The organism is Synechococcus sp. A15-127, from assembly GCF_014280215.1.
Lineage (GTDB): Bacteria > Cyanobacteriota > Cyanobacteriia > PCC-6307 > Cyanobiaceae > Parasynechococcus.
In genome coordinates, this window is record NZ_CP047948.1 from 275,522 (window position 1) to 329,353 (window position 53,832).

Genomic DNA, 53,832 nt, shown 5'->3' on the forward strand with positions numbered 1-53,832 from the left:
GGCGGTGCAGCAACTGAGTGTGATCCGGGTGCTCGATGGTCTCCGGCGGAGGCTGCTCTCTCGGGGATAGTCCGGGGGTAGTGTTTTCTGCTGCTGCGGCTGAGCTGTTGAGTTCCGGCACCCTCTACGACAAGGTGTGGGATCTGCACCGGGTGGCGGAGCTTCCCGGAGGATCCACCCAGCTGTTCGTGGGTCTGCATCTGATCCATGAGGTCACCAGCCCCCAGGCTTTTGCTGCTTTGCGGGACAAGGGCCTGTCCGTGCGCTGCCCTGATCGCACGGTCGCCACCGTCGATCACATCGTTCCCACCACCGATCAGGCCCGTCCGTTCGCCGATCCCCTGGCGGAGGAGATGCTCACCACCCTGGAGCGGAACTGCGCCGAGTACGGCATCGAACTGAACGGGATCGGCAGTGGCCGGCAGGGGATCGTCCATGTGATCGCGCCTGAGCTCGGCCTCACCCAGCCCGGCATGACCGTGGCCTGCGGGGATTCACACACCTCCACGCATGGAGCATTCGGTGCGATCGCCTTCGGGATCGGAACCAGTCAGGTGCGCGATGTGCTGGCCAGTCAGAGCCTGGCCATGAACAAGCTGAAGGTGCGCCGGATTCAGGTGGAGGGCCGACTCACGGAAGGGTTGTCCGCCAAGGATCTGATCCTGCATGTGATCCGGCATCTCGGCGTCAAGGGTGGGGTGGGTTTTGCCTATGAATTCGCCGGGCCTGCGGTGGCAGCTCTTTCAATGGAGGAGCGCATGACCCTGTGCAACATGGCGATCGAGGGTGGTGCCCGCTGTGGGTACGTCAATCCTGATGACGTCACGTTCGACTATCTGCGCGGTCGGCCCCATGCTCCGACCGGAGAGGCCTGGGATCGGGCGGTGACCTGGTGGCGTTCGTTGGCCAGTGGGCCTGATGCCGTGGTGGATGACGAGGTGGTTTTCGATGCCTCCTCCATCACGCCCACCGTCACCTGGGGGATCACGCCAGGACAGGGACTCGGCATCCAGGAGCTCATTCCCGCCCCCGAGCAGCTGCCGGCGGGGGATCGCCCCATTGCGGAAGAGGCTTACCGCTACATGGATCTGAAGCCGGGCACGGCCATTGCCGGACTGCCGGTGGACGTCTGCTTCATCGGCAGCTGCACGAACGGGCGTCTCAGTGATCTCCGGGCCGCGGCGGCGGTTGCCCGTGGTCGGATGGTTGCGGACGGGATCCGCGCCTTTGTGGTGCCGGGTTCCGAGCAGGTGGCCCGGGCGGCGGAGGCGGAAGGCCTCGATGCCGTCTTCATCGACGCCGGATTCGAATGGCGGCAGCCGGGCTGCTCGATGTGCCTGGCGATGAATCCCGATCGGCTGCAGGGTCGCCAGATCAGTGCCAGCTCCAGCAACCGCAACTTCAAAGGTCGGCAGGGATCGGCAAGCGGACGGACCCTGCTGATGAGTCCTGCCATGGTCGCCGCTGCCGCCATCCACGGTCGGGTGACCGATGTCCGCACTCTCCTCAAGCCACACGCCAGCTGATGCGCCCTTTTCCTTCGGGTCAGATCCAGATGATTGAAGGCACCGCCATGGTGCTTGCCGGTGAAGACATCGATACGGATCGGATCATTCCCGCCCGTTTTCTCAAATGTGTGAGCTTCGATGCCCTGGCAGATCAGGTGTTTGCTGATGACCGCAGCGAACTGAACGGCCAGCATCCCTTCGATCAGCCGCAGTTCCAGGGCGCCTCGATTCTGGTGGTCAACGGCAACTTCGGATGTGGGTCCAGCCGCGAGCATGCGCCCCAGGCTCTGATGCGCTGGGGCATCAGAGCCGTTGTCGGCGTCAGTTTCGCTGAGATCTTCTACGGCAACTGTCTGGCTCTTGGAATCCCCTGTGCGACGGCATCGGCGGCTGAGATCGCTTCCCTCCAACAGGCGGTGCTCAACGAACCCGGCGGTGTCTGGTCACTGAATCTGACAACGATGCGCATGGTGAGCGGTAGCGCTGACTGTGCCGTGAGCATCGATCCCGGTCCGCGCGACATGCTGTGCAGCGGCCGCTGGGACGCCACCTCGCAGTTGCTGGACCACGGCGAACAACTGCAGGCCTTGATGGGACGGCTGCCTTATCTGAATCGTTTCGCCACCTGATCGGAGCAACCGCCGGCGGCGCAATCAGACTCTTTGGTCTATGAAGAAGACAGAGGTCGTCATTCCATGCATTCCTCCGCCCTGCAGCGGACTCTGACCGCCGCGGTTCTGCTGCTTCCGCTGTCGCCGTTCGCGCAGGCTGCACCAGTGGTGCCGTTGAACGTCATGCCGTACGGGGCTCCTGAGCAGCGACTGCGCCAAACAGGTGCCTGCCGGGGGTGTGATCTGCGGGGCCGTGATCTTTCCGGTGCCCATCTGATCGGTGTTGATCTGCGGGATGCCGATCTGCGCGGTGCTGTTCTGGTGGGCGCCAATCTGGAGGGGGCTGATCTCAGCGGTGCCAGGTTGAACAGGGCTGACCTGCGCAGGGCCAACCTCACCAATGCCGAACTCAGTGGTGTGGATCTGCGCCTGGCCGATCTGAGCGACGCCGTCGTGATCAATGCCTATGCCCCTGGAGTGCGTTCCGAAGGCATCCGTTATGCCGGTGCCGATCTCACCGGCAGTCATCTGATCTACGGCGGCGGAGACTGATCAGAGCGGCAGTTCGTCGCGCTTGTCTTCCGGGTTGATCGGGTTGTAGGGAACGAACGGGACTCCCGTTCCGTTGAAATCGAAGTCATTCAGGCGAATGCGCACACCGCCGATGCCTTCGTAGGGGTTGAAGTACACCCCAACGTCGTAACTGCGGCGCTGCCAGCGGAGCTCGATATTGGAATTGATCACATCGCCGTAGTAAGGCGAGCCGGGATCGACGTTCATGTTGATTCCAGTGCTGAGCAGCAGAGGCCCCACGATCTGCTGCGTGAGGCCGAAGCCGAGGGTGCCGAAATCAACGACACGGTCGAAGTCGAAGGGGCTGGCGCCGTAGCGCAGGGTGCCGCCTCCGATCACAGTCAGTTGCGTGAAATCAAGGAACGGTCGGCTGAACGTTCCAAGCGTGAGTGTGGGTCCACCGCTGAAGCTCAGGGTCTTCTGATGGCGACCATCGCCATAGAGAGCAACAGAGCTGTTCAGGTTCGTGTTGAGCGTGAGGCCCGGAACGATCGGCACCGGCGAGTAGCGGTAAGCCGCCGCAGGGGTCAGAGCCGCGGTCTCACCTTTCAGAAGCGGGAACACACTGGTCAGAGAACCGAACACGCTGCCCCGGCCGGTTCTCAGCATCCTGCCGCTGCCGTATCGCTCGGCGTAGTAGTCGCCAAGTGCCGCCCGCAGCAGATACCGGTGGCGGTTCTCACCCTGCTCCCATGCCCCCCGTTGCTCTCCGTAGAGCCCGTACGCGGCATCGATGTCGGTTTCGCCGAGCGATCCGTTCCAGGTCCTGTATCTGTAGGCGCCGAACAGATTGGCTTTGACGGTTCCGAGCCGTCCAAGGTCAAGACGGCGTCCGAAGGTCCCCCAGAAACGGCTCCCATCGAGGAACTGATCGGGCTGAAAGCTGCTGATATCAGCCTCAGCATCCAGTTCGTCCTGACCGTATCGACCTCTCACTCTGGCTCTGAGGCCGAACAGATCTCCGGCATTGATCGACTCTCCGTTGCTGCTGCCATCGATGGCCCGCTGCACCATGAACTGAGGCTGCAGAGCGACCTCGGTGTCCGACCCCAGTTCGATCGGTTTCAGATTGCGACCGACGAACAGGCCATCCCTGTCCTTGTTGTCGACTTCGATCACCCAGCGGTTTTCCACCTCCTCCTCCTTGGCGATCACCTGCCGCCGACTCACAGGCACCGGCAACCTGTCTTCGACGATGAGTCGGTTGCGACGGGCGGAGATCAGAAGGTCACCGTTGGGTTGTTCTCTTGCGATGACCCCTTCAGCATCGATTCTGGTCTGCGAGGGGGTGTAGGGGTCATTGCTGAATCCCATCCGACTCGCCTGCCAGCCTTCAGCGGTGATCAGCACCCGAGAGGCCTGGATCCGCCAGCGGCTGATGGTGCCGTTGATCAGCTGGGTGCTTCCGAGTCGTTGCAGCTGCGGAACCTTGACCACGCCGAAGCGGTTTTCGTCCTTGACGCTGGAATTGAGTCGTTTCACCGGAACACCACTGCGGCGTTCGATGGCGAGATTCCCCCGGAAGCTCACCTTCTCCACCCTTTGGTCGATGGAGGCGATCGCTTCGGTGCGTAACGCCTGCTGTTCCGCCGGGGAAAGCGTGCTGATCGGTCGGGGCTGTGCCGGCGGCACATGCTCCAGGGTGCTGCCACCATCGCCGAGGGCCACCGATTCGAGACGTTCAGACAGGGTTGTCGGGCTGACCCGGTCTTCGCGATCGGGATCCTCACACCCCAGTGGGGGGGGCATTTCACCGGGCTGCAGCTCAGGTTGCTCTTCTCCCCAGCGGTATCGCAGTCCAAGAAGATAGGCATTGCTTCCCTCCTCCACGCCGCTGTAGGTCCCGAAGGCTCCGGATCGGTGGTGGATGCGTCCGACCAGGGAGAGCTCGGATGAGACAGCCGCCTCCACTTCGAAGCCGAGGTAGTTGAGCAGCTGGGTGTAGTTCTCCCGGTAGGTCTTCTCGTAAAGGCTGTAGTCGGTGTTGTAGCTGAGGCCTTCAATGAAGCCGAAGCTCAACCAGGGCTGAACCCAGAGTCGGGCACCGATGCCGACGATCCCTTCCCCGAAGCTCTGCGCCGGCAGATCCGCGAATGGGGTGGATTGATTGAACTCGCCTCCAGGCTGCTGCCCGGCCATGTGTTTGAACAGGTCCGCCTCCAGTTCCAGGGACAGAGGTCCGGCTCTGAGAATGCGTTTCTGCAGACCGACACCCAGCAGGTACTCCGGTCGCATCCGACCGTTGAACAGGAACGTGTCCCCGAAATTGGAATCGATCATCTGCCCCCCCCATGCGGTCACTGCCCAGGGTTGGGGATGCCAGTCCGGTACCGCAGGCAGCAGGGGAGGACAGGCCATGGCCGGGGATTCCGGCACCACCGACCCGTTTGGCTGACTCTCCCTGGATTCAGTTTTCTGTTCAGAGGACAACGCCGGGAAGAACCCGCCGTCGGATTCGCTCAGGTCGATGACGCCATACACGTCATCGAGCTGGCCTTCGTTCTGGATCAGGCTGTAGCGGAACGCTGAGGCCTGAAAAAACTGCCCTTGGCGTCTCAGGCGAACGGAGCCCCGCGCGAAAAGAGTCCGATACCCGGCGTCGAATTCGATCCGGTCAGCCAGCAACTCATCTTTTCCCAGAACGACTCTGACGTTTCCCTCGGCGATGCTGACGTTGCGGCGACTGTCATGAAACTGACGGTCTGCAGTCAGTCGCAGCGTTTTCGGCGGTTCAAGGATCTCCTCAGCAGCTCTGATCTCAGAGCGCACAGGGAGCGATCCCACGGATCCGCCGAGCAGCAGTCCAGTGAGGCAGAAAGACAGGCGCTTTGACGCCAAGACGAACCAGCTGCGGTTCGCGATCCTGACAGTGAGCCGATCAAAGAACCTGATCCAGCGGACCAGTGTTTTGCGCGGTCCTGATTGGTTCCCGGATTCAGTCTTCCAAGTCCTTGCGGCTTGGCGTGCGGCTCGGGTCGCTCGCCAGGAAGCCGAACACGAAGATGCCGATGAAGAAGAAGACGACCGAGTAAACGGAGATCTTGAGGGCGAGCATGGAGACCGACCGGCGTCTGTTTAAGCGACATCATCTTATGGGGCAAGACAGGGTCACTTCAGGGTCGGACTCGCTGCGGGCCGGGCGATCGGAGTGGATTGAAACGTTTCGACGTCGCTCACGCCTCGATCTGCAGGCTCGCTGGCGGCGCAGCGGCCCCGGTGATCGCCCTCCCCATCTCGGTGATGCCTGGGGCCAGGAGCACCGTCCTGACTGGGCTGCGCGCGGACTTTTGATCTGGCCGCGCGGACGTGGCTGGATCCGTCTTGAGCAGAATCTGTCCTGGCCGCAGAGCTGGAGTCGATCTCGTGAAAGTCGCGGACGTCTCGCCCTGAGCTGGTGGGCTGAGCGGATGCGGCTCTGGGTGGATGGGGAGCTCGTGCATGAGGGAGACCTCTTCGACACCGTCTGTCGTTGGATCGTTCCCGATCGCTGTCGCGAGGGGAAACCGCTGCGGCTGCTTCTGGAGCTCAGCAGTCCTCTGCACGATGACGGCGCTCTGATCAGCAGCTGTCTGAATCTCGAGCCGTGTTGCGAGGCGTCGGACCCAGATCGGGTCTTGCTCCCTGAGGCATTGCAGCTGCACCTCGCTGCCGGTGGAGACCTGCCGGCGCAGTGGCAACAGCTGGATCCCCTTTCCCTGCAGGCCCTGGATGCAGTGGAGAATCATCTGGCCCGTGCTGAGCCGGCACCGGGATCTCTGCACTGGCTGGGTCACGCCCACCTCGATCTGGCCTGGCTATGGCCGGTCGCCGACACCTGGCAGGCTGCGGAGCGCACATTCCGGTCCGCACTGCACCTTCTGCAGCGCTGGCCTGAGCTCCATTTCGCCCATTCGACCCCGGCCCTCTACGAATGGCTGGAGCGGCATCGGCCGGCACTGTTCGCCGGCGTGCGTGCCGCCAGCCGAGCCGGGCGCTGGGAACCGATCAATGGTCCCTGGGTTGAAACGGACTGCGTGCTGGTGAGCAGTGCGTCGCTCTGGCAGCAGTTCCACCTGGGGCAGACCTACAGCCGGCGCGTCTTCCCGGAGTGGACCCATGAGTTGGCCTGGTTGCCGGACAGCTTCGGGTTCACCGCCGGTCTGCCGGCCGTGGCGGAGCGCACAGGTGTGCGTTGGTTCTGCACCCACAAGCTGGCGTGGAATGCTGACCAGCCCTTCCCCCATCGTCTGTTCCGCTGGCGCAGCCGTGGCGGTGCTGAGCTGTTCGCTCTGATGCTGCCGCCGATCGGCCGGCGGGGTGAACCGCTGGACATGCTGAATGAACAGCGGGATTGGCAGCTGGCGACAGGGTTGGACCGGGCGCTTTGGATCCCGGGAGTGGGAGATCACGGCGGCGGACCGACCGACGAGATGCTCGATCAGATGCGCCTCTGGGACGCCATGCCCCAGGCGCCCAAACGGAGTGCTGGAACGGTGAGGGATCATCTGGCTTCCCTTGAGCCGCACGCCGGTCGTCTTCCTGTCTGGCGGGATGAGCTGTATCTGGAGCTGCACCGCGGCTGTGCCACGAGCCGTCCGGACCAGAAGCGACATAACCGCACGCTGGAGCGGTTGCTGCGTGAGGTGGATGCCGTCGCTGCCCTGAGGGGATGTGAAGGGACGGCAGGCGAGATGGGGGACTGGAAACCGCTGTTGTTTCAGCAGTTTCACGACATCCTTCCAGGAACCTCCATCCCGGAGGTGTTCGACCAGGCCGAAGCGGTCTGGCGTTCAGCCCGGAGGAAGGCGGTGTCTCAGCGTGACCATCAGCTGCGGCAGTTATGCGAGGGCTCGGCTTGCCCTCCCCGCTGTTGGGAGACCTGGCTCTGGTTCGGTCTGCAGCCGTTGGCGCGCTGGTCGCCCCTGCTGCGTCTGCCTGCCGGGGCGTGGTCGGCGGCTGACATGGTTCTGCCGCGACAGGCGTGTCCCACCGGGGGAGTGTGGGTGCAGCTACCCCTTCAGAGGGGGATCAGTTCAGTCGTTCTCAACCGATGCGATGCATCAGCGGTTGAGGTCGTTCCAATCCGGGCTCCGGTGAAGCTGCAGCGACTGGATGGCGATCGCTGGAGGTTCAGCAATGGATTGCTGGAGGTGGACTGCGGGCCGGGAGGGCTGCTCCAGTTGCGTGACAGTCAGGGGGTGGCTCAGCTGGCAGGTCCGCTGCAGCTGGCCCGCTTCCAGGACCGCGGGGAGTTCTGGGACGCCTGGGATCTTGCAGCGGAGTACCGCCGCCATCCCCTGGCGGTTGAGCTGCTGGGGCCATGCCAGCTGCTGGAGCGCGGCCCCCTGGTGGTCCATGTCGTGCAGCGTTACCGGCTGGGATCGAGTGTCATGCGTCTGGACATGCGTCTGCAGGCCGACTGCCCCTGGATCGAGCTGATCTGCAGCATCGACTGGAGCCAGAGCCATGAACTGCTTCGTCTGGAGCTGTCTCTTGGCTCCGCAGCGGTCCGTTATGCGGCGGACTCCGCCGGCACTGTCCTGGAGCGTCCGGCGATGGCATGCACGTCGCGGGAGCAGTCGCGATGGGAAGTGCCTCTGATCTCCTGGCTTGCCACCCAGGCGAACGCCCCTGGGGGTGGACTTGCCGTCCTGCTGGATGGACCCCAGGGGGTGGATGTGGTGCCCGAACGGATCGGTGTCTCCCTGCTGCGCGGTCCGACCTGGCCTGACCCTGGGGCGGATCGTGGTTGGCACCGTCAGCGACTGGCTCTGATGCCGGTCACCGGCTCATGGAGCAGCGCTTGCGTGCCACAGGCGGCGATCGCCTTCCGGGAGCCGGGCTGGAGTGGTCCTCTCGCCGGACACCCGACGTCGCGGCGATGGTTGCCAGCTCTCGCCGGGGAGCTTGTTCCTGTGGCGCTGCGGCCGGAGGATGACGGCCTGGGCCTCCGCTGTCTCAATCCAGGGCCATCGCGCTGCCGTTGGGAACCCAGGGAAGGCTGGCTCGTGTCCCGCCAGGGGGGTGAACCCAGTCAGGCCATCGAGCTACTGCCGGGGGAGCTTGCCGATCTGCGGTTGGTTCAATCCTCGTGATCGTCGAACGGGTCATCCAGCGCCTTGGATGGGGGACCGAATGCCTGATAGACACCAAAGCCGGTGAGGCTCAGCAACACAGCCAGCACACCGATCGCCACCGACATGGCCGGGGAAGACGTTTCCATCACATCTCTCGACAGGATCGACTCCAAGCCGGAGCCGGCCCCTACAGTATCGGCACTTTTCACCACCCGAGACCAAGCGTCGCCATGGCTCAACGCACCCGTCTGGGAGACCTCCTCCGCCCTCTGAACTCCGAGTACGGCAAGGTCGTGCCTGGCTGGGGAACCACCCCAGTCATGGGGATCTTCATGGTGCTCTTCCTCGTCTTTCTGCTGGTGATCCTTCAGCTGTACAACAAGTCCCTGATCCTGGAAGGCATCAACGTCAACTGGAACGGCCTCGGCTGATCGGTTGTCATGAATGTCTTCGGCGTCGGCCTCCCTGAGATGGCGGTGATCGGCGCCGTTGCCTTGCTTGTCTTCGGTCCCAAGCGTCTTCCGGAACTCGGCAAGACGCTGGGAAAAACGCTGAAAGGATTTCAGTCCGCCTCCAAGGAGTTCGAGCGGGAGATCAACAAGGCCATGGCCGATCCCGAGCTCGAGGATGGCTCCGGAGACTCCCCCCAGGACAACGATTCACCCCAGGTCTGATCCGGCCAATGTCCGCAGATCTGAGGCTGGTGGTCGGTCTGGGTAATCCAGGGCCGAAATATGCGGGGACCCGCCACAACATCGGGTTCATGGTTCTGGAGCGGTTGGCCTCTCGGGAGGGTGTTCAGTTCCATCAGCAGAGCAAGTTGCACGGCCTGGCCAGCGAGGTCGGTCATGGCGAGGCTCGCTTGCGCCTGTTGATGCCCCAGACCTACATGAACGACAGCGGTCGATCGATCAGAGCTGCGCTCGATTGGTTCGGACTGACAGCTGATCAGCTGCTGGTTCTGGTGGATGATATGGACCTCCCTCTGGGCCGCCTGCGACTGCGTGCTCAGGGCAGTGCAGGCGGTCACAACGGACTGCGCAGCACGATTCAGCATCTCGGCGGGCAGGAGTTCCCTCGGCTGAGGATCGGAATCGGTGCCCCTGCGGACACTCCCGATGAGCGACGGGCCAGAACCGTGTCGCATGTGCTCGGTGCTTTCAGCAAGGTCGAGGAACCTTGTGTGGATGCTGTGCTGGATGCCGTTCTTGATGGTCTGGGACGCATTCAGCGCCAGGGCATGGAACGGGCCGGCAACTGGATCAATGCCTACCGGCCGCAGAGCGTTGCCAGCGGCGGATGACAGCGCTCCCCGCCACCACTGCCCACCTCCGGGTGCTGCGCCAGTGCTTCAGCGAGCAGTGCGTTGAGGGGGAGGTGGCGGCCGGAGGCTTTCAGTGGCAGTTCCGCTGGGCGTTTGATTGCGGTGACCTGACCGTGGAGCCCTCCCTGGGGCGGGCTCTGATCCAGGACGCTCTGCGTCGATTCCTCGTGCGCTCGGATTATCGACTTGAACCCGGCGGTGATTACACCTTCACCGTTCGGGCCCGCTTCTGAGGCGCTGTTTCGCACCCGACCAACGGCACGGTGTTCCCAGGCTGTCCTCCACCATCACAAGGGCGGCGATCGCATCGAGCTCCTCGGGTGGGATCAGCAGGCCGCGGGGTATCAGCCGCTGCCACCCCCTGGGAGGCCACAGCTCCCAGTAGCGACGGCGGGCTCGCAGGGTGGTGCCGTATTCATTCACCTGCTGAACAGGAGCGAGGGACTGCAGCTTCGGCAGCCATGCCGCACTGCCGGTGCCGTCACCCAGCACGATCCCGTCCAGTCCTCCGGCGACCTGCCAGTCGCTCAGCCGGTCCAGAACCTGCTCACAGATCACGACAGCTCCGCCGAGCACCTGGAGGGATTCGGTGTCCACGAGCACGAGGCCGCATTTGCTTCTCCCGGGATCAACACCGGCCAGTCGGGTCATGGGCTGACCCGAAACGCCACCAGCACCGGATCGCCACTGTCACTGTCGCTCTCGGCGATCACCTCAAGGGTCAGATCCCCCTCTTCTGCGGGGCGGTCCACCAGAGCCATGCCGAGCTGAGCGAAGACCGTCCCGTCGAACTGGAGTCCTTCCACGAGGGAGCCACGACGCTGCACCTCGGCGAACGCAGAGGCGAGCAGAAGGTTCAGGCGTCGGCGGACCATCTCCGGTGATCGATCCTGGTCCGGGAGGGTTGCCGACGCCAGTACTTCGCCGCTGCGACTGATGCGCCGGTTCGGTCGGACGTCAGGAAAGGCATAGACGATGGTCTCCCCGAGCAGCACGTTGGTGGCAGAGCGGATCGAAACCACCCATGTGCCTGGCTTGCTGATGATCGTCCGCAGACGCTGCACATCGTTCCGGGGAACCAGGAGGATCTGTCTGTCGGGGGTCTCACCGGGTCGGACCTGCTGGTAGGCCGTGAGATTCGCGTCCTGCAGCAAACGGTCGATCACCGTCTTCGCCTGTCCTGCACTCTCCAGTCGGATGGTGGCTGTGGCCAGAGCCTCTCCGCTGCTGAGAACCACGGAACCGCGGCGCAGGGCGATCAGGTTGCGCTCCAGCTCCTTGAGTTCCGCCTCACCGGCTTGGATGCTGGCGCGAACCCGCTTGAGTTCCTCCTCGGTGCGGCGGATGTCTGCATCCCGGACCTTGATGTCCCTGTCCCGCTGCTGAATGTCGCGACTGAGGCGCTGCTGCTCGGCCTCCAGCCGGACGCGCTGCTGCTGCAGAGGCTCCAGCTCCTCACGAAGTGTCGCTGCCCGCTGCTTGGCCGTCGACAGCTCGGCATCGATGCGTTGCGTCTGGGCAATGGCCTGACGACGTTCTTCCTCGGCTGACTCCAGGGCACCTCTGTTCTGCCGCAGCTGTCGGCGGCTGTCCTGAAGTTTCTGTTGCAGTCCGTCGAGCTCAAACAGCCCAACCCGTAACTGACGGCTGACCAGCAGCATCAGACCGAGGGACAGCGCACTGATCAGGCTGCCGGTGAGCACCGTGATCAGCACCGCCGTCCGTCGCGGTCGCATGTTGAACAGGCTGAGGCGTGCCTTGCCGACACGGCTGCCCAACCTGTCGCCCAGAGCTGAAAGCACGCCGCCGAGCACCAGCAGCGCGATGATCAGCAGCCATCCGCTCACGGCGTCACCTCCCAGTGGGGCCGACTCTCAGCTGAACCGCTTGGCCAGAGCAATCGGATCCAGAACCGTGATCTTCTTGCGGTCAATCTGAACGAGACCGGATTGACGCAAGTCTCCCAGGAGTCGGGTGATGGTGACCCGCGTTGAGCCGATCGCCTCGGCGATGGCCTGATGGGAGAGACGGAGGTCGATGGTGATGCCGAGTTGGTCCGGCACGCCGAAGTCCCGGCAGAGCACCAGCAGAAAACTCACCAGGCGGGAGGACATGTCCCGGTGCGTGAGGGTCTCGATCATTGTTTCGGTCTGCAGAATCCTGCTGGAGAGACCCTGAAGCAGCCTGAGCCCGACTGCGGTGTCGGCCTCGATCGCGGCACGGACTGAGCCGGCCGGTGCCGTCACCATCTCCACCCGTGTGAAGGCGACAGCGTGATAGAAGCGATCGGAACGGTGGCCGGTGAGCAGCGACAGCACTCCGAAGAGGCTGTTCTCACGAAGCAGAGCGACGGTGATCTCTTCGCCAGACTCATAAACCCTGGAAAGCCGCACGGCACCGCGACGGATCAGGTAGACCCGCTCGGCGGGATCACCTGGAAAGAAGATGGTCTTGTTTCGTTCGACAAGTTCCGTGCTGGCGCCGTCCAGATCTCTGATGACATCAAGCAGCGAGCGGGATGAGCTGACCGGCTGGTCCTGGGCCGAATGAGCCGGAACGGCGACGTAACGGCTGAACCCACTGCTGGTTCCCAACAATCCGTTTCGACTGGTTAAAAGTTAAGGATCGACCCTGTTCAGCTGTGTAGCCGTTATTACGCAATCAGCTGCGGCTGCTCAGGGCATTGCTCTGGGCGGCCAGAAGGGCGTCTAGCCCGGGCTGCGCCAGATCCAGCAGGACGTTCAGCTGCCCGCGGCTGAACGGAGCTCCTTCGGCCGTGCCCTGGATCTCCAGAAGACTCCCGTCGCCTGAGGCCACCACATTCAGATCAACGTCAGCTTGGCTGTCTTCGCTGTAATCCAGATCCAGCAGCGGCCTGCCCTCCAGGAGCCCGACGGACACCGCTGCCACCTGACTCCGGATCGGCTGGCGCTCCAGGACCCCCTGGGCGATCAGACGGTCACATGCCAGCTGAAGAGCCATCCAGGCCCCGGTGACCGACGCGGTTCGGGTGCCGGCATCCGCCTGGACCACATCACAATCGATCAGCAGGCTGCGTTCTCCAAGAGCTTCCAGGTCCACCGCGGCGCGCAGGCTGCGGCCGATCAATCGCTGAATCTCCTGGGTGCGGCCGGAGAGTTTGAGCAATTCGCGCGACTGGCGCTGAGGTGTGGAGCCGGGCAGGAGCCGGTATTCAGCGCTGATCCAGCCCAGTCCGTTCCCCTTCCGCCAGCGCGGCACCGACTCTTCAAGGCAGACGCTGCATAGAACTGCGGTGCGTCCGGTGCGCACGATCAATGAACTGAGAGCGAACCCCATCGGATCCCAGCTCACTTCAAACGGCCGAAGGGCATCAGGACGACGCCCATCGGCTCGGGTCTCGGAGGGATCCACCATGAACCTGATTTCACAGCACACCATCGGTAGTGTCAATGCCCTTGTGGAGTCGCATCGCGCCGCTACATTCGAGGTCTGCAGGGTGTATCCCTGGTGACACCCGACGCGATGACCGCAAGCCTGACCACCAGCCATCGATCCTCTGGAGCCCTGACCGGGGATCGCCACGCGCTGGAGAGGGCCGGTCTGCGTCCGCTTCCGCCGCTTCCCGCACCCGCGCCGCTGCATCTGGTGGCTCCAGAGGGCCAGCTGCAGGTGCATACGGCCTCCTATCGGGGCAGTTTTTCCAGTGTTCTCAGCCAGGCGATGCGGGCGGCAGGGCTCGGCAGCCGCGTTCTGATCGCCCAGTTCCTCAAGGGGGGGGTGAAGCAGGGGCCGCAGGGCTGTGTGTTGCTCTGTGGCGGCCTCACCTGGCTGCGTCCGGATATTCCGGCGTGTCTTGCAGAACCCGATCAGCCTGGTGGTTCCGAGGCCGTCGATGCGGTCTGGCAGGCCTGCCGGCGCCATCTCGCTGAAGGCGACCTTGATCAATTGGTGCTGGATGAGGTCGGTCTCGCGGCAGCGCTCGGCTACCTGAAGGAAGATGAGCTTCTGTCGAGCCTGCAACAGCGTCCAGGCTCCATGGATGTGATCATCACTGGGCCGGCGATTCCTTCCAGCGTCATGGCCATGGCGGATCAGGTCACCGAACTGCGCAGGGGTTTCTGATGCTCAAGAACGATCGCTGGATCACCGAGCAGGCTCAGAAGGGCATGCTCGAGCCCTTTCAGGCAGGTCTGGTGCGCCATCTTGATCCTGAGCAACGTCTGCGACCGGTTCTGAGCTTCGGATGTTCCTCCTACGGCTACGACCTTCGCCTATCCCCGCAGGAGTTCATGATCTTCCGGCATGTGCCCGGAACGGTGATGAACCCCAAGCGGTTCAATCCCGCCAATCTGGAGCCCACGCCTCTGCATGAGGACGAGGACGGTGGCTACTTCATCCTTCCAGCGCATTCCTACGGCCTCGGTGTCGCCCTGGAGAAGCTTCGGGTGCCCGCCAACATCACGGTGATCTGTCTCGGCAAGAGCACCTATGCGCGGCTGGGCATCATCGTCAACACAACGCCCGCTGAAGCGAGCTGGGAAGGGCATCTGACGCTTGAGTTCAGCAACAGCTCCGGTGCTGACTGCCGTATCTATGCCAATGAAGGCATCTGTCAGCTGCTGTTCTTTGAGGGGGACCCCTGCGACACGACCTACAGCGATCGGCAGGGTAAGTATCAGCATCAGCCGGAGCGTGTCACCCTGGCGCGCATCTAGGGAGCCAGACGCGCTCTGTGCAGCCGGCTCTTCTCATACCACTCGGCGAACTGCGGAGCCCAGTCCACCAGATGCGGCCACATCAGGTCGCAGAGTCTGCGGATTTCCAGCTGAGCATCGAGCTTCGCCCGCAGATCCATGAAGTGAAGGAAAGCCCTCAGGCTGAAGCTCACGATGAAATGCTGGCGGTAGTCGAAGGGAAGGATGCCGCGGGCATGTTCCTCCGCAAATCCGGCACGGAGCAGATCCCTGTAACGCTCCGCTGATTGCTGGCAGTGATTGAGATCAAGTTCACGCTCCGCCTGGCTGTAGAGGTATTTCTTCCCCTGTCGGTCGCTGTAGTCCCCGACAGGTCGTAGGTAGAAGACCTCCTCCAGGGGCAGTTCGCCGTCCGCAGCCCGGCAGATGCGCTCGCCGGTGTATCGCATCGACTGCACATCGAAACTGACGCCCACCCGATGCGTCCGGGCCTGTTGCATCACCGAATGCGGAAACCATCCGACGTTCAGAACGATCTGAGCATGTTCGAGCGGACCGAAATGGCCCCGTTCCCCGGCAAGCAGCCGTTTGATGCAGATCTCGCCAGCCCGTTGTTCGTCAGGCCAGCTGTCCCGATCAGCGGCCACAAAACCCTCGCTGTAGTCCTGATGCATCGCGGCATAGATGCATTGCTGCGGATTCGGCGTGGCGGCGATCAGATCGACTCGGAAACGCTCCATGGCGTGCTGTTCAGCAGCTCGGTCCTGTGATCATGACGGTGATGGCCCAGTCATGCTCGTCAACCGTGGCTGCGGGGTCCGGTTCTGTTGGTACTGGCCAGATCCTCAAGGGTGCTCGTGCTTCCGATTCCCTGAAGTGCTGGGACGGGGGTGCCGTTGATCAGGGCGTCACCAAGCGCCAGGAGTTCCTGCGGAGACCGCACGCCAATGGAACGACCACGAGGCTGACCGTCCGCTGCGAAGAGGTTCAGCTGGGGGATGCCGTTGACCTCGTACCGGTCCACCAGATCGAGCCAACGGGGATTGTCGACATTCACCAGCACCACGTCGAGGCGATCCCGCGTGGATTTCTCCAGGCTCAGCATCCCTGGAGCCATCTCCCGGCAGGCCTGGCACCAGTCGGCATAGAACTCGATCAGCGTCGGCTGGCCATTGCTGAGCGCGACATCAGGATCCAGAGAACGCCGTGCCAACTGCTCCATCGGGGATTCGCTCTGCAGGCCACCGCGCAGAACAAGGAGGGCCAACGCGAGCGCGAAGGCCACCGCCAGCAGAAGGCCTTTCTGGAATGCTCCCAGGCTGGCTGGTGGTGGGCTGGCAGACATGACGGACTCCGTTCGGGTGCACTCTGACAGGGCTCTCCGAAGGCTGTGGCTAGCGTTTGGCCATGCCGATCCTGAGCCTGTTCACGCTGCCCTTCCGGGCTCCTCTGCTGGGGGGGCTCTTCCTTGTAGCGCTGGTGATGGGCAACCACTGGACCGTCAATCAGAGCATCTACGCCCAGAACCAGTCGATCAGCGTGAGTGTGTTCTGGCTGATCCAGCTGGTTCAGGTCATCGCCGTGGTGGTCGTCTTCACGATCCCTGATCTGCTGATGCGTCAGGTGTCGATGCTGATGGCGTCCAGCCGCGTGATCAGCCTCGTGGTCACCCTGCTGATGGTGATCGTGCTGGGGCTGTACGTGATGCGGCTGCACCGTTTGACCGACGTGATGATCCTGGCTTCAGCCGTTCTGCTCGCGCGGCTGGATCTGATCAGGATCGGCATCGTTCCGCCGCCCCTGCTCACCATCATCGGCTTCACGGCTGTTCTGCTCTCGGGGATCGGGCTCGGTTGTGCCCTGCCCAATCCGGCCGGCACGCTCCTCACAGAAGCGGCGGTTCCGCTCTAGGTACCCGAGCAGATTGTCCAGAACCTTCTTGGTGTAATAACGGGTCTCAGGGTATGGAATCCGTTCTACCCAGAGCTCCGGGTCCAGAGCCAGGGTCTGTGGTTGCCAGTCACTGACGGCGCCGGGACCTGCGTTGTAGCTGGCGACCACCAGCATTGGATCGCCTTGCCATCGCTCCATCAGCTGACGCAGGTACTGCGCGCCGAGGCGGATGTTCAGGCTGGGATCGGCGAGGTCGGCATCGCTCAGGTTTCGGCCTGCGAGCTCTTCGGCAGTGGTGGGCATCAGCTGCATCACGCCCCGCGCCCCGGCGACGGAGCTCACTCCAGGCGAGAACCGTGACTCCTGCTTGCTGATGGCCAACAGCAGATCGTGAGCCACATCGTGTTGCTCCGAAGCCGCCAGAAAGTCCTCCTGAAACGGTCGTGGCAGCTGCTGGCGTTGCAGCAGCAGTCGTTGGGAGCAGTTCGGTGAATGCCACCGCAGGCTCAGGCGCCACAGACGCTCAAGTCCAGTCCAGGTGTTCCCGATCGCCAGTCGCAGACGTCCCTCCACCAGCTGCTCATGCCGGGACAGCGGCTCGACGGTGTCGGTTGTGCTGCGCCATTGCTCCCAGGCCTGATCGACGAGTCCTAGGCGCCAGAGCCTGTTGACCATGGGATCCGCACTGTTCAGTGGAGTCCAGACATCCGGGACCGAGGTGGAGTTGGAGCCCTCGCCAAGATCCAGGCCTGTCTGTTTCCCGAGACGGACCCTGGCCCGCCACCGGTAGTAACCGGAACGCTGCCCATCGATGAGCCGGCGCCAGATGCCGTTTGCGGCATCTGGATTGCCGAGCCGCTGTTCAGCAAGTCCATGCCAGAAGAGCCGACGTCCCTCCAGTGCCTCGGGCATCGCTCCGTCCGGCAGAGCTGTCAACCAGTTTCTGGCGTCACCCCATGCGCCATCGAGCAGGGCCTCCCGTGCCAGATCCCATTGCAGCTGCCAGCTCGCCGGATCATCAGGCCAGCGTGTCAGCACCTGGGCTCCCCCCCTGCCGGCAGCCAGCCGGACACGGGCGGCTGCAATTGCAGCTGATCGCTTCTGCAGGCTTTCGGGCAAGGCATCCAGCAGGTCGGGGTCAGGCCGGAGTGGTTCGCTCAGCAGGCGTGCGGCTTCATCACTGGCGGAGTCCATGGGGAAACGCCGGGTGAGATCCAGCAGCAGCTGTTCCCCTTCCGAGCGCTGTTCACGTCCTCCAGCCAAGAGCGCGCGTCCGATGGCCAGAGCGGTCCCCGCCGCCGGCTGCTGCTGCTGCAGGCAGGCGAGCCCTGCTGTTCCGTCTCCCAGTTGCGCGAGACCACGGGCCAGCAGCTGACGTTGCTCCCGATCCGGTGCACCGGTGCCGTTGGCATCACAGGCAGCGCGAAGCCTCGCTGCGCTGCCGGGCCACTGCACTCCCCAGCGGGCCAGATGCAGAGCACCGCGATGGCCATGCACCGGATCCGCTTCCAGAGCCCGGGCCGTTGCCAGCGCGGCGGGATGACGCGGTTGGACTGTCAGAAGCTCCTGCTGCAAGAGGGGTTCGACTTCCCCGAGACGGCTTCGCCCCCAGGCGGAGGCGGTCTGTTCCGGGAAGCGTCTGATCACATCTCGCCACAGCTTCAAGGACGTCTGGGAAGCCCCCAGTCGCTCTGCCGTTTCCGCCGCCAGGGCAAGGGACACGGCTGCCAATGGGGCCGTGCCCCAGCCTTGACCCTGCAGCAGCCGTCGGCGCCGGTTGAAGTCTCCAGCGCTGCGACCTGTCATTAGCAGAGCGGCCTCACGGCGTTGCTCCGGGTCGAGCGATCGTCGATAGACGCGCCACAGCTCCGCATCTGTTGCCGTTGGGTCGAGCCGATGCCGGTGCTGGCGCAGCTGCTGCTGACCAAACATCATCGCCAGGAGACTCACAGCGGCCGTCCCGATGAGCAGTGCAGCTCCGAGCCGGGACCCTGTCGCCACATCTTCCCAGAATCTGATGCCATTGTGTGGCCCAGGTTGCGACCGGCGATGCCTTCCTCACGACCGGGACGCCGTCAGCGCTGGCGCACGCTGCTGGTGCTGCTGATCGCCACGACGATCTGGGCCCTCCGTTGGCTCTGGCCGCTTCAGATGCTGCCGGGATGGGTGCTGGCCTTGATGTTTGCCTGGGCGGGCATCGAGTTGATCGTGCTCATCTGGAGGCCGCATCGCTGGCGTTGAGGGCGGAGCTGCACCTGTCCCCGGACGTCCGGTCCCCTGAAACAACGCCCGTAGCCTGAAGGCCACGATTGAGACTCATGGCTCAAGCCGCTGTCCCGCCCATTGGACCCTCACTGGGTTCTTCGGTTCCCGGGTTCGGGACGGATGGGATTCGAGGCCGGGTTGGCTCGGTGCTCACCCCGGCGTTGTGCCTGCAGGTGGGCTACTGGTTCGGGCGAGCACTGTCCCAGCCAGGGCCTGTGCTGATCGGGATGGACTCGCGCAGCAGTGGCTCGATGGTGGCTTCGGCTCTGACGGCCGGTCTCACAGCGGCTGGTCGGGAGGTATGGAGCCTGGGCCTCTGTGCCACGCCGGCCGTGCCACTGCTAATCCGTCAGGTCGGCGCTGCCGGCGGTCTGATGGTTTCTGCGAGTCACAATCCCCCGGAGGACAACGGCATCAAGGCCTTCGGTGCGGATGGCACCAAGCTGGGTAGTGATCTTCAGGCCCGCATCGAAGCCGGTCTCCGCGGTGAAGCAGAGGTGGGTGACTCCGATGGGTCCCGCTGCGGTGCAGCGCATCAGCGTTCCGATCTGCTCAGCTCCTACCGCGAAGCTCTGCTGGCCTCGGTGGGTCCAAAACGGCTCGATGGTGTGCCGATCGTTCTTGATCTCTGCTGGGGTTCCGCGACGGCCTGTGGGGCCGACGTCTTCGAGGCCCTCGGAGCTGATCTGACAGTTCTGCACGGCAAGCCCGACGGAGCTCGCATCAACGTCGCCTGCGGATCAACCCAACTCGATCCTCTGCGGCAGGCAGTGGTCGAACGGGGTGCTGCGATGGGCTTTGCGTTCGATGGCGATGCCGATCGGATGCTGGCGGTGGACGGCCGCGGCCGCGTCGTGGACGGTGATCACGTGTTGTTTCTCTGGGGCTCAGTGCTTCAGCAGCAGCAGACGCTCCCTGATCAGCGTCTCGTGGCGACGGTGATGTCCAACCTCGGTTTCGAGCGGGCGTGGCAGCAACGCGGAGGTCTGCTGGATCGCACTCCCGTGGGTGATCAGCACGTGCACGCTGCGATGGTCGCCAGTGGTGCAGCCCTTGGCGGAGAGCAATCCGGCCATATCCTCTCGGCATCCCATGGGCTCTGCGGGGATGGTGTGCTGACGGCCCTGCAGTTGGCCACGCTTTGTCACGCCCAGGGGATCAGTCTCTGCGACTGGCTGGATCGGAGTTTTCAGGCCTTCCCGCAGAAATTGGTGAATGTGCGGGTTCCGGATCGCAGCCGTCGCAAGGGCTGGGCCAGTTTCCCTCCTCTGAGTGATGCGGTCCGCTCTGCGGAGGAGGCCATGGGAGACGAGGGGCGAGTGCTGGTGCGTGCCAGTGGAACGGAACCTGTGCTGCGGGTGATGGTGGAGGCTGCCGATCAGCGGATGGTCGAATCTTGGACGACCCATCTGGCTGCCGTCGCGGATCGGCATCTCAACGCTGCCTGAGGTCGCGGGCCAGGGTCAGGGCTCCATCGCAGGCGTCCCCGGAGGCAGCACTCCATCGAGCCTGAGGAAGTTGATGGCTCAGCACTTCCTCGATCATCCGGCGGTAGCCGTGCAGATGCTCGATTGCACCCCCACGGGCGGCGAGCTGGGGAGCGGCAAGCTCGAGTCGGCCTCCAACCGTGATGACGCACTCGGTGAGGGCATGAGCCGAGCGTCGCAGGATGTGGGATGCCTCCACGAGTCCTTCCTCGGCTGCTGTCACCACCAGAGGAGCCAGAGCGGCAAAGCCGGCAGCCCCGAAATCCGGATTCACCACCATGGCTTTGACCTGGGCACTGCTATGGCAGTGCATGGCGTGCCAGAGCCGCTGCCTCAGGGGATGGTCCGGCAGACGGCCGTCCGCCATGCGAAGGCTGAGCTGCAGACCCTGATGGCCAAGATCAAAGGCGCCCCCGGCACCATCCAGCAGCCAACCCCAGCCACCGCTGCGAGCTTCCTCTCTCCTGGCATTGCATCCGATGCAGATCATGCCGGTGCCACTGATCAGCACGATTCCCGGGCTGTCCGGGAATGCCCCGTGCAACGCCGTGCGCTCATCACCTGTCGCCAGCACATGGTCTGGTGGCATCAACAGCTCCTGTGCGAACAGGTCGCCGGCCCGGTGCTGAAGCTCCGTTCCCTGCTCGATCCCACTGGCACCGATGACGGCGGCATCGAGCTCCAGCGCATGCCTCTGGCCAAGCGCGGCCTTGAGACTGCTGCCCACGGCGTCCCGGAAACGGGCGGCACCGTCGGGGGCGTCAAGGTGACACACGCCGGAACCCTGGCCTTCGCAGACGGTCATCCAGCCGTCAGCTGTCCAGCGGCTGATTCGGCAGCGGGTTCTTGTCTGTCCGGCGTCGAATCCTGCAAACAGCATCACGCTTCGCTCGGTTGGGCGGCCAGGGTGGCCAGGCAGAACCATCCGATCAGCTGCACCTCAGGACGGAAGAAGATCGTGTCTGTGATTCCCTGGCTGAGCAGTCCGGTGATGGCGGCCAGGCTGGCCAGAACGGCACCGGCAGCCGGTTGCGGCAGGGTCAGACCTCGGAGCCCGCGTTGCAGTGCGCTCCAGAGCAGTCCGAGTCCGGCGATCAATCCCGGCAGGCCCATCTCCACCAGCAGCTCAAGCGGCACCGAATAGGCGCTCAGGGCGTTGAATTTCGGCTGCTGATACAGCGGGTAGACGCTGTTGAAGGCTGCATTCCCCGGACCGATTCCCAGCCAGGGTCGATCCTGGACCATGTCGATCGCCGCCAGCCAGACGTTGATCCGGAAGTTGTTGGAGCTGTCTCCGCGACCGGCCAGAAGGCTGGCGACCCGGGTTCGGATCGGCTCGAGCTTGGTGGCGGCCACGGTCAGCAGGGCTGCAGCCAGCAACAGCACGGCGAGGGGGAGGAGGCGGCGCCAGATGGGTGGCCAGTGGCGTGTGGTGCGAAGGATCAGCAGAAGCATCAACGTCGCCAGCCCGGCGAGCATGCCGATCCAACCGCCACGGCTATAGGTCCAGACGGTCGCTGCCACCCCGAGAATCAGCGTTGTTCCGGCGAACAGTCGGCTGCCGATTCCCTTCCAGCGCAACAGGGCGACAGCAGCCAGAGGCAGCAGGGGCAGCAGATACCCCGCCAGCAGGTTCGGATTGCCGAGTGGACCGTAGATCCGGATGGTTCCAGTGCTGATCGAGTTCGGATCCGCCCAGCTGGCCAGTTCCTCGGTGGAGGCATACAGCTGCCTCAAGGCCAAGACACTGCTCAGCAATCCACCACTGAGCAGTCCCGCCAGCAGGCGATCCCACCAGGCGGGATTGCACGCAAGCAGTTTGCGGATCAAGGCATAAACGCTCAGGTAGCTGAGCAGTTTCAGCAATCCCTTCGCCGCGGCCATGGGGACTGGTGAGAACCCCGTGGTTAGAACGGCGATTCCGAGAATCAGCAGCAGCCAGCCACTGATGGTTCCGATCTCCTCCGGCGGGCTGCAGAGAGACCACAGCAGCCAGAGCAGCGCCACGGCCGCGATCACCAGGGACAGGCCCCCTCGCGTGAACAGGGGCAGGCCCGTGAGCAGCAGCACCAGCACACCGCCGCTCAGCCATTCCAGCCGCTGCAAAACGAGGTCTGCCGGACGAAGCAGACCCTGCCAGCGCAGCAACAGCGGTTCAGCCATCGTTCAGGGGGCCATGCCGGCGTCTTCAGCGGGATTATCAATCTCCTGCCAGCGGCTTTCCAGCACATCGCGATCGGGTAAGGGGTCTTTGTTGCGTCGGTACAGCACCCGATACACCGGCATGGCCTGGGCGAGCACGTAGCGCTCCCGTTCCGTGGGCACCGGCAATGGGGTGTCCTTCCGCCAGGGGCGCTGGTCCTGCTCCGGACGCTCAAAACAGCCGCAGAGTTCGGTCAGGGCCACCATCGGTTCGATCACGGCCAGCACGTCGCTCTGCAGGAACAGCTCTCGGCCGGGTTGCAGGGCTGCCGCCATGGCGAGCAGCAAGGCGGGCTGCAGGACACGACGCTTGCGGTGGCGTCGCTTGAACCAGGGATCGGGAAACTGGATGGACACCCGTTGGAGGCGATCGTCCGGCAGCGCCGCCATCCACGCCTCAAGGCTGATGTTGGCATTGCAGAACAGCACGCGCACGTTGCCGTGCTCGCTGGCCATCGCGTCGCGATCAGCAGAGACCACAAGCGGGCGTCGGATCTCCACACCCAGATGATTCCAGTCGGGCTTCAGCTCCGCTAGGCCCAGCAGGCAGCGACCCCGCGCGCAGCCGATGTCGAGATGGATCGGCAGGTCCGGATTGCGGAACAGCTCCTGCGGCGGAGGCAGCTGCAGCGGCAGCTGGAAAAAGCGGCTGAGGGGATTGACGTGCTGGCGCAACGGTTCAGAGGGTCAGTCGTCAGTCGGGGAGGGGATCTGTCGCAGCAGTCCCCAGCAGGCGGTGTAGCCATGCAGATGCGTGGCTCCGGCAACAGGGCCGATCTCTCCATTGCAGAAGGCACCTGCCACAGGCAGCCCGGGCATCACCGTTCTGGCCAGAGACACATCTCCATCGGCTTCCCCGAACAACCCCTTGCCTCGACCCAGGCAGGCCATCAACAGACCGAAGTGGGCCTGAGTCCCCTCGCGATCCTGGCCGGCGGCCTCGCGCAGCAGCATCAGCGCATCCTGTCTCGAGGCCTCCGCTTCCCGCAGCTGAAACTGCACGTTCTGCCCCGGTCTCACCTTGTCGGCCACAGCCACGGCTCCGTTGCTGGGATCGACACCGATGAGGTTGCGCACCAGGAAGGCACCTCCGTCCCGGCGCGTGCCGTCGGCCATCAGCTGCAGATCACGCCTCTCGATACCCAGAAACAGCGAGTGACGGACGAGATCGCGCTCCTGATCGGTGAGATCCGCCAGGACCTCCTGAAGACAGGCCACCGGACTTCCCCGCCGCTCACCGTGACTGAGTTCAAGCAGCACGTTGCGTTGAACCTGTTCGATCGCGAACACCGGCCCGATCGGTCGGCATCCCTGGGCCACCACGGTGTCCAGCGTCCAGTCGCCACCGATCGAACAGACCACAGCTCCCGTCAACACCTGATCGTTGAGAAACAGAGATCCGTGAGGAGCGTTGTGGGGGCAGGCGATGCCGCCGATCTTGCCGGCGGCGGGGTAGGCGTAATCCAGTCCGCTGATCAGGTCGTTGATGGTTGTGCTGGTGGGATCGATCAGCACGATCTGGCTGCGGCAGCGCGTTGGCTCGATTCCGGTCCATTCCTGCCACGACTGGGCGGAACCATCCAGATCAGGGAGATTGTCGGTCGTCAGTGCAGAGGCCTGCAGCTCGACTCCTGGCAGGCCGAGCAGCGTCACGCTCAGAGCGGCTGTCTGTTCCAGTTCCGACGCGGTTCCACCCGCGGTCGTGCCGATCACCCCCCCACCTGCGCATCCAATCCAGAGACGCGCCTTCAGACGGCTGCGCAGCATCGGGAGAAGTCGCGGCAGGTCGCTGGCGTAGCCGACCGACGCGAAGACAAGTGCCAGATCCGCATCACCCCGACGGCCGAGCTGGTCAGTGACGTCCTGAACGGCCTCATCGAGCGAAGCTCTGTTGGACAGAGCTGTTCGGCAGGTGGGCTTGGCGGAGGCAGCCCGGAACCAGTCGAGGGGTGAGAACGTCGCCATGGACCGGACCCTATCAACCCTGATGGTCGGTAGGGCCATCGATAATGACGCGACTTCGACTCTGCGCAGTGAACGAGCTGTCCTATCGAACGCTGGTGTGGCTCACTTACCGCCTTGCGGCCACGTTCGCGCTCGGGTTGCCTCTGGTGCTGCTGGTCTGGTCAGCTCTTCGGCGCGAAGCATCCCTTGTGCGGTTGCTGACTCTCTACTGGAAAGTGGCCAGCCTGATGGGGATCAGCATGCTGCTGCTGACGGATCAGCGGCCCCTGGGATATCTCACGGCTGTGATCGCTCCCCTGCTGATGGCCGTCTCCGTCTGGTTCTGGGTGGATCTCAACGAAGAACTGGAGGACCTTCCTCTCTGGCGTCCTCTGCCTCTGACGGTGCGACTGTGGCGCTGGGCCCTGAGTGGATTTGCCATCGTGAGTGTCGCGATGACCACCACCGCACTGGGGTGCATGCAGCAGGGCGGAAGTGCTGATTGTCTGGCCTGGCAAGAGGCTCCAAAGGGGGTCCACAGCGTGGTGGAGATCGTGTTCGACTTCGTGTTCGGGGGGCAGTGGACCGAGGCGGTGGCTGCCTTCATCGGGTACGTGGCGCTGGTGGCTTACCTGGCCGGTCTGCTGCAGTGGCTGCTGGTCCGTCTGCCCCGCCAGGGGCGGGTGGCTGGGGGCTTCTGAGCGATGACGGTTGAGATGCTGGTTCGTGCGATCGAGGAGCGCAGCCGAAACCATCCCGACCGCGTCGTGCGTCTGCTGGGATCGGTGGGGGACGAGCCCCTTGAACTGCTGATCTTTCGCGGCTTCAGCAGCAGCACAACCCACCCCACGGCCTTTGACCCCGACACCTCCGTGTTGCCGGAAGGAACACGGCTTGATCGGGCGGACCTGCTGCAAGGACCCCTGAATCCCTCCAACGTGACTCTGCTCATCGGAGGGATATCTCCGGAGGATCTGCTGGCTCAGGCCAGCTGGTGAGTCCGCCGCTCCAGAACCTCCACACAGCGACCGCAGAGGTGGGGATGCTCGGGATGCCTTCCGACATCGCCTTCGTAGTGCCAGCAACGTTCACACTTGGTGCCGCGCGCCCGTGACACCTCGATCAAGGCGATCGGGTCGTCCTGACTGGCCAGCAGCTCGGCCCAGGGTTCACCCCCCAGCTGCAGCTGGGAGACCAGCAGCCAGTCGCGCAGACCATCCACGTGCACATCTCCCTGCCCGTCGAGCCAGCTGAGAGCCGACTGGAGTCCGGGGCTTCGGGCTTCGATGCGCACGGCTGCCTCCAGGGAAGCGCCCAGTTCCTGCCGGCTGCGGCAGTCCTCCAGCACCCTGTTCACTGCGGTTCTCAGCTCCCTCAACTGCTGGACAGGCTCCACCACGCTCAGGTCGCGCCACTCATGCGGAACGTCCGGCCAGCCCCGGAGAAACACCGAGTTCTCCTCTACCGGATACGGCAGGTTCTGCCAGATGTCTTCGGCCATATGGCAGAGCACCGGGGCGATCAGACCGGCCAGTCGTTCGATGATCAACGCCATCACGGTCTGACAGCTGCGCCGGCGCCGGTCGGCCGGGGCACTGACATACAGCCTGTCCTTGGCGATGTCGAGGTAGAAGTTCGAGAGGTCGGTGACGCAGAAGTTCTGCAGCAGCTGGAAGAACCGGAAGAATTCGAAGCTCTCGAAGGCTGCGGTGATCTCATCCATCACCTCGGCGCTGCGCTGCAGCATCCAGCGATCGAGCAGGGGCAGGTCTGCCACGGGGATGGCGTCGCTTGCCGGATCGAAATCGTGCAGGTTGCCCAGCAGATAACGGCTGGTGTTGCGCACCTTGCGGTAAACGTCGGCCAGTTGCCGCAGGATGCCGGCCCCGATGGGGACATCGGCGGAGTAGTCGACTGAGCTCACCCACAGCCGCAGCACATCGGCGCCGTAGGCAGGCTCCTGTTTCTGGTTCTTGCCGCCCTCGATGATCACCATCGGATCGACCACATTGCCGAGCGATTTGCTCATCTTTCGCCCCTTCTCATCCAGAGCGAAGCCATGGGTGAGCACCCGCTTGTAAGGGGCATGACCGTTGACGGCCACGGAGGTGAGCAGGGAGCTCTGGAACCAGCCGCGGTGCTGGTCGGTGCCTTCGAGATAGAGGTCGGCGGGATAGCTGAGGTTGTCTCTCTGGCTGGAGACGGCGGCCCAGCTCGAGCCGGAATCGAACCAGACATCCATGGTGTCGGTGCCTTTGCGCCATTGGTCGGCCTGGTCGGCATAGGCCGGAGGCAGCAGATCGGCCTCGTCTTTTTCCCACCACACGTCGGCGCCGTGCTCGCCGATCAGGCTCTCGATGTGAGACAGGGTGTCGGCGTTGAGCAGCACCTCTCCGCTGCTGCGGTGGTAAAAGACCGGTATCGGCACGCCCCAGGTGCGCTGGCGCGAGATGCACCAGTCGCCCCGTTCCTTCACCATCGCCTCGATGCGGTTGCGTCCCGATGCGGGGGTCCACTGCACGTCATCGATGGCGTCCAGAGCCTGCTGGCGGAAGCCGTCCACAGAGGCGAACCACTGCTCCGTGGCCCGGAAGATCGTTGGTTTCTTGGTGCGCCAGTCGTAGGGATAGCGGTGGCCGTAGGTCTCCTGCTTCAGCAGCGCTCCAGCGGCATCCAGTGCTTCGATGATCGCCGGGTTGGCGTCCCTGAGAACGTTCAGCCCAGCAAAGGGGCCCGCCTCTGAGGTGAGGGTGCCGCCTTCATCCACCGGACAGAGCACGGGGAGACCGTTCTTCTGACCGGTGTGGAAGTCGTCGACGCCATGGCCTGGAGCCGTGTGCACCAGACCCGTTCCGGATTCCGTGGTGATGTACTCACCCCCGATCACCACCGGACTGGTGCGGTCCAGCAAGGGATGGCGATACATCAGGCCTGCCAGCAGGGCTCCCTTCACTGTCAGCTTGCGGCTGAGGGGCAGTCCCAGGGTGGCTGTGAGTGTTTCGATCAGATCCGAAGCCACCAGCAGCATCCGGCCGGTGCCGTCGTCGGCGAGGGCGTAATCGAGCCGATCGTTCACCGAGACCGCCAGGTTGGCCGGCAGGGTCCACGGGGTGGTGGTCCAGATCGCGACCTGAAGGGAGTTCCCGAGGCTGGTGTCGTCGTCGGGCAGGTTGATGCCCTCGGCGTTGATGGCCTCTCGCAGAGCAGTCGGCAGTTGCACGGCGGGGAAAGCGACGAAGACGCTGGGGCTGGTGTGACCGTCGGGATACTCCAGCTCGGCTTCGGCCAGGGCCGTGCGTGAGCTTGGACTCCAGTGCACCGGCTTGAGCCCTCGGTAGATGTGGCCCTTGAGAACCATCTCGCCGAACACCCGGATCTGGGCGGCCTCGTACTCCTTCTGCAGCGTCAGGTAGGGGTGATCCCAGTCGGCCCAGATTCCCCAGCGCTGGAATCCCTTCATCTGGCCTTCGACCTGCTTGCGGGCATAGGCCGCGGCTTTCTTGCGCAACTTGATCGGTGTCAGCGCCTGGCGCTGCTCCTGATCCATCGACTGCAGAACCTTCAGCTCGATCGGTAGACCGTGGCAGTCCCAGCCCGGCACGAAGCGAACCCGGCGTCCGCGCAGAACCTGATATTTGTTGATGACGTCCTTGAGCACCTTGTTCAAGGCATGGCCCATGTGCAGGGCGCCATTGGCGTATGGAGGTCCGTCGTGCAGCGTGAACACCGCACCGCTGTTCTCCAGACCGAGGCTCAGATCAATTCCCTGTTCGGCCCAGAACCCCTGCAGCTCCGGTTCTCGCTGAACGGCGTTAGCACGCATGCCGAACCCGGTCTGCAACAGGTTGAGCGTGTCCTTGTAGGAGGGACGTCCCTCGGCGGCGTCGCGCGACTCCTTGCTCACGGGAATTTCCAGCTCCAGTGGGGATTATCAGCCCTCGGCATCGTCGGGTGCTGAGCTGGGCTCGGTACCCGGCTCAGGGGTCGCCGGGTCGTCATCGGCTCGGATCCATCGCTTCCCGGACACGCCGGACTTGCCGCTGGGTTTCAGTTGCCTGGCCAGGCCTCCCAGCCCTTCGCCGAGGCTGCCGAAGGCGGCGCCCAGCTGTTGCAGTCCTGCCAGCCAGTGGTCCGGGGAACTCAGGCGCTCCTGCTCTTCATCACTCAGGGCCCGCCAGCGGCTTTGCCCCACCTCGGCACTGAGGCGGCTGACCAGGAGGCCACCGCAGAGCACCGCCAGCATCGGGGCGCCGCGCAACCGGTCGCTGCTGGTCACCAGCACCAGACCCAGCAACAGGATCACAGCCCCCCAGACCCCATCCCGGGGTCGGCTGAGTTCCACCGCCAGGAGCGGCAGCAGCAGCAGGGCAAGACCGAACAGCAGGCAGACATCGCCACTGAGGGTCGCAAGCATCGGTCACGCCAGGTCGATGCCTTCATTGTGGATCGCTCTCTAGAGTCGGGTCAGGCCCACCTGGCGGAATTGGTAGACGCGCTGGTTTTAGGTACCAGTGGCCCAGGTCGTGGGGGTTCAAGTCCCCCGGTGGGCATTCCTTTCCCTAGCTTGGTTACGGACCGTTTCAGCTTTGGTACCAGATCTCCGGATGAACCAGAGCCCGGCTCATCGACAGCAGTTCCGCCAGGTCCGATCGGGCTATCGATCGGTTCCGCGGGAGTTCGTTGATCCCCCATCGGTGTGGAATCCCACCGTGGCGTTGTTTCTGGGTGGTTATCTCCTGGCGATGTTCACCATCTGGGGATGGTTCGTCGGCGGACTGCCTCTGCCCGTTCTCCTCTGCACAGGGTTTCTCGCCCTGCACCTCGAAGGGACAGTGATTCATGACGCCTGCCACAACGCAGCGCATCCCAACCGGTGGGTCAATCAGGCGATGGGCCATGGTTCGGCCCTTTTGCTCGGGTTCAGCTTCCCGGTGTTCACCAGGGTCCACCTGGAACACCATTCGCACGTCAATGATCCCAAGAACGACCCGGATCACATCGTGAGCACCTTCGGTCCCCTCTGGCTGATTGCTCCAAGATTTTTCTATCACGAGTGGTTTTTCTTTCAGCGTCGTCTCTGGAAACGCTGGGAACTGCTTCAGTGGGGATTCGAGCGCAGCGTCTTTGCTGTGATCGTGATCGCTGCCGCACGATTTGATTTCCTTCCGTTCATCTTCAACTGCTGGTTCGCACCGGCTCTCATGGTCGGAGTCACCCTCGGACTCTTCTTTGACTACCTTCCGCACCGGCCATTCACTTCCCGCAACCGATGGACCAACGCTCGGATCTATCCAGGGCGGGTGATGAACTGGCTGATCATGGGCCAGAACTATCACCTCGTTCATCACCTCTGGCCTTCGATTCCCTGGTTTGAATACAAACCCGCCTACGAGGCCACCAAGCCGCTTCTGGATTCGAAAGGGTCACCGCAGCGTCTCGGTATCTTTGAAACCCGCCGCGACGGCTACAACTTTCTCTACGACATTCTTGTCGGCGTCCGCAGTCACAAGTCTCGCAGCGGAAAAATGCGACGGGTTGCCAGATTCATGCCGACAGGTGCGATTCAGAAACGATGGTTGGCATTCGTCGACTGCATTGCGATCAAGACAGAGCCGAGACGTCCGCTCGGTCACTGATCATTCAGCCAGAATCCTCGGAACCCGAAAGAAATCTCCCTCGCGCTGGGGGGCCTGATTGAGAATCTCATCCCGCACAGGAGTTGGTGTGACCCTGTCTTCACGCGTCACGTTGGTGACTTCCACCGCACGCGTGGTTTCAGGAACGCCTTCGGTGTCGATGCTCTCGAGCTGACTGACGTACTCGAGGATCGATTCAAGCTGGGTGGTGTAAGTGGCGACTTTCTCGTCAGGAAGGTCGAGGCGCGCCAGCTTGGCCACCTTGCGCACGTCGTCGGCGGAGATCCGGCTCATGCCTCGCTCAGGAAACTGCGCAGATCCTCGCTCAATGCCGAAGTGGCTGTCTCAAGCAGGGCGACCCCATGGTCTGGAGTGGCCAGGAAGGGGTGGGACCCCATGCGTCCGTCCGGATGCCTGCGGCGGAAATCCTCCGGGCTGTGGATCGGTCCGGCGGGGGCCGGGTCCGGGAGATCGCGCTGCTTGCTCTGCAGGCTGGGCTCCACAGCGAGCGTGACGGCGATCTCGCTTGGGGTGGCGTGATGTCCTTCCTTGTTGCCGTAGAGCTCGCGGGCCTGTCGCATCACCGGTCCTGCCATGAACCAGTTGGACAGACGACAGCGCAGTTTCGGAGCCACCGGCAGGTCCCGGCTGGCGGCTGTGCCATGGGCCTGAGCGAAAGCGGCCTTTGTGGTGGCGATGTTGCCGCCATGGCCATTGATCACGAACACCCTTTCGAAGCCGTGCCTGGCCAGCGAGAGCACCAGATCCTGCATCACCGCGAGAAGCGTGGCCGGTTGGAGACTCATCGTTCCGGCAAAGCCGAGATGATGTTCAGCCATCCCGAAAGCCTGGGCCGGTGTCACCAGCACTCCGGTGCGGCGGCCCACCTCAAGGGCGATCGCTTCGGCCGTGAGCGCGTCGGTGCCGATCGCACCGGTGGGGCCGTGTTGTTCGGTGGACCCCAGCGGAATGATCACCCCCTTGCAGTTCTGCAGATAGCTCTCCACTTCGGGCCAGCTGCGCAGGGCAAGACGGATCGATTCGGTGGTCTCGACGGGGCCGGGCAGGCTTGCAGTCATGCTCAGTGGGCGGTGCCGTTGCCGTCGTACTGATCGGTGTTGTAGTAGCCGCCACGGGTTCCGAAGAACAGGGTCGCGAGCGGGAACAGAACCACACTGCCCAGCAGCACAGTGCCCAGGTTGAAGCCGGAAAGCGCGATGTCCATGGCGATCGGAGCAATGGCATCAGCTTGGCGGCAACGGCGCTTCGCTGCAGCGTTCAGCATTGGTCCGCGGTCAGTTCACGCCCGTCGCCGGGTACCTCCAGCCAGCGCCGCAGCCACCCCGTCAACCAGATGAACGGCAGGGTGTCGGCCAAGGCAGCCAGCAGTTTGAACAGGTAGCCGCTGGCGATGAAACTGCCCAGCTGCGGCAACACAGGCTCTCCGGGACGCACCGGCAGCACGTGAGCTCCGTAATGGCTGATCAACACCACAGCGCTGGTGTCCACCAGCTGGCTCACCAGGGTGGAGCCGTTGTTCCGCAACCAAAGGGCTCGGCCGTTTGTGAGTTTCTTCCAGAAGTGAAACAGCCGCACATCCACGAACTGGGCGGTGAGATAGGCCACCATCGAGGCTCCGATGGATCCAAAGCTCAGGGCCTGGATGGTGCGGAAGGTCGTCTCGGATGTGCCCGGCATCGCTGGCAGCAGTCCACCCAGCCACAGGATCAGCAGCACCCAGCCATTGAGAAGAAGACCCACCCACACCACCTGATTCGCTTTCTGCTCCCCCCAGAGCTCACTGATCAGATCGGTGCAGAGAAAGGTGATCGGGTAAGGCAGGGCGCCGACGGCCACAACGATCGGCCAGTTGCCGATGCTGCCGAACTGCAGAAATCGCGTCAGCCCCAGGATGTTGAGCATCCCGAGCGTTCCGAGGAACAACCCCGCCAGCACCAGGAACACCCCGTCACGGCGGGCCTGGAGGCTGCTGCTCATGGCGGCGTCCCGGAGGGGTCGTCACCACCCTGACTGTGTGTCGTTGGCCTGTCATCCGCATGCATGCGATTCCCCTTGCGTTCTTTGCCCGTCCTGCTGAAGAGGTGGGGCCGGAGCTGATCGGTTGCCGTCTGGTGAAACGTCTGCCCAATGGCGAGCTGCTCTGGGGTGTGATTGTCGAAACGGAGGCTTACGCGCAGGACGAACCCGCCTGTCATGGCCATCGACGACGCTCACCCCAGAACGAAACGCTGTTCGGAGCGCCTGGACGTTTCTATGTGTATGTGAGCTACGGCATTCATCACTGCGTGAACGTGGTCACGGACCGCCAGAACTGGGCCAATGGGGTGCTGCTCCGCGCCGTGGCGGTTCCCGGGGAGCCGGAACGTGTTGCCGCGGGGCCTGGTCTGCTGGCCCGCCGCTTCGGCATCGACCGTGGTCATGACAGCCGGCCGGTGACCGGACAACATGACGTGTGGCTGGCCCAGCGGCCGGCATCCCTCGTCAGTCCGACCCTTGTGACCACAACGCGCATCGGCATCTCTCAGGGCGAGCAGCTGCCGCTGCGCTGGTATCTGCAGGCCAGTCGAAGCGTCAGTCGCCGGGCCAAGGGGGATCGCACACCAGCGAGGGGCCTGGCCTGGTTCCCCGATGAGGAGTACGGCCGATGAGCGGTTGGCACCATCGACACATCCTTGATCTGGCGGCGTTCTCACGGGAGGACTACGCGGCTGTGCTGGAACTGGCCCATCGCTTTCGATCGCTGCCGGTCACCGGTGCGCGTCGCCTGCCGGCCCTTCAGGGACGCCTCGTGGCCACCTTGTTCTTCGAACCGAGCACGCGAACCCGCAGCAGCTTTGAGCTGGCCGCCAAGCGCCTTTCAGCGGATGTGCAGAGCTTCTCGCCCTCCAGCAGTTCCCTCAGCAAGGGAGAGAGCGTGCTGGACACGGCGCGGACCTATGTGGCGATGGGGGCGGATGTTCTTGTGGTGCGCCATCGCTCGACAGGGGTACCGAGGCAGCTCGCCAGGGATCTCGAGCTGGCCGGTGAACGCACCGTTGTGCTCAACGGTGGTGATGGCCTGCACAGCCATCCAAGCCAGGGGCTGCTCGACCTCTACACCCTGGCGCGCCATTTCGATCCCAGGCACCCCATGCCTGAAGCGCTGCAGGGCAAGCGAATTCTGATTGTCGGAGACATCCTTCATTCGAGGGTGGCCCGCTCCAACCTCTGGGCTCTCACCGCCTGCGGCGCGGATGTGGTGCTCTGCGGCCCAGCCAGCCTGTTGCCGGATGCCTTTGCGGATTTCGTGAAGGCTCCGCCACCGGGTCAGAGCGTGGACCCTGTTCCCCAGCGGGGCAGCATCCGGGTGGAACGTCGTCTGGAACGGGCTCTCGAGGGGGTGGATGCCGTGATGACGCTGCGCCTGCAGAAGGAGCGCATGGGCCAACAGCTGCTCACCACCCTTGAGCGATATCACCGCGATTACGGCCTCAGCCACGAGAGGTTGTCCCAGTGCGGACAGACCGTACCGGTGCTGCATCCCGGGCCGGTCAACCGGGGGGTTGAGATGACCGGCGCTCTGCTGGATGATCCGGTGCTGTGTCGGGTTGAGGAACAGGTGCGGAACGGCGTGCCGATCCGCATGGCTCTTCTCTATTTGATGGCCGCTGCCGAATCGGCTTCAGAACCCTCACTGGTCTCCATCAGCTCCTGAGTCTGTGGATGCCCCGTCATCTGGTGGGAGTAGTAGTCCATGGCCGCCTTGAGAGCGGCATCCGGCTCGGCGATCGACACCCCTTCACCGGCTTGCATCGGGAAGTGGGCGTCCACGGCATCGAGGGCCATGTGCTGGCTGGGCATGCCGGTGAGCAGGATGGAAGCGCGCTGCTGGGTGAGCAGCGCGAAGATCCATTTGATCGACAGGGAGATGCGGTTCTCCCATTCGGGGATCAGCACCAGGTGCACGAACGCCCAGAGGATCCAGCCGATGCCGTCGGCGAAGCGCAGGCCCCGAAGATCAGCGACTGCACTGGCTCGGTCGAGCACGGCCATGCTGCCGAAATCGAAGTACTGAAAGGTCGGTCTGGGTCTTTCGGAGACGATCGCGGCGATATCCCTTCCGATATAGGTTCCGGCCTGTTTGGCGGGAGACGCCATGCCGGGCAGAGGCTTGCCGTCGGTGGTGTGGCCATAGCGGCTGAGGTCACCCGCGACACGGATCTCGGGATGGTCAGGGATCGAGAAATCGTGCTGAACGATCACCCGTCCGCCCCGGTCCACTTCGCAGCCGGTGGCTTCGGCGAGTTTCTTGCCGAGGTGGGATGCGCGCACCCCCGCGGTCCAGATCACGGTTGCGGCCTGGATGCGGACATCACCGTTCGGGGTGCCCACGATCAGCTCGCCCGGGCGCATGGTCTGCACACGGCCCTTGGGCAGGAACTCGATGCCGTCGTTCTTGAGCGATCGCAGAGCTGCCTCCGACAGCATCTCCGGCATGGCCTTCAGAACCCGGTCGCCAGGATCGACCAGAACGATCCGGGTCTTCTTCGGATCGAGCTGTTTGAAAGCGTTCTTGAGAGCCCACTGCATCAACTCTGAGACCGCACCGGCCATTTCGCAGCCGCTGGGACCGGCCCCGACGATCACCACGGTCTGCAGGAACTGACGAGCATCGGGATCCGGAGTCTGTTCGGCCTGTTCCATGGCCATCAGAAGCCGTCGACGGATTTCCTCGGCGTGTTCGAGGATCTTCATCGGCGGCGCGAAGGTGCGCCATTCGTCGTGACCGAAGAAGGTGCTGCCGGAACCGGTCGCCAGCACAAGGTGGTCGTAGCTGTAGGCCTTGCCGTTGAAGACGATCTGCTTGCCTTCCGGGTAGACGTTGGTCACCTCCCCGAGGAGCACCTGAACGTTGCGCTGCTTGCCGACCAGTTCTCTCAGTGGGGTGGCGATGTCACCGCGGGAGACGAGCCCGGTGGACACCTGATAGAGCAGGGGTTGGAACAGGTTGAAGTTGCGCTTGTCGATCAGGGTGATGCGCACATCGGCCTTGGCCAGAGCCTTGCAGGCGTGCACCCCGGCGAAGCCGCCGCCCACGATCACCACATGAGGGGCATGGCGGAGGCGTTCTTCTGGGGGCTCCAGCTCCAGGAAAAAATGATCGCCGGCCATAAGGCTTCCGAACAGATTTATCCGAAGGCTATGAAGCGTGTCCTGTTTTGTCGGTGTCAGCGAATCACCTTGTTTAAATGAGCTTGAAGGCCTCGAGGAACAGGCCGTAAAGCAGGCCGATCCGGCTCATGTCCAGGATCTGGAACAGCACTGGAGAGCGTTCTCCGGGCTGGGCCGGTCGTCGCAGACGCACGGTGAATTCGGTGCCGATCACCACCAGCAGAGCCGCAACCGGGTCGATCTGACCAAGCGCGCCGGACACCGTGGTGATGGCTGTTCCCAACAGAAAGCCGATCAGGAGGCCGATCAACCGGAGTGACAGACGCCGCCAGGGGTTTCCCGCCCAACGCTCCAGGCGACGGTTGGCCTGGCCGAGGTTGGATTGGAGCCGGGTGGACTGGAGACGGGAGATCATCGTCTCGGATTGCTGGAAAAGAGGCAGGGATGGGTTCTGGTGATCCCCATCACCCGACCAGCGGACCCTGCCGAACTCTGTCTACACCACAGCTGGGGTTTGTGCAGGCATCATCCGCTACAGATAGGGGATTCCAATAAAAAAGCCCGGGAGGATCCCGAGCCGGGTGATGGGGACTGGCGAAGCAAAGCTTCTCCGCATTGGTTTGGCAAGCCGCCTGTCAGGGCTCAGCTGCTCTCCGCCTTGGCCTTGCGGGATGACTTGCCTTCGAGCAGCTCCAGAAGGGCCTCCATCTGGGCCATCACCCCTCGGACTTCGCCTGCTTCCGGAAGCAGACCGTCCTCCATGACGCCCTGATGCATCTCACGGAGCTCCTGACGGATGTAACGCAGGTGGCTGACGACCTGCTCACGCTTCGACTGCGACATCGACAACAGGAAATTTCACTCTTCCCTTTTACCGCATTGTGTGTCAAGAGCGGCTCTGATCCGCCTGACTGATCCCCGCGGCAAAGGCCAACAGTGCATAGGTGATCAGTGCCACAGGACGCACCAGAACGCTGATCAGCACGAGTGTCGACACCCCCGTCAGCACCAGGGGGCGTCGACTTCTCCAGCAGGTGTGGAAAACCGCAGTGGAGAATAGGGGATTCGAACCCCTGACCTCTGCGGTGCGATCGCAGCGCTCTACCAACTGAGCTAATTCCCCGCCACGTCAAGCTAGCCGCAGGACTCTGGGCCACACTTGGCGATGAGCTTCCCATCGCAGCGATGCAGTCCGTTTCCGCCGGCGCAACGATCACGCCTGAACGACTTGCCTCCTTTGATGAGGTCTCCGTCGCGGAGCTTGCGCGACGTCTGGATGAGGACGACTACTCCACGCCGTTCGATGGGCTGTCCGATTGGCATCTGCTGCGGGCGTTGGCCATCCACCGTCCTGATCTGACGGCTCCCTACGTGCATCTGGTTGACCAGGAACCATTTGATGAGGACTGAGCAGCCGTCTGATCCGTTGCAGGGTCGTCGGCTGCTGGTGGCCGCCAGCGGCAGCATTGCGGCCGTCAAGACTCCGCTGCTGGTCAGCGCGCTGGTGAAGTCGGGTGCCGAGGTCCGCTGTCTGGTCACGCCCAGTGCTGCGGAACTGGTCAGTCCGGTTGCTCTGGCGAGTCTCAGTCGTCACCGCTGCTATCAGGATGGAGACGAGTGGAGCCCGAGCTGCAGCAGGCCACTGCACATCGAGCTGGCGGAGTGGGCGGAGCTGGTGCTGGTGGCACCGCTCAGCGCCTCCACGCTGGCTCGCTGGACCCAGGGCCTCGCGGATGGCCTGCTGGCCAGCCTCCTGCTGGCCTGCGAGTGCCCGGTTCTGGCCGCTGCCGCGATGAACACGGCCATGTGGAGGCATCCTGCGGTTCAGGGGAACTGGCAGACGTTGCACGGCTTCCCGAATGTGGTGCCCCTGCAGCCCTCAGCCGGTCTGCTGGCCTGCGATCGAATCGGTGACGGGCGCATGGCGGATCCGCAGCTGATCGAACTCGCAGCCGCCTCACTGTTGAACGGTGAAGGCCAGAGGGCGATCGTGCGTCGGGACTGGCAGGGGAGGCGTCTGCTCGTGACGGCTGGAGCCACCGAGGAGCGCCTTGATGCAGCACGGTTGCTCAGCAACCGCAGCAGCGGTCGCATGGGTGTTCTGCTGGCTCAGGCAGCCAGGATGCGCGGCGCCGATGTGGATCTCATCCATGGCCCGCTGCAGGTGCCTGATGCCTGGCTGGAGGGGTTGAACGCCCATCCGATTTCCTCGTCCCAGGATCTTGAGCGGGAGTTGGTTCGCCATCAGCCCGCTGCCGATGCGGTGGCGATGCTGGCCGCGGTCGCTGATCTGCGTCGCCGCGATGGTGGGCTCGCTGAGAAACCCGCCAAACAGGAGCTCCCCGGCCTGATGCAGGCGGGTTGGCAGGAGGTTCCGGATCTCCTGCGTGGCCTGGTGCTTCGTCGTCCACCGGGGCAGAGGCTGCTGGGCTTCGCGGCGCTCACCGGATCTGATGAGGAGCTGCTCAGTCGTGGGGAGGAGAAGCGCATCAACAAAGGGTGCGATCTTCTGTTCGTCAACCCGATCGACCGGCCCGACCAGGGGTTCTCCGTTGACCGGAACGGTGGCTGGTTGCTCGGAGGCGGAGCGGCTGAGCACCTGCCGGTTCGCTCGAAGCTCGCCCTCGCCCATAACCTGCTGGATCGCCTGCTGGCACTGAAGCCCTGTCTCGAGGCGCGTCCGACAAGTTGTTGAGAGCTGCAAAAGGCCAGCCTGGCAGTCGATTTCAGCCTTGTAGGATCCGCAAACCTCGGCCTGATCAGTCGATCAGCCGAACCTCAGCGTTCTCCAGCCGACCGGCTTCTCCCATGCGCATCCGTCCTCTGCTGGCCGTCGTGCTGGCGCTCTGCCTCACCTTCTTCACCACGGCCTGCAGTGGTGACAGTGAAGCTGTCCAGCGTGGCGCGTCCAACGTCACTTACGACGACATCCACAACACGGGCAAAGCCAACGATTGCCCCACGATCGGCGATTCCGCCCGTGGTTCGATTCCACTCAATGTGGGTGGCAGCTACGAACTGCGCGATCTCTGCATGCATCCTGTTCAGGTGTATGCAAAGGAGGAGCCCAAGAACATCCGCCAACAGGCTGAGTTCGTTGAAGGCAAGATCCTCACTCGCTACACCTCCAGCCTGGATGAGGTCTTCGGTGATCTCACCGTGACCGAAGCCGGACTGGAATTCCAGGAGAAAGGTGGCATCGACTTCCAGCCGATCACCGTCCTGGTGCCAGGAGGCGAGGAGTTTCCCTTCACCTTCTCCAGCAAGTCCCTGAAGGCCACCGCTGACGGCGCGGCACTGACCACCAGCACGGACTTCGAGGGCAACTACCGCACCCCCAGCTACCGCACCAGCAACTTCATCGATCCCAAGGGCCGGGCCCTCACCACCGGTGTGCAGTACGCCCAGGGTCTGGTGGCACTGGGAGGCGATGACGAGCAGTTGGAGAAGGACAACAACAAGCGCTACATCGATGGTGTTGGCACCATGAGCCTCTCGATCACACAGGTTGATCCTGAGACAGGCGAATTCGCCGGCGTTTTCAGTGCCATTCAGCCCTCGGACTCCGACATGGGAGGCCGTGAAGTGGTGGACATCAAGATCACCGGAGATCTTTACGGCCGTCTCGAAGAGTCCTGATCCCCTTTCGACCCGTCCATTCACTGTGAAGGGGCCTTCGGGCCCCTTTTTTTGTGTTCATCGCAGCCGTCTGGGAGAATCTCGCCGATTCGGTCCCTCACTCATGACAGCCAGCGCTTCTGCAGCCGCCCAGCGATCCGGCGTGATCGCTCCCTACGGCGGTTCGTTGGTGGATCTGATGGTGCCGGAATCGGATCGTGGTGCGATCCGTGCATCGGCCGGCAAGACCCTTGAGTGCTCCGATCGCAATGCCTGTGATGTCGAGCTGCTCACGGTCGGTGGGTTCTCCCCCCTCCACGGCTTCATGCATCAGGAGGATTACGACGCGGTGGTCGCCGGACACCGGACGGCAGCAGGTCAGCTGTTCGGCCTGCCGATCGTGATGGACACCGATCGCGAGGACGTGGTGGTTGGCGACAAGGTTCTGCTCACCTACAAAGGGCAGGAGCTTGCTGTTCTCCATGTGGAGGACAAGTGGGAGCCGAACAAGGTTGTGGAGGCCAAGGGCTGTTACGGCACAACGTCGATCGAGCACCCTGCGGTTCGCATGATCAGCATGGAGCGGAAGCGCTTCTACCTGGGCGGCAGCCTCAAGGGTCTGGAGCTTCCCCAGCGGGTGTTCCCGTGCAAGACCCCGGCCGAGGTGCGGGCTGACCTTCCCGACGGTGAGGACGTGGTGGCCTTCCAGTGCCGCAACCCGATCCACCGTGCTCACTACGAACTGTTCACGCGGGCGCTGCATGCCCAGAACGTGAGCGAGAACGCTGTGGTGCTGGTGCACCCCACCTGCGGACCCACCCAGCAGGACGACATCCCCGGCGCTGTGCGCTTCCAGACCTACGAGCGTCTGGCTGCCGAAGTGAACAACGACCGGATCCGCTGGGCCTATCTGCCCTATGCCATGCACATGGCCGGCCCGAGGGAGGCCCTGCAGCACATGATCATCCGCCGCAACTACGGCTGCACCCACTTCATCATTGGCCGCGACATGGCCGGCTGTAAGTCCTCCCTTACCGGTGACGACTTCTACGGCCCCTACGACGCCCAGAACTTCGCCAAGGAGTGCGCTCCAGATCTCACCATGGAGACCGTGCCCTCCCTCAATCTCGTCTACACCGAGGAAGAGGGATATGTCACCGCTGAGCACGCGGAGGCCCGCGGTCTGCATGTGAAGAAGCTGAGCGGAACCCAGTTCCGCAAAATGCTGCGCAATGGTGAGGACATCCCGGAGTGGTTCGCCTTCCGCAGCGTCGTTGAGGTGCTTCGGTCGGCCTGAGCTCTCATGGACCCGTTAACATTCCTTCACTTGGGAGGCGAACCTTGAACAAGCGCTGGAGAACCATCGGTCTGACGGCCCTTCTTGTCTTGGCAATCGTTGTGATCGCCCCGGCCTTCCTCGGTGGTGGCAACACCCAGCAGGAAGCGCGGACCATGCGCTATAGCGATTTCGTCGAGGCCGTTCAGGAGAATCAGGTCAGTCGGGTTCTGATTTCACCCGACCGCGGCACCGCGCAGGTTGTTGAGAACGATGGGCGCAGAGCCGAGGTGAATCTCGCTCCTGACAAGGAATTGCTGGGTCTGCTGACTGAGCACAACGTTGATATCGCTGTCCAGCCCTCGAGCCAGCCGAGTGCCTGGCAGCAGGCAGCCGGCAGCCTGATCTTCCCGCTGCTGCTCCTGGGCGGCTTGTTCTTTCTGTTCCGCCGGGCTCAATCCGGTGGTGGTGGCAATCCGGCCATGAATTTTGGCAAGAGCAAGGCCCGCGTTCAGATGGAACCTTCGACGCAGGTCACCTTCACCGATGTGGCCGGCATCGAGGGCGCCAAGCTCGAACTTACGGAGGTCGTTGACTTCCTCAAGAACCCAGAGCGGTTCACAGCCGTCGGCGCAAAGATCCCCAAGGGTTGTCTGCTGGTCGGTCCCCCCGGCACCGGCAAGACGCTTCTGGCAAAGGCTGTGGCTGGTGAAGCCGGAGTTCCCTTCTTTTCGATCTCGGGTTCTGAGTTCGTCGAAATGTTCGTCGGCGTCGGCGCGAGCCGCGTTCGCGATCTGTTCGAACAGGCCAAAAAGAACGCTCCCTGCATCATCTTCATTGACGAGATCGATGCGGTCGGCCGTCAGCGGGGTGCTGGCCTCGGCGGTGGAAATGACGAGCGCGAGCAGACGCTCAATCAGCTGCTCACCGAGATGGATGGCTTCGAGGGCAACACCGGAATCATCATCATCGCGGCCACCAACCGTCCTGATGTCCTGGATGCGGCCTTACTGCGTCCCGGTCGTTTCGACCGTCAGGTGACCGTCGATCGTCCTGATTACTCCGGCCGTCTTCAGATCCTTGGTGTTCATGCCCGCGGCAAGACCCTCGCCAAGGATGTTGACCTCGACAAGGTGGCCCGCCGCACTCCCGGATACACCGGCGCTGACCTCGCCAACCTGCTGAACGAGGCTGCGATTCTCGCGGCCCGGCGTGAGCTCACGGAAGTGAGCAACGACGAAATCAGTGATGCGATCGAGCGCATCATGGTTGGTCCTGAGAAGAAGGACGCCGTGATCAGCGAGCGCAAGAAGTGGCTCGTGGCTTATCACGAAGCCGGTCACGCGATCGTTGGCGCCCTGATGCCTGACTACGATCCGGTCCAGAAGATTTCCATCATTCCCCGCGGCAACGCTGGTGGCCTCACCTTCTTCACTCCCAGTGAGGAACGCATGGAGTCAGGTCTTTACTCCCGTGCCTATCTGCAGAACCAGATGGCTGTCGCTCTCGGCGGCCGTGTCGCAGAAGAGATTGTCTACGGAGAAGACGAAGTGACCACGGGCGCATCGAACGACCTCCAGCAGGTGGCATCCACCGCTCGCCAGATGATCACGAGATTCGGAATGAGCGACAAACTCGGGCCGGTGGCCCTGGGTCGTTCCCAAGGCGGCATGTTCCTGGGTCGCGATATCGCTGCTGAACGTGATTTCTCCGAGGACACGGCATCCACCATCGATCAGGAGGTGTCGGATCTTGTTGATGTCGCCTACAAGCGAGCCACCAAGGTGCTGGTTGATAACCGACCTGTTCTCGATGAGCTGGCCGAGCTGCTCGTCGAGCAGGAAACAGTTGATGCCGAGGAGCTGCAGGAGCTTCTGATCACCCGCGACGTCCGCGTTGCCGAGTACGTCTGATCGGCCGGAATCCGTTTGGCGATCAAGGCAGGATGCCCTGATCGCCTCCCTCCAACAGCAGCCTCTGCTGGTTGTGGTTCGTCCGGATGAGCAGGATCTTGCCGGCCAAGCCGGCTCCGGTTCACTCCTCGACCAGCTTCGTCTGCTTCAGGACAGCGGGCTTGTTCATGTGGAGGTGGCCTGGCGGGACCACCACCTCTGGTCCCCATTCATAAGACGGCTGAGAGAAACCTGTCCGCAACTGCTGGTTGGCGCAGCCTCCGTTGTCCAGCAGGAGGCTCTCGCAGAGCTGGCGGATCTGGATCTCAGTTACGCCATGTCACCCTGCTGGGATCCAATCCTGCTGGATCAGGCGCGTCGGCAGGGGATTCTTCTGGTTCCGGGGGTGTTCAGCCCTACGGAAGTGATGCAGGCGATCCGTTGCGGGTGCCGGTTGGTCAAGCTCTTCCCGGCGGCAACCCTGGGATGCCGCTACTGGTCGCGTCTGCTGGTTCCACTTGGGGAGCGCCCGGCCGTGATCGCCGCCGGTGGTCTGGCCGTTTCCGATCTTGAGCAATGGTTGTCGGCTGGCCATGACGCCGTCGCTCTTGGGCGTCGGGTCATCGGGCCGGATGGCGTCGATGAGCATCTGCTGCGCTGGCTGCAGGCTTCGCCGATGGAGCGGAGATGCCACCCCACTGGTTGACATGCGTCCAGGATGCTACAGATGAGATAGCTGTTTCTCTGCGTCATGTCGCAGCTCACCATCAAGCTCAGCGACAAGGCTGATGCCCTGATCGCTCAGTTGCAGAAGGAGATCTTCAACCGTCGTCGCAAGAAGGTCTCTGCGTCCGGGGTCGTCGAGACTCTGGTGGAAAGCGGCGCAAAGTCTCAGTCCGACAAGCGGTTCGCCACATCCTGGACCAACCTGATCAAGGACATCGAGAAGGCCGCCAAGCTCGCCTACGCCCACGGAAGCAAGCCATCCACTCTCACGGATGAGGAATGGGCTCTGGTTCTCAATCACAGAAGCCGCTCCTCCGCGTCCCGACCTCGCAAGACGATCAAGAAGAAAGCGGCTGCCCAGAAGCCGTCCCGTCGCACCCGCACCCGCAGTTCCGCTCAGCCTGCCGCTGAGTCTCAGGCTGTCAGCAGCAACGGCAAAGCTCCCGTCACCTCCGCCTGAGGTCGGCCCCCGGCTTCACCAGAGGCTGCATTGCCCCTGCTGACGCAGCAGGTGATCAGCGAGAACCAGGGAGACCATCGCCTCCACCATCGGCACGGCCCGCGGCAACACGCACGGGTCGTGCCGTCCCTTGCCGGCCAGCGTCGTGGCGTTGCCTTCGGCATCCACCGTCTGCTGTTCCTTGCGGATGGTGGCCGTCGGCTTGAAGGCAACGCGCAGCACGATCGGCTCACCGTTGCTGATGCCTCCCTGAATGCCGCCGGAGTTGTTGGTGGCGGTTTGCAGCCGCCCCTCCTCAGTCGGCACGAAGGCATCGTTGTGCTCGCTGCCCTTCAGCAAGGTGCCGCCGAAGCCCGAGCCGATTTCGAAGCCCTTCGTTGCCGGCAAGGACATCACCGCCTTGGCCAGGTCTGCCTCGAGCTTGTCGAACACGGGCATGCCAAGCCCCATGGCGGGCTGACGCACAACGCACTCGATCACACCGCCGCAGGAGTCGCCCTCCCGACCGATCGCCTCGATCCGCTCGATCATGGCTTTGGCGGTGGCAGGGTCGGGACAACGCACGATGTTCGCTTCCACGTCCGCTAACGACACGCTCTGCTGGTCGATGTCGGCCTCGATGGTGTGAATCCGTTTCACCCAGGCCAGCACCTCCGTGCCGGCCGCTTTGTGCAGCAGCTGTTTGGCGATCGCACCAGCTGCCACCCGGCCGATGGTTTCGCGCGCGGACGCGCGGCCGCCGCCGCTGCGTGCCTGGATGCCGTACTTCACCTGGTAGGTGGCATCCGCATGGGACGGACGGAACGCCACTGCCATGTCCTTGTAATCGCCGGGTCGCTGATCCTTGTTGCGCACGACCATGGCGATCGGCGTCCCGAGGGTGATGTCGTCCATCAGGCCGCTCAGCACTTCCACCTGATCCGCTTCCCGTCGTGGCGTGGTGATATGGCTCTGGCCGGGACGACGGCGGTCCAGTTCCGCCTGGATCATCGCCACGTTCAGCTTCAACCTCGGCGGACAGCCCTCCACGATCACGCCGACGCCGCCACCGTGGGATTCCCCGAAGGTGCTGATCCGGAAGAGATCGCCAAAGCTGCTTCCCATGGGTCAATGCCGTTCGTCGAAGGCTACGGGCAAGACTCCTCAGGCGTCTTCCACCACAAAGGACTGGCCGGCCTGAGAGAACGTTCGGTAAGGGATGAAATTCAGATCCGGCCTCAGCATCTGCAGCTCCTCCAGACCATGCCGGGCTCCGGAACGATCAAAGCGGCTGAAGCAGAAGTAGTGCTCGAAAGCCAGAATCATGCCGTTGGTCAGCTTCGGTTCCAGCCAGCGCAGCACCGCTCGGACGGCGCTGAACTGCTGACAGCTGATGCTGGCCAGCGCGATGCGCGATGGCTCGGTGACGGTTGCATCGAGAGCGGTGAGATCCACGCGGCTGATGCGGCAGGCATGCGTCGGGAGACCAGCCAGACGACAGCGTCGCCGGAACCCCCCCTCCGAGATGGTTGCGGTCCCGGCCAGCCAGCGCGGGTGCAGGTCCTGGGCCGTTCGGGCTGCCGGCAGGGGCTCGAAACTGCCCATGGCCCAGATCTGCCGCTGCGTCGGCTGGGAGCGGATGGCGCGCCAGGCCAGGGGCACCTGGCGGAACCGTTCACAGCCGAATTCGGCGAAGTCTCCCTCGATCCTGTTGAAGTGGAGCAATCGGAACGCGATCTTGAAGAACCCGGCGATCTCGCGATCGTCCTGTCGCCGTTGGGCCAGCGATGCAGCGAGGAAGCGGATTCTCTCCATCACGGCTCGGTCTGCGGCCGCATCGTGCCGGGTTTCACCTCGATCGACTGGAGCAGCTCCAATCCCTCGCGCAGGGTCGTCTGCCAGTCCCTCCCCCGGCGCCGGATCAGGCGTGTGTTGGGGTAGAAGGGCGACCGCTCCTGATGATCCGGCCAGGTGGTGACGCTTTCATCGTCAAGCACCACGACACAGGGGATTCCCAGCGCTCCTGCCAGGTGGGCTGTGGTGTTGCTGATGGTGAGCACCCGGCGCACGGAGGCGATCTGACCGGCATAGCCATCAAGGTCCAGGAACTGATTCACAGGTCGTGAGGTGCGGATCGGCCTGCCGCTCCGTTGAGCGAGCATTCTGCGGCCGGCGGCCCGCTCGCGGTACTGCAGCGATTGAATCCGTCCCTGCACCGTTCTCAGCACCTCGGCCCAGTCGTCGAGATCCGGCAGGTTCTTGTACATCGCCTTCGAATACCAGGAGATGCCCAGGCCACGGCGCTCGGTCTCGGGCGAAGGCGGTGGCTTGAGCGGCAGAAAGCCGTTGCGGATGCTCTCCTCATCGCGACCGTAGAAGTAGGCGAGTTGCTCGTAACTGGTGACGGGCATGCGCAGCTTGGGGTTGATCTCTGAGATCTCGCTGATGAAGCGCACGGCAGGAAAACTGCGCTCGAACAGAGGAACCAGCCGTTCTTCGGTCAGAACCACCACGACCGGAACCTCCTGAACTGCCCGGGCAGCCAGGTGCACCTGGCGCAGTTCATCGCCGAGATCCCTCAGCCGACGTTGCACGAACAATCCCTCGACGCGCTGGCGCGGACCCCGCCATGGCAGTCCTGAGCCTGGATTCTCCAGTTCGGAGATCTGGTGGAACGTGCGCCAGGCCTCCTTGTAGTACCCGAAGCGCTCCATCTTGTTGGCGCTTTCACGCATGCTGCGCAGATCCCCGACCGATCGCGCCAGCGCGGCCTGTTCCGCATGCCAGCAGAGATTGTTGAAACTGATCCGCTGGACCGGCCTCGGCGGACGGAACCGTTGGATCAGTCGCCTTCCGATGCCATTCAGCTCAGACGGCACCGGCGGTTCCCTCACCAGGGTCACTTTTCAGCAGCGCGCGTTGGCGCATGCACTGCACGTGCTGCCAGAGCTGGGCTCCCCAGAGGAACAGCCATCCAAGTCCGATCAGCCAGAACGGCTGGTCGTGGCGAAACACGTCGAACAGCAGCACCACCCGTGGCTGATCCGACCGGTTCACGGCCGAATGCAGGAACGTGTCATCCCAGAGCAGGCCTTCACCTTCATGGAGGTGATACGTCGTTCCATCGATGAGCAGTTCGCAGGAGGTACTCCCATCCGCGAGTGTCTGCACATAGAGCGGCAGGTGGTAGCGCCACACGCCCTTGAACGGTCCTCGGTGGGGGCGGAGCACCTTGCCGGGAGGGAACAGGCTCACCGCTGCGGAGACAACATCGCGATGGCGCGCCAGAAAACTCCTCAGGGTGGGGATCAGGGCCTGATTGGCGGGGTAGTCGTAGCCGTAACCCCGCAGCGGCAGCATGCCCCAGACCTTCCGGTCGAATTCATAGAGCGTCCGCTGCTGCTCCATGATTTCGTGGTTCGCCGGCAGGCGACCGGAGAGTGCCACCTCCAGGGTTTCACGACGGATGTCGGTGTACGCGTTCTGTAGTTCTCCGCTGGCGGGGAAGTGAGCCGACGTGTTCACCACCGGCGGGTTCTTCAGCCCCTTCTCGTAGCACCAGCGTGTCAGCTCCCTCCAGAATCTGTAATTCCAGGGGCCCCAGCGGAGCAGCGTCTTCCGCACCTGCATGGCTCAGATTGGGCTGAAGCTTGGCATGCGCGTCATGCAAAGCGTTCGGCAACCAGAAAGGATGCTCCGGTGAGACCGAAGGTCCGATACGGGTGGAACTGGAATGCGTCGTTGATCTGCGAGAACTGATCCAGTGCTGACTGATCCCCTGAACGATGAAATCGTGACCAGGCGAAATGGTTCTCAAAGGCAATCAGCATCCCCTGCTTCAGGCGGGGTGCAAGGCACTGCAGAACGGAGCTGACGCTGCTGTGCAGCGGGCAGTTGACGTAGGCGAAGGAGATGTTGTGCGGCAGCCTCTCCGGTGCCAGATGGGGCAGCTGTTCCCACGTCGCTCGCACCACCGTGCGCGCGCCTGCAGGAATGCCGGCCCGGCGGCAGAGACGCCTGAACTGCTCCTCACTGGTTTGGCGTTCACCTTCGATCCAGCGTGGGTGCAGATCGCGGAAGCCCTGTGGAGCCGGAATGCCGCTGAAGCTGTCGATGGCCCAGAGATGCCGGTGCATGCCCAGATCACGGCTGAAGCGATGGGCCAGTCGGAAGGTCTGTGCTCTGTCACAGCCGAATTCCACGTAATCACCGTCGATCCCGTTGAACTCCAGCAGATGCATCGCATCCTGAAGAAACGACCGTCGTGACGCCTCGTGCCGTCGGCGGCAGTTCTGCCTCTCCAGCCAGCGCCGCAGCCTCATCGGATCTCTGAATCGATCATCGCGAGCAACTGTGCCCGGCCAGCGAGCAGGGCCTCCCGCCAGGTCCCCTGTTCCCGGCGGATCAATCGGCAGTGGGGGTAGAAGGGCGTGGTGGTGGCGACATAGGGCCAGGTGGTCACGATGCCGTTGTCCAGCACCACCACACTGGGGATGCCCAGGGCGCCTGCCATATGTGCTGTGGTGTTGCTGATGGTGAGGACCCCGCGGACTCCGGCGACCTGAGCGGCGAATTGATCCAGGTGTTTCTTCTGGTTGACCCGACGTCCCCTCTTAATCGGCCGGCCCGCCTGGGCGCTGAGCTGTTGGAATTTTGCGTCCTGCTCGCGGTACTGCAGGGACTGGATCCGGCCTGGGACGTCGGACAGCGCGTGGGCCCAGTCGTCGATGGAGGGGAGGGATTTGCCGATGGCTCTGGAGTACCAGGCAATGCCGATGCCCCGTGCTGGTTCTTCGGCGTCCGGAGGGACCAGCGGCAGAAAGGACTTTCTGATCGCCTCTTCATCGGTGCCGTACCAGTAGGCGAGTCTCTCCTGAGCAGCCATGTGGCTGAAGCTTGCTGGATCCAGTGGCTGCGTTCTGTCCACGAACTCCACGGTCGGGAAGCTTCTCTGCAGCAGAGGGATCAGCCGCGCCTCCACGCGCGCGGTGACCTGTCGAACGTCGCGGGCGGCATGGGCCACGAACCGGATGATGCGCAGCTCGTCTCCAAGATCTCTTGTGCGCTCCAGGATCAGCAGTCGACGGCAGGGGTGCTGCGGCCCCTGCCAGATCGGCAGAGTCAGCTCCGTCTGCCCTTCCGTGCAGGCAGCCAGTGATTTCCACGCTTCCCGGTAGCAGCTGCCGCGTTCGAAGCGGTTGCCCACGTAGCGAAGACAGTTCCAGTCCTTCTCCCAGATTCCCCGGCGCATGCGATCCGCGATGCGACTGGCAGCCCGATAGTCCATCCCACCTGTTTGATGCAGAGACAATCGCACGACGGGGACCCGTTGCTGTCACAACAAAAAGCCCCCACCTTGCGGTGAGGGCTTTCCGATTCAGTTGATCTGAATCGTTTTGGCTGTTCCAGAAGGAACAGGTTGATTCCAGATCAACCGATGGCAGGTGCTTGCAGAGCCACAGGAGTGGACTCAGCAGCAGCCAGGTCGAGGGGGAAGTTGTGAGCATTGCGCTCGTGCATCACTTCCATGCCGAGGCCGGCACGGTTCAACACGTCGGCCCAGGTGTTCAGGACGCGGCCCTGACCATCAAGGATGGACTGGTTGAAGTTGAAGCCGTTCAGGTTGAAGGCCATGGTTGACACGCCCAGGGCGGTGAACCAGATGCCGACAACAGGCCAGGCAGCCAGGAAGAAGTGAAGGCTACGGCTGTTGTTGAAGGAGGCGTATTGGAAGATCAGGCGACCGAAGTAACCGTGGGCAGCCACGATGTTGTAGGTCTCTTCTTCTTGGCCAAACTTATAGCCGTAGTTCTGGGACTCGCTCTCGGTGGTTTCACGCACCAGGGAGGAGGTCACCAGGGAGCCGTGCATGGCGGAGAACAAGCTGCCGCCGAAGACACCTGCGACGCCCAACATGTGGAAGGGGTGCATCAGGATGTTGTGCTCGGCCTGGAACACCAACATGTAGTTGAAGGTTCCAGAGATGCCCAGGGGCATTGCGTCAGAGAAAGAACCCTGACCGAAGGGGTAGACCAGGAAGACAGCGGATGCTGCAGCGACAGGTGCGCTGTAGGCAACGCAGATCCAGGGGCGCATACCCAGGCGGTAGGAGAGTTCCCACTCGCGACCCATGTAGGCGAAGATGCCGATGAGGAAGTGGAAAATAACCAGCTGGAAGGGGCCGCCGTTGTACAGCCACTCATCGAGGGAAGCAGCTTCCCAGATGGGATAGAAGTGCAGGCCGATGGCGTTTGAAGAAGGAACAACAGCACCGGAGATGATGTTGTTGCCGTAGATCAGGGAGCCAGCGACAGGCTCGCGGATGCCATCGATGTCGACCGGAGGTGCGGCGACGAAGGCGATGACGAAACAGATGGTGGCAGCCAGCAGGGTGGGGATCATCAGCACACCGAACCAACCGACATACAGACGGTTGTTGGTCGAGGTGACCCACTCGCAGAAGGACTGCCAACTAGAAGCGCCGGAGCGCTGCTGGATGGTGGTGGTCATGAGAACGGAAAGAAGTGCCCCCGAAGGGACGGTTTAAGGAAGGGCAGGGATGCCCTGCCTCCATCCAATGTAACAGAAGTTTGCGGTGTGTATCGCCGGCTTTATGAAGTTGATGTGAAGTCAGCTTGAGCCCCGCCGGCGGATGCGCTTGTTAGCGTCCCGGAACGCCTTGCAGCATCAGCGTTGTCCCCACAACAGGAACGGGTGCTGCTTGTGCGGCTGCCCTGCAATCCAATCTTCCCGATCGGGCCGATCTACCTCGCGGACCATCTCCACAAGTGTTTCCCGGAGATGCCGCAGCGGATTCTCGATCTCGCTGCCCTTCCGGTGCTGGATGTGCGGCGGGTGCTGCTCCAGACGATCGATCAGTTCCGCCCATCGCTGCTGGTGTTCTCCTGGCGGGACATTCAGATCTATGCCCCGGTGGATGGCCGCGGAGGCAATCCGCTGCAGAACTCATTCGAGGTCTTCTATGCCCGCAACCCGCTGAAGCGTCTGCACGGTGCTCTCGGTGGCCTGCGGCTGATGACCAGTCATTACGGCGAACTGCACCGCAACCAGAGCCTGGTGAGTCAGGGTCTCAAGCGCGCCCGTCGCCATCAGCCGTCAGCCCGTGCGGTTCTGGGTGGAGGTGCGGTCAGCGTCTTCTACGAACAGCTCGGACGGTCTCTGCCGAAGGGAACGATCGTGTCTGTTGGGGAAGGGGAGCCGCTTCTGGAAAAGCTGCTTCTGGGTCAGTCCCTTGAGTCGGAACGCTGCTTTGTGGTGGGCGATCCACCCCGCCCCGGGCTGATCCATGAACAGCCGGAGAGTCGTCCGAAAACGGCCTGCGATTACGACTACATCGCCTCGATCTGGCCTCAGCTCACCTGGTACCTCGAAGGCGGAGATTTCTACGTCGGCGTGCAGACCAAGCGGGGATGCCCCCACAACTGCTGTTACTGCGTTTACACCGTTGTGGAAGGAAAGCAGGTGCGACTCAACCCCGTGGAGGAGGTGGTCAAGGAAATGCGCCAGCTCTACGACCGGGGTGTGCGCGGTTTCTGGTTCACCGATGCCCAGTTCATCCCGGCACGCCGCTACATCGAGGACGCCAAGGAGCTGCTGCGGGCGATCAAGGCCGAGGGGCTCACAGGCATCCGCTGGGCCGCTTACATCCGTGCCGACAACCTGGATCCCGAGCTGGCACAGCTGATGGTGGAGACCGGCATGAGTTATTTCGAGATCGGCATCACCTCAGGCTCTCAGGAGCTCGTGCGCAAGATGCGCATGGGCTACAACCTGCGCATCGTTCTGGAGAGCTGCCGGATGCTGGCCGATGCCGGTTTCCGGGACCACGTCTCGGTGAATTACTCCTTCAACGTGATCGACGAACGACCCGAGACCATCCGCCAGACCGTGGCGTATCACCGTGAACTTGAGGCGATCTTCGGGGCAGACCGGGTTGAGCCGGCCATCTTCTTCATCGGCCTGCAGCCCCACACACACCTGGAGCAGTACGGCTTCGAGCAGGGTCTGATCAAGCCTGGCTACAACCCGATGAGCATGATGCCCTGGACGGCTCGGAAGCTTCTCTGGAATCCGGAGCCGATGGGCAGCACCTTCGGGCGTGTGTGCCTGGAGGCCTTTGATCGCAATCCAGGCGATTTCGGCCGCACCGTGATGAACCTGCTGGAACGCGATTACGGAGTTGCACCGCTTCAGGACTCCCTGCGGGCTCCTGTGTCAGGTCGCGCTGCTTTGGCGACAGCCGTCACTTGACGGTTCAGCACCACAGTCAGGCTTGCTGCCGCCACAAGACCGCCAAGGGGATTCGGGTTCAGGCCGCCAGGACCGACCAGCCAGGCAGGAGCATCCGGTGACAGCTGCAGCAGGCTGCTCTGCAGCAGGAACCATCCCCCCACAAGTCCCCCGTGCAGGCCGATGGATCCCCACAGCGATCCCCCATCCAGCTGCCGTTGCACCGCCAACACCAGACCGAGAACAAACAGTCCGCTCAGCAGTCCGAGCATCGGCCAGACACCGAGGTTGAAGCGGGTATGCACCAGGCTGAAGCATGCGGCCTGAGCCAGCACGCCGCCGGTCGAGCCAAACAGCTGATTCAGTTCCTCCCAGAGCCAGGCCCGGAAGATCAGCTCCTCCGCCAGTCCCACACCGATCGCGAGCAGCAGGGCATTTAGACAGCGCCCTAGCGACCATTCCCCAAGCCAGTGTCCCCAGCTGCCCGCCAGCACCGGGATCACCACCAGCAGCAGCAGGCCCCCGGCCACGCCGGTGCCGCGCAGCCAGGCGACCAGCGGAGCCGGTCGTCCGCCCTGCCCACCCCCGCTGAGGCCCAAAGCCCGCCAGCCATTGCGAGCGCCCCAGCGCAGTCGGCTCCAGCGGGGAAGCAGGAGCATGAACAGCAGGAAGCTGATCAGGGTTCCGATCAGGGCCAGATGTTCCGGCGTCAGCCCGAACGGTTCCAACGGCCGAACGGCGACCCATCCCAGGCCGTAGAGCACGGGGATCAGCAGAAGGGTGGGAAGTCCTTTCGGTTTGAGCTGAATCAGGGAATCCAGCAGCGTCAGAGGGATGCGGCTCAGCTTTCCGGTTCGATCGTGCTGGTGAGCCCCTTGGCCTTGAGGGTTTCGCAGTAGAACTCCGCCGGCTCCAGATCACAGACGATCACAAGACCGACGCCAGTGTTGTGGGCTTCCATCATCACCGCCATGGCGTCCTGTTCGCTCAACTGGGGCACCACCTGCTGCAGGGTGGTGACCACGTATTCCATGGTGTTCACGGGATCGTTGTGAAGCAGCACCTTGTAGCGGGGGGATTGCTTGCGCACCCGCTCGGGAGCTTTCTCCATCACCGCAGCGCCGCCGGGGCTGCGGCTGGGGGTCTCCACCGCCATGGCCTGATAACTCGGCAGATTCAAACCTAAAGGAATCCGAAACACAGCGCTGTCAAAGAGCCTTGATGCGTGCCATGGCCTCATCCACGTTGGCGCGGCTGTTGAAGGCAGACAGGCGGAAGTAGCCCTCACCCGCTGCTCCGAAGCCACTGCCAGGGGTGCCCACCACATTCGCCTTGTTGAGCAGATGATCGAAGAAGCCCCAGGAGTCCATGCCCTCCGGGGTCTTGATCCACACGTAGGGCGCATGCTCCCCGCCGTAGATGGTGAGCCCTGCGCTGCTGAGCTCATGCCGGATGATCGCTGCGTTCTCCATGTAGAAGCTCACCAGCGCCTTGACTTCTGCCTGACCGGCTTCGGAGTACACGGCTTCTGCGCCGCGCTGGATGATGTAGCTGACGCCGTTGAACTTGGTGCTCTGTCGGCGGTTCCACAGGCCCCAGAGCTCCACGTCCTCACCGTTAGCGGCCTTGCCCTTCAGACCTTTGGGCACCACGGTGAAGGCACAGCGGGTTCCCGTGAATCCGGCGTTCTTGGAGAACGAGCGGAATTCGATGGCGCAGTCGCGCGCACCCTCGATCTCAAAGATGGAGTGCGGCAGGGCCGGATCCTGGATGAAGGCCTCATAGGCCGCATCGAACAGGATCAGGGCCCCGTTGCTGCGGGCGTAGTCGACCCAGGCCTTCAGCTGCTCCCGGGTGGCCACCGCTCCGGTTGGATTGTTTGGGAAGCACAGATAGATCAGATCCACCGGTTCGCTGGGAATCTGAGCGGCGAAGCCGTTGTCGGCGCTGATCGGCAGGTAGGTGAGCCCGGCGTAGCGGCCCTCATCCCCGGCATTACCGGTGCGACCTGCCATCACGTTGGTGTCCACATACACCGGGTAGACCGGATCGGTCACGGCGATGCGGTTGCCCTCCCCGAGGATGTCGAGGATGTTGCTGCTGTCGCATTTGGAGCCGTCGGAGACAAAGATCTCGTCGGCACTGATCTCGCAACCGCGGGCCTGGAAATCGTGCTTGGCAATGGCCTCCCGCAGCCAGCCGTATCCCTGTTCAGGGCCGTAGCCGTGGAAGCCTTCGGCGGTTCCCATGGCATCGATGGCTGACTTCATCGCTTCGCGACAAG

General features: G+C 63.3%; 59 protein-coding genes, 2 tRNA genes and 1 pseudogene (2 of these 62 only partly in view). 28 read left to right on the forward strand and 34 right to left on the reverse strand.

Annotation, left to right across the window (positions count from 1 at the left end; genetic code table 11):
- The 4 genes from SynA15127_RS01390 to SynA15127_RS01405 form a co-directional block, all read left to right on the forward strand.
- Window positions 1-70 carry the 3' end of a competence/damage-inducible protein A gene (locus SynA15127_RS01390; protein WP_186484725.1) on the forward strand. It extends 1,190 nt beyond the left edge of the window, so the window shows 70 of its 1,260 coding nt (coding positions 1,191-1,260); the start codon falls outside the window, past its left edge; it ends in the stop codon at window positions 68-70.
- Window positions 71-107: 37 nt separating this feature from the next.
- Window positions 108-1,526, forward strand: coding sequence for a 3-isopropylmalate dehydratase large subunit (gene leuC, locus SynA15127_RS01395; RefSeq protein ID WP_186484726.1), 1,419 nt, complete (start codon window positions 108-110; stop codon window positions 1,524-1,526).
- Window positions 1,526-2,137 carry a 3-isopropylmalate dehydratase small subunit gene (locus SynA15127_RS01400; protein WP_186484727.1) on the forward strand — a complete coding sequence of 204 codons (612 nt, stop codon included), beginning with the start codon at window positions 1,526-1,528 and terminating at the stop codon, window positions 2,135-2,137. The genes leuC and SynA15127_RS01400 overlap by 1 nt, the downstream gene beginning before the upstream one ends.
- Window positions 2,138-2,203: 66 nt before the next feature.
- On the forward strand, window positions 2,204-2,671 hold the full coding sequence (locus tag SynA15127_RS01405; RefSeq protein ID WP_186484728.1) for a pentapeptide repeat-containing protein: 468 nt from the start codon (window positions 2,204-2,206) through the stop codon (window positions 2,669-2,671).
- Here the strand turns inward: SynA15127_RS01405 and SynA15127_RS01410 are convergent, their stop codons facing one another.
- Both SynA15127_RS01410 and SynA15127_RS01415 read right to left on the reverse strand, forming a co-directional pair.
- Window positions 2,672-5,530 (reverse strand): DUF3769 domain-containing protein, encoded by a 2,859-nt coding sequence (locus SynA15127_RS01410; protein WP_186484729.1) that lies wholly within the window; start codon window positions 5,528-5,530, stop codon window positions 2,672-2,674.
- A 97-nt stretch (window positions 5,531-5,627) separates the two neighbouring features.
- A complete protein-coding gene (locus tag SynA15127_RS01415) occupies window positions 5,628-5,747 on the reverse strand; it encodes a photosystem II reaction center protein I (protein ID WP_006172424.1) in 120 nt (39 codons plus the stop codon).
- A 37-nt stretch (window positions 5,748-5,784) separates the two neighbouring features.
- Here SynA15127_RS01415 and SynA15127_RS01420 point away from each other — a divergent pair, with 37 nt between their 5' ends.
- Window positions 5,785-8,766 (forward strand): glycoside hydrolase family 38 C-terminal domain-containing protein, encoded by a 2,982-nt coding sequence (locus SynA15127_RS01420; RefSeq protein ID WP_255475535.1) that lies wholly within the window; start codon window positions 5,785-5,787, stop codon window positions 8,764-8,766.
- On the opposite strand, the gene psbN is transcribed toward SynA15127_RS01420, so the two are convergent.
- Window positions 8,754-8,894, reverse strand: a complete 141-nt coding sequence (psbN, locus tag SynA15127_RS01425; RefSeq protein ID WP_043697267.1) for a photosystem II reaction center protein PsbN — start codon at window positions 8,892-8,894, stop codon at window positions 8,754-8,756. The two genes, SynA15127_RS01420 and psbN, sit on opposite strands and share 13 nt — an antisense overlap.
- A gap of 84 nt (window positions 8,895-8,978) precedes the next feature.
- Between psbN and psbH the strand changes: the two genes are divergently transcribed.
- Genes psbH through SynA15127_RS01445 form a run of 4 tightly spaced genes read left to right on the forward strand, consistent with a single transcriptional unit; the run spans window position 8,979 to window position 10,305 of the window.
- Window positions 8,979-9,179, forward strand: a complete 201-nt coding sequence (psbH, locus tag SynA15127_RS01430; protein ID WP_006849996.1) for a photosystem II reaction center phosphoprotein PsbH — start codon at window positions 8,979-8,981, stop codon at window positions 9,177-9,179.
- Between the two features lie 9 nt (window positions 9,180-9,188).
- Window positions 9,189-9,422 (forward strand): TatA/E family twin arginine-targeting protein translocase, encoded by a 234-nt coding sequence (locus SynA15127_RS01435; protein WP_043694585.1) that lies wholly within the window; start codon window positions 9,189-9,191, stop codon window positions 9,420-9,422.
- 8 nt (window positions 9,423-9,430) lie between these two features.
- Window positions 9,431-10,051: an aminoacyl-tRNA hydrolase gene (gene pth, locus SynA15127_RS01440; RefSeq protein ID WP_186484731.1), complete on the forward strand. Its 621-nt coding sequence runs from the start codon at window positions 9,431-9,433 to the stop codon at window positions 10,049-10,051.
- Entirely contained in the window at window positions 10,048-10,305 is a 258-nt protein-coding gene (locus SynA15127_RS01445; protein ID WP_043694593.1) for a DUF3146 family protein, read from the forward strand. The genes pth and SynA15127_RS01445 overlap by 4 nt, the downstream gene beginning before the upstream one ends.
- Here SynA15127_RS01445 and SynA15127_RS01450 read toward each other — a convergent pair.
- From SynA15127_RS01450 to rph, 4 genes are all read right to left on the reverse strand, one after another.
- Complete coding sequence (locus SynA15127_RS01450; protein ID WP_186484732.1) at window positions 10,283-10,723, reverse strand: resolvase; 441 nt, start codon at window positions 10,721-10,723, stop codon at window positions 10,283-10,285. The two genes, SynA15127_RS01445 and SynA15127_RS01450, sit on opposite strands and share 23 nt — an antisense overlap.
- Window positions 10,720-11,919, reverse strand: a complete 1,200-nt coding sequence (locus tag SynA15127_RS01455) for a DUF3084 domain-containing protein (RefSeq protein WP_186484733.1) — start codon at window positions 11,917-11,919, stop codon at window positions 10,720-10,722. Before SynA15127_RS01455 ends, SynA15127_RS01450 begins: the two co-directional genes overlap by 4 nt.
- 27 nt (window positions 11,920-11,946) lie before the next feature.
- Window positions 11,947-12,666, reverse strand: a complete 720-nt coding sequence (gene ntcA / locus SynA15127_RS01460) for a global nitrogen regulator NtcA (protein WP_186484734.1) — start codon at window positions 12,664-12,666, stop codon at window positions 11,947-11,949.
- A gap of 67 nt (window positions 12,667-12,733) precedes the next feature.
- A complete protein-coding gene (gene rph / locus SynA15127_RS01465) occupies window positions 12,734-13,468 on the reverse strand; it encodes a ribonuclease PH (RefSeq protein WP_186484735.1) in 735 nt (244 codons plus the stop codon).
- 108 nt (window positions 13,469-13,576) lie between these two features.
- Between rph and SynA15127_RS01470 the strand changes: the two genes are divergently transcribed.
- Window positions 13,577-14,176 (forward strand): cob(I)yrinic acid a,c-diamide adenosyltransferase, encoded by a 600-nt coding sequence (locus SynA15127_RS01470; RefSeq protein WP_186484736.1) that lies wholly within the window; start codon window positions 13,577-13,579, stop codon window positions 14,174-14,176.
- Window positions 14,176-14,769 (forward strand): dCTP deaminase, encoded by a 594-nt coding sequence (gene dcd / locus SynA15127_RS01475; protein ID WP_043694612.1) that lies wholly within the window; start codon window positions 14,176-14,178, stop codon window positions 14,767-14,769. The genes SynA15127_RS01470 and dcd overlap by 1 nt, the downstream gene beginning before the upstream one ends.
- Here the strand turns inward: dcd and thyX are convergent.
- Together thyX and SynA15127_RS01485 are read right to left on the reverse strand one after the other, a co-directional pair.
- Window positions 14,766-15,488, reverse strand: coding sequence for an FAD-dependent thymidylate synthase (gene thyX / locus SynA15127_RS01480; protein WP_186484737.1), 723 nt, complete (start codon window positions 15,486-15,488; stop codon window positions 14,766-14,768). The two genes, dcd and thyX, sit on opposite strands and share 4 nt — an antisense overlap.
- A 59-nt stretch (window positions 15,489-15,547) precedes the next feature.
- Window positions 15,548-16,093: a thioredoxin domain-containing protein gene (locus SynA15127_RS01485; protein WP_186484738.1), complete on the reverse strand. Its 546-nt coding sequence runs from the start codon at window positions 16,091-16,093 to the stop codon at window positions 15,548-15,550.
- A gap of 62 nt (window positions 16,094-16,155) precedes the next feature.
- On the opposite strand from SynA15127_RS01485, the gene SynA15127_RS13460 reads away from it, so the two are divergent.
- A complete protein-coding gene (locus SynA15127_RS13460; RefSeq protein ID WP_255475536.1) occupies window positions 16,156-16,659 on the forward strand; it encodes a hypothetical protein in 504 nt (167 codons plus the stop codon).
- Between the two features lie 141 nt (window positions 16,660-16,800).
- On the opposite strand, the pseudogene SynA15127_RS01490 reads toward SynA15127_RS13460, so the two are convergent.
- Window positions 16,801-18,576: pseudogene (locus tag SynA15127_RS01490) on the reverse strand (transglycosylase SLT domain-containing protein); the annotation flags it as partial.
- Between the two features lie 114 nt (window positions 18,577-18,690).
- Between SynA15127_RS01490 and SynA15127_RS01495 the strand changes: the two are divergent.
- A complete protein-coding gene (locus tag SynA15127_RS01495; protein WP_043694625.1) occupies window positions 18,691-18,882 on the forward strand; it encodes a hypothetical protein in 192 nt (63 codons plus the stop codon).
- 77 nt (window positions 18,883-18,959) lie between these two features.
- Window positions 18,960-20,354 carry a phosphoglucosamine mutase gene (gene glmM, locus SynA15127_RS01500; protein WP_186484739.1) on the forward strand — a complete coding sequence of 465 codons (1,395 nt, stop codon included), beginning with the start codon at window positions 18,960-18,962 and terminating at the stop codon, window positions 20,352-20,354.
- On the opposite strand, the gene SynA15127_RS01505 is transcribed toward glmM, so the two are convergent.
- From SynA15127_RS01505 to SynA15127_RS01520, 4 genes are read right to left on the reverse strand one after another with little or no spacing between them, the layout of a single operon-like run.
- The gene (locus SynA15127_RS01505) at window positions 20,341-21,318 is read right to left on the reverse strand and encodes a BadF/BadG/BcrA/BcrD ATPase family protein (RefSeq protein ID WP_255475537.1); all 978 of its coding nucleotides are present in this window, start codon (window positions 21,316-21,318) and stop codon (window positions 20,341-20,343) included. The genes glmM and SynA15127_RS01505 overlap by 14 nt on opposite strands.
- On the reverse strand, window positions 21,273-22,556 hold the full coding sequence (locus SynA15127_RS01510) for an IctB family putative bicarbonate transporter (RefSeq protein WP_186484740.1): 1,284 nt from the start codon (window positions 22,554-22,556) through the stop codon (window positions 21,273-21,275). The genes SynA15127_RS01505 and SynA15127_RS01510 overlap by 46 nt, the downstream gene beginning before the upstream one ends.
- Window positions 22,557-22,559: 3 nt before the next feature.
- On the reverse strand, window positions 22,560-23,270 hold the full coding sequence (trmB, locus tag SynA15127_RS01515) for a tRNA (guanosine(46)-N7)-methyltransferase TrmB (protein ID WP_186484741.1): 711 nt from the start codon (window positions 23,268-23,270) through the stop codon (window positions 22,560-22,562).
- Between the two features lie 12 nt (window positions 23,271-23,282).
- Complete coding sequence (locus tag SynA15127_RS01520; protein ID WP_186484742.1) at window positions 23,283-24,560, reverse strand: FIST N-terminal domain-containing protein; 1,278 nt, start codon at window positions 24,558-24,560, stop codon at window positions 23,283-23,285.
- 68 nt (window positions 24,561-24,628) lie between these two features.
- On the opposite strand from SynA15127_RS01520, the gene SynA15127_RS01525 reads away from it, so the two are divergent.
- Window positions 24,629-25,240, forward strand: a complete 612-nt coding sequence (locus SynA15127_RS01525) for a DUF3177 family protein (RefSeq protein ID WP_186485521.1) — start codon at window positions 24,629-24,631, stop codon at window positions 25,238-25,240.
- Between the two features lie 3 nt (window positions 25,241-25,243).
- A complete protein-coding gene (locus tag SynA15127_RS01530; protein WP_186484743.1) occupies window positions 25,244-25,537 on the forward strand; it encodes a hypothetical protein in 294 nt (97 codons plus the stop codon).
- Here SynA15127_RS01530 and ileS read toward each other — a convergent pair.
- Together ileS and SynA15127_RS01540 are read right to left on the reverse strand one after the other, a co-directional pair.
- Entirely contained in the window at window positions 25,522-28,443 is a 2,922-nt protein-coding gene (gene ileS / locus SynA15127_RS01535; protein ID WP_186484744.1) for an isoleucine--tRNA ligase, read from the reverse strand. The two genes, SynA15127_RS01530 and ileS, sit on opposite strands and share 16 nt — an antisense overlap.
- 27 nt (window positions 28,444-28,470) lie before the next feature.
- Entirely contained in the window at window positions 28,471-28,953 is a 483-nt protein-coding gene (locus SynA15127_RS01540) for a Ycf66 family protein (RefSeq protein WP_186484745.1), read from the reverse strand.
- Between the two features lie 54 nt (window positions 28,954-29,007).
- Between SynA15127_RS01540 and SynA15127_RS01545 the strand changes: the two genes are divergently transcribed.
- Together SynA15127_RS01545 and crtR are read left to right on the forward strand one after the other, a co-directional pair.
- Window positions 29,008-29,089, forward strand: a tRNA-Leu gene (locus tag SynA15127_RS01545).
- 54 nt (window positions 29,090-29,143) lie between these two features.
- Window positions 29,144-30,175, forward strand: coding sequence for a beta-carotene hydroxylase (crtR, locus tag SynA15127_RS01550; protein WP_186484746.1), 1,032 nt, complete (start codon window positions 29,144-29,146; stop codon window positions 30,173-30,175).
- Here the strand turns inward: crtR and gatC are convergent, their stop codons facing one another.
- From gatC to SynA15127_RS01570, 4 genes are read right to left on the reverse strand one after another with little or no spacing between them, the layout of a single operon-like run.
- Entirely contained in the window at window positions 30,176-30,469 is a 294-nt protein-coding gene (gatC, locus tag SynA15127_RS01555) for an Asp-tRNA(Asn)/Glu-tRNA(Gln) amidotransferase subunit GatC (RefSeq protein WP_043694658.1), read from the reverse strand.
- On the reverse strand, window positions 30,466-31,254 hold the full coding sequence (locus SynA15127_RS01560) for a creatininase family protein (RefSeq protein WP_186484747.1): 789 nt from the start codon (window positions 31,252-31,254) through the stop codon (window positions 30,466-30,468). The genes gatC and SynA15127_RS01560 overlap by 4 nt, the downstream gene beginning before the upstream one ends.
- A 2-nt stretch (window positions 31,255-31,256) precedes the next feature.
- Window positions 31,257-31,460: a hypothetical protein gene (locus SynA15127_RS01565; protein ID WP_043694665.1), complete on the reverse strand. Its 204-nt coding sequence runs from the start codon at window positions 31,458-31,460 to the stop codon at window positions 31,257-31,259.
- Window positions 31,454-32,173 (reverse strand): queuosine precursor transporter, encoded by a 720-nt coding sequence (locus SynA15127_RS01570; protein ID WP_186484748.1) that lies wholly within the window; start codon window positions 32,171-32,173, stop codon window positions 31,454-31,456. Before SynA15127_RS01570 ends, SynA15127_RS01565 begins: the two co-directional genes overlap by 7 nt.
- Before the next feature lie 59 nt (window positions 32,174-32,232).
- On the opposite strand from SynA15127_RS01570, the gene SynA15127_RS01575 reads away from it, so the two are divergent.
- Together SynA15127_RS01575 and SynA15127_RS01580 are read left to right on the forward strand one after the other, a co-directional pair.
- Entirely contained in the window at window positions 32,233-32,844 is a 612-nt protein-coding gene (locus SynA15127_RS01575) for a DNA-3-methyladenine glycosylase (protein WP_186484749.1), read from the forward strand.
- Window positions 32,841-33,890, forward strand: coding sequence for an aspartate carbamoyltransferase catalytic subunit (locus SynA15127_RS01580; RefSeq protein WP_186484750.1), 1,050 nt, complete (start codon window positions 32,841-32,843; stop codon window positions 33,888-33,890). The genes SynA15127_RS01575 and SynA15127_RS01580 overlap by 4 nt, the downstream gene beginning before the upstream one ends.
- Here SynA15127_RS01580 and SynA15127_RS01585 read toward each other — a convergent pair.
- From SynA15127_RS01585 to SynA15127_RS01600, 4 genes are all read right to left on the reverse strand, one after another.
- Window positions 33,830-35,347 carry an NAD(P)/FAD-dependent oxidoreductase gene (locus tag SynA15127_RS01585; protein WP_186484751.1) on the reverse strand — a complete coding sequence of 506 codons (1,518 nt, stop codon included), beginning with the start codon at window positions 35,345-35,347 and terminating at the stop codon, window positions 33,830-33,832. The two genes, SynA15127_RS01580 and SynA15127_RS01585, sit on opposite strands and share 61 nt — an antisense overlap.
- Window positions 35,348-35,420: 73 nt before the next feature.
- On the reverse strand, window positions 35,421-35,762 hold the full coding sequence (locus SynA15127_RS01590; RefSeq protein WP_043694679.1) for a DUF565 domain-containing protein: 342 nt from the start codon (window positions 35,760-35,762) through the stop codon (window positions 35,421-35,423).
- 227 nt (window positions 35,763-35,989) lie between these two features.
- Complete coding sequence (locus tag SynA15127_RS01595; protein WP_028953540.1) at window positions 35,990-36,190, reverse strand: hypothetical protein; 201 nt, start codon at window positions 36,188-36,190, stop codon at window positions 35,990-35,992.
- Window positions 36,191-36,397: 207 nt separating this feature from the next.
- Window positions 36,398-36,470, reverse strand: a tRNA-Ala gene (locus SynA15127_RS01600).
- Between the two features lie 62 nt (window positions 36,471-36,532).
- Between SynA15127_RS01600 and SynA15127_RS01605 the strand changes: the two genes are divergently transcribed.
- The 7 genes from SynA15127_RS01605 (at window position 36,533) to SynA15127_RS01635 (ending at window position 43,319) form a co-directional block, all read left to right on the forward strand.
- Window positions 36,533-36,757 carry a DUF2555 domain-containing protein gene (locus tag SynA15127_RS01605; RefSeq protein ID WP_043694684.1) on the forward strand — a complete coding sequence of 75 codons (225 nt, stop codon included), beginning with the start codon at window positions 36,533-36,535 and terminating at the stop codon, window positions 36,755-36,757.
- Complete coding sequence (coaBC, locus tag SynA15127_RS01610) at window positions 36,747-38,042, forward strand: bifunctional phosphopantothenoylcysteine decarboxylase/phosphopantothenate--cysteine ligase CoaBC (RefSeq protein WP_186484752.1); 1,296 nt, start codon at window positions 36,747-36,749, stop codon at window positions 38,040-38,042. The genes SynA15127_RS01605 and coaBC overlap by 11 nt, the downstream gene beginning before the upstream one ends.
- 113 nt (window positions 38,043-38,155) lie before the next feature.
- A complete protein-coding gene (locus tag SynA15127_RS01615) occupies window positions 38,156-38,986 on the forward strand; it encodes a photosystem II manganese-stabilizing polypeptide (RefSeq protein WP_186484753.1) in 831 nt (276 codons plus the stop codon).
- 103 nt (window positions 38,987-39,089) lie between these two features.
- A complete protein-coding gene (sat, locus tag SynA15127_RS01620; protein WP_186484754.1) occupies window positions 39,090-40,262 on the forward strand; it encodes a sulfate adenylyltransferase in 1,173 nt (390 codons plus the stop codon).
- A 44-nt stretch (window positions 40,263-40,306) separates the two neighbouring features.
- Window positions 40,307-42,154: an ATP-dependent zinc metalloprotease FtsH gene (gene ftsH / locus SynA15127_RS01625; RefSeq protein WP_043694696.1), complete on the forward strand. Its 1,848-nt coding sequence runs from the start codon at window positions 40,307-40,309 to the stop codon at window positions 42,152-42,154.
- Window positions 42,138-42,839, forward strand: coding sequence for a bifunctional 4-hydroxy-2-oxoglutarate aldolase/2-dehydro-3-deoxy-phosphogluconate aldolase (locus tag SynA15127_RS01630; protein WP_255475538.1), 702 nt, complete (start codon window positions 42,138-42,140; stop codon window positions 42,837-42,839). Before ftsH ends, SynA15127_RS01630 begins: the two co-directional genes overlap by 17 nt.
- Window positions 42,840-42,884: 45 nt before the next feature.
- Window positions 42,885-43,319, forward strand: coding sequence for a hypothetical protein (locus SynA15127_RS01635; protein WP_043694702.1), 435 nt, complete (start codon window positions 42,885-42,887; stop codon window positions 43,317-43,319).
- A 15-nt stretch (window positions 43,320-43,334) separates the two neighbouring features.
- On the opposite strand, the gene aroC is transcribed toward SynA15127_RS01635, so the two are convergent.
- From aroC to psbA, 7 genes are all read right to left on the reverse strand, one after another.
- On the reverse strand, window positions 43,335-44,423 hold the full coding sequence (gene aroC / locus SynA15127_RS01640; RefSeq protein ID WP_186484755.1) for a chorismate synthase: 1,089 nt from the start codon (window positions 44,421-44,423) through the stop codon (window positions 43,335-43,337).
- 39 nt (window positions 44,424-44,462) lie between these two features.
- On the reverse strand, window positions 44,463-45,113 hold the full coding sequence (locus SynA15127_RS01645; protein WP_186484756.1) for a hypothetical protein: 651 nt from the start codon (window positions 45,111-45,113) through the stop codon (window positions 44,463-44,465).
- Window positions 45,113-46,177 carry a hypothetical protein gene (locus tag SynA15127_RS01650; protein ID WP_186484757.1) on the reverse strand — a complete coding sequence of 355 codons (1,065 nt, stop codon included), beginning with the start codon at window positions 46,175-46,177 and terminating at the stop codon, window positions 45,113-45,115. Before SynA15127_RS01650 ends, SynA15127_RS01645 begins: the two co-directional genes overlap by 1 nt.
- Window positions 46,167-46,928: an aspartyl/asparaginyl beta-hydroxylase domain-containing protein gene (locus tag SynA15127_RS01655; protein WP_186484758.1), complete on the reverse strand. Its 762-nt coding sequence runs from the start codon at window positions 46,926-46,928 to the stop codon at window positions 46,167-46,169. Before SynA15127_RS01655 ends, SynA15127_RS01650 begins: the two co-directional genes overlap by 11 nt.
- 32 nt (window positions 46,929-46,960) lie before the next feature.
- Entirely contained in the window at window positions 46,961-47,620 is a 660-nt protein-coding gene (locus tag SynA15127_RS01660; protein WP_186484759.1) for a TylF/MycF/NovP-related O-methyltransferase, read from the reverse strand.
- Complete coding sequence (locus tag SynA15127_RS01665) at window positions 47,617-48,585, reverse strand: hypothetical protein (RefSeq protein WP_186484760.1); 969 nt, start codon at window positions 48,583-48,585, stop codon at window positions 47,617-47,619. The genes SynA15127_RS01660 and SynA15127_RS01665 overlap by 4 nt, the downstream gene beginning before the upstream one ends.
- 143 nt (window positions 48,586-48,728) lie before the next feature.
- Window positions 48,729-49,808, reverse strand: a complete 1,080-nt coding sequence (gene psbA / locus SynA15127_RS01670; RefSeq protein ID WP_186484761.1) for a photosystem II q(b) protein — start codon at window positions 49,806-49,808, stop codon at window positions 48,729-48,731.
- Window positions 49,809-49,991: 183 nt separating this feature from the next.
- Here psbA and SynA15127_RS01675 point away from each other — a divergent pair, with 183 nt between their 5' ends.
- On the forward strand, window positions 49,992-51,569 hold the full coding sequence (locus SynA15127_RS01675; protein ID WP_186484762.1) for a photosystem II high light acclimation radical SAM protein: 1,578 nt from the start codon (window positions 49,992-49,994) through the stop codon (window positions 51,567-51,569).
- Here the strand turns inward: SynA15127_RS01675 and SynA15127_RS01680 are convergent.
- From SynA15127_RS01680 to SynA15127_RS01690, 3 genes are all read right to left on the reverse strand, one after another.
- On the reverse strand, window positions 51,509-52,312 hold the full coding sequence (locus SynA15127_RS01680; RefSeq protein ID WP_255475539.1) for a CPBP family intramembrane glutamic endopeptidase: 804 nt from the start codon (window positions 52,310-52,312) through the stop codon (window positions 51,509-51,511). The genes SynA15127_RS01675 and SynA15127_RS01680 overlap by 61 nt on opposite strands.
- A gap of 77 nt (window positions 52,313-52,389) precedes the next feature.
- A complete protein-coding gene (gene clpS / locus SynA15127_RS01685) occupies window positions 52,390-52,704 on the reverse strand; it encodes an ATP-dependent Clp protease adapter ClpS (protein ID WP_043694731.1) in 315 nt (104 codons plus the stop codon).
- Window positions 52,705-52,756: 52 nt separating this feature from the next.
- Window positions 52,757-53,832, reverse strand: the 3' portion of a protein-coding gene (locus SynA15127_RS01690) for an LL-diaminopimelate aminotransferase (RefSeq protein ID WP_186484763.1). Its footprint extends 151 nt past the window's final position; 1,076 of the gene's 1,227 nt are visible here — the last part of the coding sequence; its start codon lies beyond the right edge, outside the window; its stop codon occupies window positions 52,757-52,759.

What these genes read in the sequence shown, in the direction of transcription:
- SynA15127_RS01400 (WP_186484727.1), top strand. Translation starts at nt 1,526, where the DNA reads ATGCGCCCTTTTCCTTCGGGTCAGATCCAGATGATTGAAGGCACCGCC.
- SynA15127_RS01405 (WP_186484728.1), top strand. Translation starts at nt 2,204, where the DNA reads ATGCATTCCTCCGCCCTGCAGCGGACTCTGACCGCCGCGGTTCTGCTG.
- SynA15127_RS01415 (WP_006172424.1), bottom strand. Translation starts at nt 5,747, where the DNA reads ATGCTCGCCCTCAAGATCTCCGTTTACTCGGTCGTCTTCTTCTTCATC.
- SynA15127_RS01420 (WP_255475535.1), top strand. Translation starts at nt 5,785, where the DNA reads ATGGGGCAAGACAGGGTCACTTCAGGGTCGGACTCGCTGCGGGCCGGG.
- psbN (WP_043697267.1), bottom strand. Translation starts at nt 8,894, where the DNA reads ATGGAAACGTCTTCCCCGGCCATGTCGGTGGCGATCGGTGTGCTGGCT.
- psbH (WP_006849996.1), top strand. Translation starts at nt 8,979, where the DNA reads ATGGCTCAACGCACCCGTCTGGGAGACCTCCTCCGCCCTCTGAACTCC.
- SynA15127_RS01435 (WP_043694585.1), top strand. Translation starts at nt 9,189, where the DNA reads ATGAATGTCTTCGGCGTCGGCCTCCCTGAGATGGCGGTGATCGGCGCC.
- pth (WP_186484731.1), top strand. Translation starts at nt 9,431, where the DNA reads ATGTCCGCAGATCTGAGGCTGGTGGTCGGTCTGGGTAATCCAGGGCCG.
- SynA15127_RS01445 (WP_043694593.1), top strand. Translation starts at nt 10,048, where the DNA reads ATGACAGCGCTCCCCGCCACCACTGCCCACCTCCGGGTGCTGCGCCAG.
- SynA15127_RS01450 (WP_186484732.1), bottom strand. Translation starts at nt 10,723, where the DNA reads ATGACCCGACTGGCCGGTGTTGATCCCGGGAGAAGCAAATGCGGCCTC.
- rph (WP_186484735.1), bottom strand. Translation starts at nt 13,468, where the DNA reads ATGGTGGATCCCTCCGAGACCCGAGCCGATGGGCGTCGTCCTGATGCC.
- SynA15127_RS01470 (WP_186484736.1), top strand. Translation starts at nt 13,577, where the DNA reads ATGACCGCAAGCCTGACCACCAGCCATCGATCCTCTGGAGCCCTGACC.
- dcd (WP_043694612.1), top strand. Translation starts at nt 14,176, where the DNA reads ATGCTCAAGAACGATCGCTGGATCACCGAGCAGGCTCAGAAGGGCATG.
- thyX (WP_186484737.1), bottom strand. Translation starts at nt 15,488, where the DNA reads ATGGAGCGTTTCCGAGTCGATCTGATCGCCGCCACGCCGAATCCGCAG.
- SynA15127_RS01485 (WP_186484738.1), bottom strand. Translation starts at nt 16,093, where the DNA reads ATGTCTGCCAGCCCACCACCAGCCAGCCTGGGAGCATTCCAGAAAGGC.
- SynA15127_RS13460 (WP_255475536.1), top strand. Translation starts at nt 16,156, where the DNA reads ATGCCGATCCTGAGCCTGTTCACGCTGCCCTTCCGGGCTCCTCTGCTG.
- SynA15127_RS01495 (WP_043694625.1), top strand. Translation starts at nt 18,691, where the DNA reads ATGCCTTCCTCACGACCGGGACGCCGTCAGCGCTGGCGCACGCTGCTG.
- glmM (WP_186484739.1), top strand. Translation starts at nt 18,960, where the DNA reads ATGGCTCAAGCCGCTGTCCCGCCCATTGGACCCTCACTGGGTTCTTCG.
- SynA15127_RS01505 (WP_255475537.1), bottom strand. Translation starts at nt 21,318, where the DNA reads ATGGTTCTGCCTGGCCACCCTGGCCGCCCAACCGAGCGAAGCGTGATG.
- SynA15127_RS01510 (WP_186484740.1), bottom strand. Translation starts at nt 22,556, where the DNA reads ATGGCTGAACCGCTGTTGCTGCGCTGGCAGGGTCTGCTTCGTCCGGCA.
- SynA15127_RS01520 (WP_186484742.1), bottom strand. Translation starts at nt 24,560, where the DNA reads ATGGCGACGTTCTCACCCCTCGACTGGTTCCGGGCTGCCTCCGCCAAG.
- SynA15127_RS01530 (WP_186484743.1), top strand. Translation starts at nt 25,244, where the DNA reads ATGACGGTTGAGATGCTGGTTCGTGCGATCGAGGAGCGCAGCCGAAAC.
- SynA15127_RS01540 (WP_186484745.1), bottom strand. Translation starts at nt 28,953, where the DNA reads ATGCTTGCGACCCTCAGTGGCGATGTCTGCCTGCTGTTCGGTCTTGCC.
- crtR (WP_186484746.1), top strand. Translation starts at nt 29,144, where the DNA reads ATGAACCAGAGCCCGGCTCATCGACAGCAGTTCCGCCAGGTCCGATCG.
- gatC (WP_043694658.1), bottom strand. Translation starts at nt 30,469, where the DNA reads ATGAGCCGGATCTCCGCCGACGACGTGCGCAAGGTGGCCAAGCTGGCG.
- SynA15127_RS01560 (WP_186484747.1), bottom strand. Translation starts at nt 31,254, where the DNA reads ATGACTGCAAGCCTGCCCGGCCCCGTCGAGACCACCGAATCGATCCGT.
- SynA15127_RS01565 (WP_043694665.1), bottom strand. Translation starts at nt 31,460, where the DNA reads ATGCTGAACGCTGCAGCGAAGCGCCGTTGCCGCCAAGCTGATGCCATT.
- SynA15127_RS01570 (WP_186484748.1), bottom strand. Translation starts at nt 32,173, where the DNA reads ATGAGCAGCAGCCTCCAGGCCCGCCGTGACGGGGTGTTCCTGGTGCTG.
- SynA15127_RS01575 (WP_186484749.1), top strand. Translation starts at nt 32,233, where the DNA reads ATGCATGCGATTCCCCTTGCGTTCTTTGCCCGTCCTGCTGAAGAGGTG.
- SynA15127_RS01580 (WP_186484750.1), top strand. Translation starts at nt 32,841, where the DNA reads ATGAGCGGTTGGCACCATCGACACATCCTTGATCTGGCGGCGTTCTCA.
- SynA15127_RS01585 (WP_186484751.1), bottom strand. Translation starts at nt 35,347, where the DNA reads ATGGCCGGCGATCATTTTTTCCTGGAGCTGGAGCCCCCAGAAGAACGC.
- SynA15127_RS01590 (WP_043694679.1), bottom strand. Translation starts at nt 35,762, where the DNA reads ATGATCTCCCGTCTCCAGTCCACCCGGCTCCAATCCAACCTCGGCCAG.
- SynA15127_RS01595 (WP_028953540.1), bottom strand. Translation starts at nt 36,190, where the DNA reads ATGTCGCAGTCGAAGCGTGAGCAGGTCGTCAGCCACCTGCGTTACATC.
- SynA15127_RS01605 (WP_043694684.1), top strand. Translation starts at nt 36,533, where the DNA reads ATGCAGTCCGTTTCCGCCGGCGCAACGATCACGCCTGAACGACTTGCC.
- coaBC (WP_186484752.1), top strand. Translation starts at nt 36,747, where the DNA reads ATGAGGACTGAGCAGCCGTCTGATCCGTTGCAGGGTCGTCGGCTGCTG.
- SynA15127_RS01615 (WP_186484753.1), top strand. Translation starts at nt 38,156, where the DNA reads ATGCGCATCCGTCCTCTGCTGGCCGTCGTGCTGGCGCTCTGCCTCACC.
- sat (WP_186484754.1), top strand. Translation starts at nt 39,090, where the DNA reads ATGACAGCCAGCGCTTCTGCAGCCGCCCAGCGATCCGGCGTGATCGCT.
- SynA15127_RS01635 (WP_043694702.1), top strand. Translation starts at nt 42,885, where the DNA reads ATGTCGCAGCTCACCATCAAGCTCAGCGACAAGGCTGATGCCCTGATC.
- aroC (WP_186484755.1), bottom strand. Translation starts at nt 44,423, where the DNA reads ATGGGAAGCAGCTTTGGCGATCTCTTCCGGATCAGCACCTTCGGGGAA.
- SynA15127_RS01645 (WP_186484756.1), bottom strand. Translation starts at nt 45,113, where the DNA reads ATGGAGAGAATCCGCTTCCTCGCTGCATCGCTGGCCCAACGGCGACAG.
- SynA15127_RS01655 (WP_186484758.1), bottom strand. Translation starts at nt 46,928, where the DNA reads ATGCAGGTGCGGAAGACGCTGCTCCGCTGGGGCCCCTGGAATTACAGA.
- SynA15127_RS01660 (WP_186484759.1), bottom strand. Translation starts at nt 47,620, where the DNA reads ATGAGGCTGCGGCGCTGGCTGGAGAGGCAGAACTGCCGCCGACGGCAC.
- SynA15127_RS01665 (WP_186484760.1), bottom strand. Translation starts at nt 48,585, where the DNA reads ATGGACTATCGGGCTGCCAGTCGCATCGCGGATCGCATGCGCCGGGGA.
- psbA (WP_186484761.1), bottom strand. Translation starts at nt 49,808, where the DNA reads ATGACCACCACCATCCAGCAGCGCTCCGGCGCTTCTAGTTGGCAGTCC.
- clpS (WP_043694731.1), bottom strand. Translation starts at nt 52,704, where the DNA reads ATGGCGGTGGAGACCCCCAGCCGCAGCCCCGGCGGCGCTGCGGTGATG.